This window comes from Rheinheimera sp. NSM (assembly GCF_052380015.1).
In the GTDB taxonomy this organism is placed as follows: domain Bacteria; phylum Pseudomonadota; class Gammaproteobacteria; order Enterobacterales; family Alteromonadaceae; genus Alishewanella.
Window position 1 is genome coordinate 1 of sequence record NZ_JBQTCI010000009.1, and the last position, 57,671, is coordinate 57,671.

At 51.1% G+C, this 57,671-nt stretch carries 52 protein-coding genes and 1 tRNA gene; 17 read left to right on the forward strand and 36 right to left on the reverse strand.

What is annotated here, in order from left to right:
* Window positions 1-190: 190 nt before the first annotated feature.
* The 11 genes from ACTZWV_RS18540 to ACTZWV_RS18590 all read right to left on the reverse strand — a co-directional run bounded on the left by ACTZWV_RS18540 (window position 191) and on the right by ACTZWV_RS18590 (window position 15,071).
* Window positions 191-790 (reverse strand): hypothetical protein, encoded by a 600-nt coding sequence (locus tag ACTZWV_RS18540; RefSeq protein WP_444787974.1) that lies wholly within the window; start codon window positions 788-790, stop codon window positions 191-193.
* A 185-nt stretch (window positions 791-975) separates the two neighbouring features.
* Window positions 976-1,545 (reverse strand): hypothetical protein, encoded by a 570-nt coding sequence (locus ACTZWV_RS18545; protein WP_444787975.1) that lies wholly within the window; start codon window positions 1,543-1,545, stop codon window positions 976-978.
* 193 nt (window positions 1,546-1,738) lie between these two features.
* Window positions 1,739-2,467, reverse strand: a complete 729-nt coding sequence (locus tag ACTZWV_RS18550; protein WP_444787976.1) for a DUF6445 family protein — start codon at window positions 2,465-2,467, stop codon at window positions 1,739-1,741.
* 13 nt (window positions 2,468-2,480) lie between these two features.
* Window positions 2,481-3,983, reverse strand: coding sequence for a tryptophan halogenase family protein (locus ACTZWV_RS18555; protein ID WP_444787977.1), 1,503 nt, complete (start codon window positions 3,981-3,983; stop codon window positions 2,481-2,483).
* A gap of 16 nt (window positions 3,984-3,999) precedes the next feature.
* Entirely contained in the window at window positions 4,000-5,031 is a 1,032-nt protein-coding gene (locus tag ACTZWV_RS18560) for a cupin-like domain-containing protein (RefSeq protein ID WP_444787978.1), read from the reverse strand.
* A 12-nt stretch (window positions 5,032-5,043) separates the two neighbouring features.
* Window positions 5,044-5,790: a SapC family protein gene (locus ACTZWV_RS18565; RefSeq protein ID WP_444787979.1), complete on the reverse strand. Its 747-nt coding sequence runs from the start codon at window positions 5,788-5,790 to the stop codon at window positions 5,044-5,046.
* Window positions 5,791-5,888: 98 nt separating this feature from the next.
* The gene (locus ACTZWV_RS18570; protein ID WP_444787980.1) at window positions 5,889-8,969 is read right to left on the reverse strand and encodes a TonB-dependent receptor; all 3,081 of its coding nucleotides are present in this window, start codon (window positions 8,967-8,969) and stop codon (window positions 5,889-5,891) included.
* Window positions 8,970-9,333: 364 nt separating this feature from the next.
* Complete coding sequence (locus tag ACTZWV_RS18575; RefSeq protein WP_444787981.1) at window positions 9,334-10,713, reverse strand: diguanylate cyclase domain-containing protein; 1,380 nt, start codon at window positions 10,711-10,713, stop codon at window positions 9,334-9,336.
* Between the two features lie 199 nt (window positions 10,714-10,912).
* Window positions 10,913-12,931, reverse strand: coding sequence for an amidohydrolase family protein (locus ACTZWV_RS18580; protein WP_444787982.1), 2,019 nt, complete (start codon window positions 12,929-12,931; stop codon window positions 10,913-10,915).
* 86 nt (window positions 12,932-13,017) lie between these two features.
* Window positions 13,018-14,568: a GMC family oxidoreductase N-terminal domain-containing protein gene (locus tag ACTZWV_RS18585; RefSeq protein ID WP_444787983.1), complete on the reverse strand. Its 1,551-nt coding sequence runs from the start codon at window positions 14,566-14,568 to the stop codon at window positions 13,018-13,020.
* Window positions 14,568-15,071, reverse strand: coding sequence for a hypothetical protein (locus tag ACTZWV_RS18590; protein WP_444787984.1), 504 nt, complete (start codon window positions 15,069-15,071; stop codon window positions 14,568-14,570). The genes ACTZWV_RS18585 and ACTZWV_RS18590 overlap by 1 nt, the downstream gene beginning before the upstream one ends.
* Before the next feature lie 52 nt (window positions 15,072-15,123).
* On the opposite strand from ACTZWV_RS18590, the gene ACTZWV_RS18595 reads away from it, so the two are divergent.
* Window positions 15,124-16,125 (forward strand): hydrolase, encoded by a 1,002-nt coding sequence (locus ACTZWV_RS18595; RefSeq protein ID WP_444787985.1) that lies wholly within the window; start codon window positions 15,124-15,126, stop codon window positions 16,123-16,125.
* The gene (locus ACTZWV_RS18600) at window positions 16,122-16,364 is read left to right on the forward strand and encodes a YheU family protein (protein ID WP_444787986.1); all 243 of its coding nucleotides are present in this window, start codon (window positions 16,122-16,124) and stop codon (window positions 16,362-16,364) included. Before ACTZWV_RS18595 ends, ACTZWV_RS18600 begins: the two co-directional genes overlap by 4 nt.
* On the opposite strand, the gene ACTZWV_RS18605 is transcribed toward ACTZWV_RS18600, so the two are convergent.
* The gene (locus ACTZWV_RS18605; protein ID WP_444787987.1) at window positions 16,361-17,968 is read right to left on the reverse strand and encodes a ParB-like protein; all 1,608 of its coding nucleotides are present in this window, start codon (window positions 17,966-17,968) and stop codon (window positions 16,361-16,363) included. The genes ACTZWV_RS18600 and ACTZWV_RS18605 overlap by 4 nt on opposite strands.
* A gap of 85 nt (window positions 17,969-18,053) precedes the next feature.
* Between ACTZWV_RS18605 and ACTZWV_RS18610 the strand changes: the two genes are divergently transcribed.
* Window positions 18,054-20,855 (forward strand): TonB-dependent receptor, encoded by a 2,802-nt coding sequence (locus tag ACTZWV_RS18610; protein WP_444787988.1) that lies wholly within the window; start codon window positions 18,054-18,056, stop codon window positions 20,853-20,855.
* Window positions 20,856-20,970: 115 nt separating this feature from the next.
* The gene (locus ACTZWV_RS18615) at window positions 20,971-21,993 is read left to right on the forward strand and encodes a CNNM domain-containing protein (protein WP_444787989.1); all 1,023 of its coding nucleotides are present in this window, start codon (window positions 20,971-20,973) and stop codon (window positions 21,991-21,993) included.
* Window positions 21,994-22,049: 56 nt separating this feature from the next.
* Here ACTZWV_RS18615 and ACTZWV_RS18620 read toward each other — a convergent pair whose 3' ends face one another.
* From ACTZWV_RS18620 to nudE, 4 genes are all read right to left on the reverse strand, one after another.
* A complete protein-coding gene (locus ACTZWV_RS18620) occupies window positions 22,050-23,669 on the reverse strand; it encodes a methyl-accepting chemotaxis protein (protein WP_444787990.1) in 1,620 nt (539 codons plus the stop codon).
* Window positions 23,670-23,875: 206 nt separating this feature from the next.
* The gene (gene pckA, locus ACTZWV_RS18625; protein ID WP_444787991.1) at window positions 23,876-25,477 is read right to left on the reverse strand and encodes a phosphoenolpyruvate carboxykinase (ATP); all 1,602 of its coding nucleotides are present in this window, start codon (window positions 25,475-25,477) and stop codon (window positions 23,876-23,878) included.
* Window positions 25,478-25,708: 231 nt separating this feature from the next.
* On the reverse strand, window positions 25,709-26,539 hold the full coding sequence (gene cysQ / locus ACTZWV_RS18630; protein WP_444787992.1) for a 3'(2'),5'-bisphosphate nucleotidase CysQ: 831 nt from the start codon (window positions 26,537-26,539) through the stop codon (window positions 25,709-25,711).
* Window positions 26,517-27,116: an ADP compounds hydrolase NudE gene (gene nudE / locus ACTZWV_RS18635; RefSeq protein WP_444787993.1), complete on the reverse strand. Its 600-nt coding sequence runs from the start codon at window positions 27,114-27,116 to the stop codon at window positions 26,517-26,519. Before nudE ends, cysQ begins: the two co-directional genes overlap by 23 nt.
* 59 nt (window positions 27,117-27,175) lie before the next feature.
* On the opposite strand from nudE, the gene yrfG reads away from it, so the two are divergent.
* Window positions 27,176-27,847 (forward strand): GMP/IMP nucleotidase, encoded by a 672-nt coding sequence (gene yrfG, locus ACTZWV_RS18640; protein WP_444787994.1) that lies wholly within the window; start codon window positions 27,176-27,178, stop codon window positions 27,845-27,847.
* Here the strand turns inward: yrfG and ACTZWV_RS18645 are convergent.
* From ACTZWV_RS18645 to gspC, 12 genes are read right to left on the reverse strand one after another with little or no spacing between them, the layout of a single operon-like run.
* Window positions 27,837-28,580 carry a type II secretion system protein N gene (locus tag ACTZWV_RS18645; protein WP_444787995.1) on the reverse strand — a complete coding sequence of 248 codons (744 nt, stop codon included), beginning with the start codon at window positions 28,578-28,580 and terminating at the stop codon, window positions 27,837-27,839. The two genes, yrfG and ACTZWV_RS18645, sit on opposite strands and share 11 nt — an antisense overlap.
* Window positions 28,581-28,593: 13 nt before the next feature.
* Window positions 28,594-29,064, reverse strand: a complete 471-nt coding sequence (gspM, locus tag ACTZWV_RS18650; protein WP_444787996.1) for a type II secretion system protein GspM — start codon at window positions 29,062-29,064, stop codon at window positions 28,594-28,596.
* Window positions 29,061-30,251, reverse strand: a complete 1,191-nt coding sequence (gene gspL, locus ACTZWV_RS18655; RefSeq protein ID WP_444787997.1) for a type II secretion system protein GspL — start codon at window positions 30,249-30,251, stop codon at window positions 29,061-29,063. The genes gspM and gspL overlap by 4 nt, the downstream gene beginning before the upstream one ends.
* Window positions 30,248-31,237, reverse strand: a complete 990-nt coding sequence (gene gspK, locus ACTZWV_RS18660) for a type II secretion system minor pseudopilin GspK (RefSeq protein ID WP_444787998.1) — start codon at window positions 31,235-31,237, stop codon at window positions 30,248-30,250. Before gspK ends, gspL begins: the two co-directional genes overlap by 4 nt.
* Window positions 31,234-31,857: a type II secretion system minor pseudopilin GspJ gene (gspJ, locus tag ACTZWV_RS18665; protein ID WP_444787999.1), complete on the reverse strand. Its 624-nt coding sequence runs from the start codon at window positions 31,855-31,857 to the stop codon at window positions 31,234-31,236. The genes gspK and gspJ overlap by 4 nt, the downstream gene beginning before the upstream one ends.
* Window positions 31,850-32,218, reverse strand: a complete 369-nt coding sequence (gene gspI, locus ACTZWV_RS18670; protein ID WP_444788000.1) for a type II secretion system minor pseudopilin GspI — start codon at window positions 32,216-32,218, stop codon at window positions 31,850-31,852. The genes gspJ and gspI overlap by 8 nt, the downstream gene beginning before the upstream one ends.
* Window positions 32,215-32,811, reverse strand: a complete 597-nt coding sequence (gene gspH, locus ACTZWV_RS18675) for a type II secretion system minor pseudopilin GspH (protein ID WP_444788001.1) — start codon at window positions 32,809-32,811, stop codon at window positions 32,215-32,217. Before gspH ends, gspI begins: the two co-directional genes overlap by 4 nt.
* Entirely contained in the window at window positions 32,811-33,266 is a 456-nt protein-coding gene (gene gspG / locus ACTZWV_RS18680; protein WP_444788002.1) for a type II secretion system major pseudopilin GspG, read from the reverse strand. The genes gspH and gspG overlap by 1 nt, the downstream gene beginning before the upstream one ends.
* Window position 33,267: 1 nt before the next feature.
* Window positions 33,268-34,491 carry a type II secretion system inner membrane protein GspF gene (gene gspF, locus ACTZWV_RS18685; RefSeq protein WP_444788003.1) on the reverse strand — a complete coding sequence of 408 codons (1,224 nt, stop codon included), beginning with the start codon at window positions 34,489-34,491 and terminating at the stop codon, window positions 33,268-33,270.
* Complete coding sequence (gspE, locus tag ACTZWV_RS18690; protein ID WP_444788004.1) at window positions 34,491-35,999, reverse strand: type II secretion system ATPase GspE; 1,509 nt, start codon at window positions 35,997-35,999, stop codon at window positions 34,491-34,493. Before gspE ends, gspF begins: the two co-directional genes overlap by 1 nt.
* Window positions 35,999-38,116, reverse strand: a complete 2,118-nt coding sequence (gene gspD, locus ACTZWV_RS18695) for a type II secretion system secretin GspD (RefSeq protein WP_444788005.1) — start codon at window positions 38,114-38,116, stop codon at window positions 35,999-36,001. Before gspD ends, gspE begins: the two co-directional genes overlap by 1 nt.
* Window positions 38,117-38,143: 27 nt before the next feature.
* Entirely contained in the window at window positions 38,144-39,091 is a 948-nt protein-coding gene (gene gspC, locus ACTZWV_RS18700; protein WP_444788006.1) for a type II secretion system protein GspC, read from the reverse strand.
* A gap of 245 nt (window positions 39,092-39,336) precedes the next feature.
* Between gspC and hslR the strand changes: the two genes are divergently transcribed.
* The 4 genes from hslR to ACTZWV_RS18720 all read left to right on the forward strand — a co-directional run bounded on the left by hslR (window position 39,337) and on the right by ACTZWV_RS18720 (window position 41,235).
* The gene (gene hslR / locus ACTZWV_RS18705) at window positions 39,337-39,750 is read left to right on the forward strand and encodes a ribosome-associated heat shock protein Hsp15 (protein WP_444788007.1); all 414 of its coding nucleotides are present in this window, start codon (window positions 39,337-39,339) and stop codon (window positions 39,748-39,750) included.
* Window positions 39,751-39,759: 9 nt separating this feature from the next.
* The gene (gene hslO / locus ACTZWV_RS18710) at window positions 39,760-40,608 is read left to right on the forward strand and encodes an Hsp33 family molecular chaperone HslO (protein WP_444788008.1); all 849 of its coding nucleotides are present in this window, start codon (window positions 39,760-39,762) and stop codon (window positions 40,606-40,608) included.
* 231 nt (window positions 40,609-40,839) lie between these two features.
* Window positions 40,840-41,016 (forward strand): DUF1328 domain-containing protein, encoded by a 177-nt coding sequence (locus ACTZWV_RS18715; protein WP_444788009.1) that lies wholly within the window; start codon window positions 40,840-40,842, stop codon window positions 41,014-41,016.
* A gap of 24 nt (window positions 41,017-41,040) precedes the next feature.
* Window positions 41,041-41,235, forward strand: coding sequence for a hypothetical protein (locus ACTZWV_RS18720; RefSeq protein WP_444788010.1), 195 nt, complete (start codon window positions 41,041-41,043; stop codon window positions 41,233-41,235).
* A 57-nt stretch (window positions 41,236-41,292) separates the two neighbouring features.
* On the opposite strand, the gene ACTZWV_RS18725 is transcribed toward ACTZWV_RS18720, so the two are convergent.
* Window positions 41,293-42,639 carry a sigma-54 interaction domain-containing protein gene (locus ACTZWV_RS18725; protein WP_444788011.1) on the reverse strand — a complete coding sequence of 449 codons (1,347 nt, stop codon included), beginning with the start codon at window positions 42,637-42,639 and terminating at the stop codon, window positions 41,293-41,295.
* Between the two features lie 305 nt (window positions 42,640-42,944).
* Here ACTZWV_RS18725 and ACTZWV_RS18730 point away from each other — a divergent pair, with 305 nt between their 5' ends.
* The 4 genes from ACTZWV_RS18730 to sbcC all read left to right on the forward strand — a co-directional run bounded on the left by ACTZWV_RS18730 (window position 42,945) and on the right by sbcC (window position 48,426).
* Complete coding sequence (locus ACTZWV_RS18730) at window positions 42,945-43,430, forward strand: hypothetical protein (protein ID WP_444788012.1); 486 nt, start codon at window positions 42,945-42,947, stop codon at window positions 43,428-43,430.
* Window positions 43,431-43,549: 119 nt separating this feature from the next.
* On the forward strand, window positions 43,550-44,098 hold the full coding sequence (locus ACTZWV_RS18735; RefSeq protein WP_444788013.1) for a BON domain-containing protein: 549 nt from the start codon (window positions 43,550-43,552) through the stop codon (window positions 44,096-44,098).
* A gap of 129 nt (window positions 44,099-44,227) precedes the next feature.
* Window positions 44,228-45,445: an exonuclease subunit SbcD gene (sbcD, locus tag ACTZWV_RS18740; protein ID WP_444788014.1), complete on the forward strand. Its 1,218-nt coding sequence runs from the start codon at window positions 44,228-44,230 to the stop codon at window positions 45,443-45,445.
* Window positions 45,442-48,426: an exonuclease subunit SbcC gene (sbcC, locus tag ACTZWV_RS18745; RefSeq protein WP_444788015.1), complete on the forward strand. Its 2,985-nt coding sequence runs from the start codon at window positions 45,442-45,444 to the stop codon at window positions 48,424-48,426. The genes sbcD and sbcC overlap by 4 nt, the downstream gene beginning before the upstream one ends.
* Here sbcC and ACTZWV_RS18750 read toward each other — a convergent pair.
* From ACTZWV_RS18750 to ACTZWV_RS18760, 3 genes are all read right to left on the reverse strand, one after another.
* Window positions 48,419-49,417, reverse strand: coding sequence for a PAS domain S-box protein (locus tag ACTZWV_RS18750; RefSeq protein ID WP_444788016.1), 999 nt, complete (start codon window positions 49,415-49,417; stop codon window positions 48,419-48,421). The two genes, sbcC and ACTZWV_RS18750, sit on opposite strands and share 8 nt — an antisense overlap.
* A gap of 128 nt (window positions 49,418-49,545) precedes the next feature.
* Window positions 49,546-50,289, reverse strand: a complete 744-nt coding sequence (locus tag ACTZWV_RS18755; protein ID WP_444788017.1) for a DUF481 domain-containing protein — start codon at window positions 50,287-50,289, stop codon at window positions 49,546-49,548.
* Between the two features lie 2 nt (window positions 50,290-50,291).
* Window positions 50,292-51,116: a mechanosensitive ion channel family protein gene (locus ACTZWV_RS18760; protein ID WP_444788018.1), complete on the reverse strand. Its 825-nt coding sequence runs from the start codon at window positions 51,114-51,116 to the stop codon at window positions 50,292-50,294.
* Between the two features lie 161 nt (window positions 51,117-51,277).
* Here ACTZWV_RS18760 and ACTZWV_RS18765 point away from each other — a divergent pair.
* From ACTZWV_RS18765 to ACTZWV_RS18775, 3 genes are all read left to right on the forward strand, one after another.
* Window positions 51,278-51,353, forward strand: a tRNA-His gene (locus ACTZWV_RS18765).
* A gap of 124 nt (window positions 51,354-51,477) precedes the next feature.
* On the forward strand, window positions 51,478-52,020 hold the full coding sequence (locus tag ACTZWV_RS18770) for a DUF1285 domain-containing protein (protein WP_444788019.1): 543 nt from the start codon (window positions 51,478-51,480) through the stop codon (window positions 52,018-52,020).
* A 125-nt stretch (window positions 52,021-52,145) separates the two neighbouring features.
* Window positions 52,146-53,429 carry an amidohydrolase family protein gene (locus ACTZWV_RS18775; protein ID WP_444788020.1) on the forward strand — a complete coding sequence of 428 codons (1,284 nt, stop codon included), beginning with the start codon at window positions 52,146-52,148 and terminating at the stop codon, window positions 53,427-53,429.
* Between the two features lie 18 nt (window positions 53,430-53,447).
* On the opposite strand, the gene ACTZWV_RS18780 is transcribed toward ACTZWV_RS18775, so the two are convergent.
* The 4 genes from ACTZWV_RS18780 to ACTZWV_RS18795 all read right to left on the reverse strand — a co-directional run bounded on the left by ACTZWV_RS18780 (window position 53,448) and on the right by ACTZWV_RS18795 (window position 56,387).
* Window positions 53,448-53,903: a DUF2489 domain-containing protein gene (locus ACTZWV_RS18780; RefSeq protein WP_444788021.1), complete on the reverse strand. Its 456-nt coding sequence runs from the start codon at window positions 53,901-53,903 to the stop codon at window positions 53,448-53,450.
* A gap of 2 nt (window positions 53,904-53,905) precedes the next feature.
* The gene (yihI, locus tag ACTZWV_RS18785; protein WP_444788022.1) at window positions 53,906-54,457 is read right to left on the reverse strand and encodes a Der GTPase-activating protein YihI; all 552 of its coding nucleotides are present in this window, start codon (window positions 54,455-54,457) and stop codon (window positions 53,906-53,908) included.
* A 53-nt stretch (window positions 54,458-54,510) separates the two neighbouring features.
* Window positions 54,511-55,065 (reverse strand): class I SAM-dependent methyltransferase, encoded by a 555-nt coding sequence (locus tag ACTZWV_RS18790; protein WP_444788023.1) that lies wholly within the window; start codon window positions 55,063-55,065, stop codon window positions 54,511-54,513.
* Window positions 55,066-55,760: 695 nt separating this feature from the next.
* Complete coding sequence (locus ACTZWV_RS18795) at window positions 55,761-56,387, reverse strand: c-type cytochrome (protein ID WP_444788024.1); 627 nt, start codon at window positions 56,385-56,387, stop codon at window positions 55,761-55,763.
* A 181-nt stretch (window positions 56,388-56,568) separates the two neighbouring features.
* Between ACTZWV_RS18795 and yihA the strand changes: the two genes are divergently transcribed.
* Window positions 56,569-57,195: a ribosome biogenesis GTP-binding protein YihA/YsxC gene (gene yihA, locus ACTZWV_RS18800; RefSeq protein WP_444788025.1), complete on the forward strand. Its 627-nt coding sequence runs from the start codon at window positions 56,569-56,571 to the stop codon at window positions 57,193-57,195.
* Window positions 57,196-57,671 lie beyond the last annotated feature (476 nt).

A 57,671-nucleotide genomic window follows, 5' to 3' on the forward strand; every position in this document is an offset into this window, starting at 1 on the left:
TTCATCTTTTTGTTTTAGCTGATAATTTTGTGGGGATACCTCAGGATCTGACCCCGTTTATTCGACCCCGTTTATTCCGTTTACTGATCTGACCCCGTTTATTCACGCCTAATTTTAGTGCGGATAACCGCATAGCGTGTCGACGCCGCAGCCGGCGCTGCTTGATGGCGATAAAATTGTCTAGTTGGGTTTACTCAGCATAGAATTTTGATTTAATCCCGTCTACCCCAATTTCTTTAGCTTCCTTTACTATAAACTCAAGCTCTTCGTTGAGATTTTTATCTAGCTCTATTGCCACGCCGACTAAATCTTTCATGCTGCCATTACGATTATTAAGCAAATACCTCGTTTTAAATTCAACGTCGTGGGCCACAGAATGTATAGCTTCAAACTTTTGACAAAGCCTCTTACTATCTGATTGATCATCAATTAATTCACTGAGCTGAGCAATTAATTCATTGATAGTTTTAATTGAATCATAGGAATCAGTTAGGCCAATTCTTGCATCCCTAGATAGATCCATGCATATCTCATGGAAATGCTCATCAAAAATAAAGGTGTGAATTCTTCCTGGCACTGAAGTTACTCTCTGATTTAAAACTATAAGTTGAAGAGCGTACTTCGTTTGACGCATCATTCTCACTAGCCAAGCATTTATATCTGAAATTTCAACGTAGACAGAATCTATAATTTTAACCTTCCGCCTTTTCACTTTGATTAGGTCAGTAAGCTGGCTTAGGAGCCAACCAAGACCGACACCAATTAGAGCTGAAATAATATTTACGTCCATGATTTCCGCCTATGGCTATATATCTAACGTCACAATTCACTGGCAGCTAAAAGCAGAGTGAGCTATGGCGAACGGCACCATTAGCCGTTCGGGCAAAATTGCCTTGTTAGGTGACTTTCCAGCACGTCAACCGAGCAATCGACTATAAAATGTGGCATTGTTTCCCCAGCGAATGCAGTGAGCGACTACAGCGGTTTGTTAGCACCTGCTGCCTCAATAGGTTCAATACATAAAGAATAGTTTTTCATGCCAGCCGCCAAACCTGCAAATAGCAACTCTAACCCGAATCGCCAGCCAAACTTGCCAATAAAATCATCGAAGCTTTTAATTGGATTTTCTAATTCTTCACAACTATTTACTAAAAGCTCTTCATAACTTGATACGAGCATTTTATTTAAACTGAAAAGCTCCCTAATTCTGTCCTGCGTTCCTGAGTGGGAGAAGTCTTTTATATTAGTTGCATGTGCATAATCATTCCTAATTTTTCTTAGAATATGGCAACTTCGTCGAGTATGTTGATTTATGCAACCTACTCTATAAGCCAAATCTATTTTTGCTGAGAACGATTCAAATGGAGCATATCCATTATCAAATAACTCATCATTTTTATCTAATGACGGAAGAAGGCGAGCTTTTAGCAGGCTACCTAAGATATCTTCAATCATAGATGCCGCAACCAATACCGCTCCACGATCGCTTTCGTCATGAATGATTTCCATGAATTCTTTAAACGTCTTGGTTAAAGGATCATCCATACAAACTCCCTTAATTCCTAAAGGTGCTAAAACTTATTCTGCGAACCTGCAGTTAAACACGGGTTAACCTGTGTTTGTAAATGTACAGAACACTACACCGCTTATTTAAAACATACAATAACTTACAGGTACAGCTGCTAGTTGTGCTGGCGACAAATACTGCTTAACTCGTCTAACACAGCATGGGTAGTGTTTAGCCAGGCTCTGGCTGCAGGTCGATAAAGCTACTAATGGTTAATCGCCCCTTTGCCGGATCGGCTGACAGGCTGGCATCGGGCGGGATCGAGCCGCTGTGCAGTGCATGGCGGCGGTAGATAATCAGCCGGTTAAATATACCTTCAGCGGCGGCTATTTGGGTAAATAACGGTGTGTCGCCGGCAATATAGCCGGCATCGCGGCCGGGTATGTTTGGGCCGTCGTTTTCGGCTTCCAGCGCAGCAAAATAGGCTGGTGCGCGGTTGTTGTCGATAGTCTCGAAGCCGGTTTTACGATGGCGGTAAAAAGCAGTACCACCCTGCTCGCCGTGAAACAAATAATGCACTGCCGCCAGTGCGTGGCGTTCGGTGGTATCAAAGTGCGGAATGCGCTGCAGCAGCTTTAACTGCTGTGGTGGCGTGGTAACCAGCGAATAATGGCAGACAGAAAAGCTCAGTTTACCGGCCGGTAAGGCAAAAAAATCGCTTAGCAGCGGCGCCAGGCTTTGCAGCAGCACTTGCTGATACGCCTGCGGTGCCGGCGCGCGTACGCCGGGATAATAGGGCGAATTGGCGACAAAGCGCTGCTGGTTGGCATCGGCCAGCAGCATTCCAGGTTTGGCAATAAAGTTATCGACAATCAGCAGTGGTGATTGCTCATGGCCAATATACAACTGCTGCAGTTGCATAGCGGCGTGGCTTTGCAGCTCAGTGATCCCGTTGGCCATCTCAGTTACCATCTCAGTTGCCATCAGCTTTGCAATAGCGCTGGATAAAATCGCGGTGTGACGGCAGCCGCTCTACCACCTGGTTAATGGTATGGCGAATACCGTGCAGATAACGGCTTAGCTCGGTTTCACTTAAGCTGGCCACTATCTGATGATAATTATCCGGCAGCAGGCGCTGGCCCAGCATTACATGCACCCAGGATTCCAGCCGGAATAACTCTTCACCACTTTGAAAGGCGCGGGCGCTGTCTTTAAACAGTGCCATACGCTGTGCCAGCGAATCCGGAATGGTCATAGTGCGGCAGTAATCCCAGAACGGGCTGTCGCTGCGCTGGGTTTGGTGATAATGCAAAATAATAAAATCGCGCACTAATTCCAGTTCGCTGATCGACTGGCGGTTGTATTCATCGCTCAGCACCTCGCTACAGCCGTGAAACGGAAACATCCGCAGCAGGCGGATCACGCCGTTCATAAACAGATAAATACTGGTCGATTCCAGCGGCTCAATAAAACCGCTGGACAGGCCCAGCGCCACACAGTTTTTATGCCAGAACTTCTTGCGCCGGCCGGTTTGATAACTGAGCATTCTGGGTTGCATCAAAGCCGGTGTTTCCAGGCCATCCAGCAAGCGTTGCCGCGCCTGGTCGTCAGACAGATAATCGCCGGCATACACCAGGCCATTGCCTACACGGTGCTGTAACGGAATTTTCCACTGCCAGCCGCTGTCATGCGCAATGGCACGGGTATAAGGTGGCAAGGTAGCCGCCGGTTCGGTTTGTACTACCACAGCCTTATTGCACGGCAGCCAGTGGTCCCAGCGCTCAAAGCCGGTATGCAGGGTTTGTTCTATTAACAGCGCACGAAAGCCGGTGCAGTCGATAAATAAGTCGCCGCTGATTTCCTCACCGCTTTGTAGCACCAGGGCGCGGATATCGCCGTTTACGTGCTGTTGCACCTGTGCAATTTTGCCCTCAATTCGTGTTGCGCCCTGCGCTTCACTAAAATTGCGTAAAAAGCGGGCATAGCGGCCGGCATCCAAATGATAGGCATAGCTGATGGCCGAGCTGTCTGACTTGGCAAACTTATGCGCTTTGGCCGCCTGCAGCTCGTAGCAATATTCACCCAACGGCGCGGTAATACCCATGCGCAGGCCATGCAGATAATAATGCTGAAAATCGGCCAGAAAGCTGCCTTTGCCGGTGGTACCAAAGGGGTGAATGTACTTATCGCCAATCTGGCCCCAGTTTTCAAACGAAATACCCAGCTTAAAGGTGGCGTCGGTGGCGCGCATAAACTCCTGCTCATCGATACCCAGCAGATTATGAAACAGCTGCACCGGCGGTATCGTCGATTCGCCGACGCCAACGGTACCGATCTCTTCTGATTCCACCAGTACCACCTCAATCAGACCTTTTAAGCGCTTTGACAACGCCGCGGCCGCCACCCAGCCGGCAGTGCCGCCACCGGCTATCACCACTTTTTTGACGCCCGGTTGTTGTTCAGCTTTAGTGTGCACAGCATTGTCCCTCATATCAGCGATTTAACCGGTTAAGCAGCATGGCTCTGAGCTGTCTGGCTTGCATCTCATCCAGCTCGCCCAGTACGCCGCGGGCCTCTGCCGGCAAGTGTTGCCCTGCCTGCTGCGGGTTATCAAACACATAATAATTCAGTACCGCCTGCCAGGCGCGGCGTTCCGGTTCCGGCTTGTCGCGCAGGCACAGCAGGGCGTGATACAGCAGGTTCATGCCCGAGCCGGTGTAGCGCGGCGCTGTGCTCCACCAGTAGTTGATCAGGATATTAAAACTGTTGAGTGCTTCTACCTGATGCCACCACATGGCGGGCAGATATAAGGCATCGCCCGGCTCCAGTTCAGCGATTTGGCCGGCGGCAATGGCACGGGGGAAATTGGGAAAACGCTGCAAGTCCGGGTTGGCAAAATCGACCATGCTGATCACCTGGCCGCCGGGTGTCGGCTCTAATGGCCCGGGGTATAAATTGCCGATTTGCTGCGGTGGAAACAAGCTAAAACGGCGTTTACCCAGCACACAGCAGGCGAGGTTTTCCGAAGCATCATAATGACAGGCTGCCAGCGAGCGGTTGCCGAGCCAGATACTGACGCGATCCGGCTCGGTGGCGTAATCCAGCGCTGGTTTGGGCAGTGCAATATCGTTGTGCTGGCGCAGAGTAGGAAAATGCGTTTGCAGCAAATTAGAGGCAATGTACACCGACGGCGGTTGCGCCAGTTCCTGCCAGGCCAGAATCAGCTGCAGCACTTCATCAACACGGCCCATCCGCGTGTCGTAGTTCAGCCTGGTGCAGCTGTCGTCATAAAAATAGCGGCCATTCAGACCGGGCTCGCCGTAATACACCTGGGTTGGTTTGCCATTGTAATGCTGTTGCAGATAAGCCGCTGCCAGCGCCGGGCTGTGCTGGCCCTGTTGCACTAACGGCCAGTGGCTGACCACGCCTTTTAACACTACCGGTTCATTGCCGCACAACAGCTGCGGCGGGATAACACCGGGTTGGCAGGCTACTGCCGGGGTTTGACGGCTAATCTGTTGCATAGTCGCGCGCCGTTACAGTGTACTTTGCCGGCGCAGCAAAGTGTTTTTGCGGTCAATTAAGCTGCGGATATTGCTCATGGAGCTGACCATGGCATAGGCCAGTTGTAAAAAACCGGCCTGATGTAACTGTTCCAGCTCAGTGGCGCGCAGCGCGGCCAGCCTGGTGGTACTGATACAGTAATTACCGGTTAAGCGGTGTTTGTCGCCGTTATCCAGGCTGAATTCAATATTGACCGGCTCTATCAATTCCAGTTGGCTGAAAGCGGCAAACATTGGCGTTGCCATGGCCAGCCCCTGATGGATGGCCTGCAACCTGGCAGAGATATGTTGCAGATAAGGGCTGTTGCCGCCCTGGGGTAAAAACAACGCCTGGCCGTGTTGCTCACTGACCTTGGGGTGGTCCATATCAATATGTACCACCGGATTAGGTGCCGCAGCGTCGCCCGGCTGGCGCTGAAAACCGATCAAAAACGGACCCTTTTCAATGCTGGCCGGTATATAGCGGGCGTCCCAGCCGGCGGGATGAGCGCTGTCGAGGTATAAATTTTCCTCTGCGGCAAAGCCCAGTAAGGCGATGGCCTGATAGTGGCCGTCGGCGCTGTCGCGGCGCAGCAGTATCGGGTACTCTTTTTGCAGTTCAGTAAATTCGGTAGGAAACACCGGCACACTGGCCAGGTTGTCGGCGTATTCTGCGCTAAAGTGATGCAGTACGCGGGTATGCTGGTGGTCGATGTTGTTCAACAGTACATGTCGGGTCATGCGTTACATCCTGTGTCGGGCTTAGTTGTAACTGTTACTGCTTAACGTACAACTATTACAGCATTACCGCCAGCCCCCGGCTGGCGGTAATCTCTCTATCAGAAGTCGTAGCGTACGCCAATCTGATAGCGTGGTCCCAAGTCTGTCAGGTACCACAACATGGCTTTATTCCTGGCGTGAGAGCGGCTGTTCTCACCGGTCAGGTTCAGGGCTTCAGCAAATACCGTCAGTTGCGGGTTAATGTCGTAACTGACATTCAGATCAATTTGCCAGTAAGCCTCTTCATACTTGGGGTTGTTTGAACCGCCTTTATTCACTTCCGCCAAATGCTTGTCGCGCCAGTTCCACGCCAGCCGCATCTGCCAGCTGTCTTTCTCGTAAATACCAATCAGGTTAGCGGTGTCGCTAAGGCCAATCAGCGCAAACTGTGATTCGTTCGGATCAGCGTTGTTATTAAAGCCAACGTCACCGCGTACTATGGTGTAGTTAGCCTGGACGCCAAAACCGCTTTCACCGAAGAAATGCTGTATAGCAAACTCAGCACCGTAGATCTTGGCGGCCCGGTTGTTGTCCGGCGTACTGGTACGGAATATTACTTCCGGGTCGGCATCGGTAGCCCGTAAATCGAAGCCCGGGTTATTGGCGAGGAAATCTATCTGTGCCGGTGTGCCGGTAAATTGCGGATTAGCGCCAAACTCGGCAATCATATCCGGATGGGTGCGGTATTCATTAAACACCATCATCGCATACAGGTAGGTGTCATCCAGCGGGAAACCGCCATCTTGTATTGCCTGGGCTGCCGCTAAAGCCCGCGGGCCGGCGGTTACATCGCGGATACCCAGCAGGGGTTGGTCAACCTGGCGGCTGCCGATAAAGTTAACCACGTTTTTCTGGAATACCCCGGCCGACATATAGCTGAACGGGTTGTAATACCACTCCAGTGACAGGTCAAAGTTCGTCGATTCCAGTGGCAACAGTGCCGGGTTAGATGCATCGGCTGTGGGTTGGGCACCTAACAAGGTGGAACCACCGCCGCCGCCAAAGTCGGAAGCCGATACGCCTAAGTTACCCAGCCCGGCACGGGCGATAGTTTTGCTGAACGAGAAGCGGCTAATCAGATCGTCACTAAGATGCAGGCTGACATCGAGGCTGGGCAGCAAATAGTCATAATCATTTTTTGCATTCACAGGCTCCGGCGGTACGGTGGAGTCGACATAAGCAACCACATCGTCGTTGTCCTCCCACTGAAAGTACACCTCACTTACTAAAGAGCTGGACTTAGAATCGGTTTTTTCGTAGCGCAGGCCGGTTAATACATCAAACTGCATACCGCCAAGCTCTCCTTCCATCGCGATCTGGAAGTACACTGCCATGGTGTCTTCTTCTACAATGTCGTCGTAAGATAAAGCACTTTCAACAGTGGAGGGAATCCCCGGATACAGCGCTTCGGCAGCGGTATACAAGGCGCGCGGATCGGCAATAAAGCCATAGCCGCCCGCCAGGGTGTTGTAGTCATCGAACTCGCCCGGTAAATCAAAGGGTTGGATCAGATCACCAAATTCGCCTGGGTTGGCAACGTTCCAGTTACCCAGCGCGATATTGTTACCGGCGGTTTGGATGGAACGCGACTCCATTTTGCGCATTTCCACGCCAAAATCAAAGCGGCCGTCGTCCAGTTGATAACTGCCGTCGAGCTTAACCTGGTCTATGTTACTTTCCTGGCTGGCATTGCGAATGCGCGCTATGGAAGAGCCGACATCACCGGCATCTACCATGCCGTTGGCATTGGCGCCTTTATCTGGCAAGGTGTCATCATACACGTTCAGGTAAGTCGGTAAGTCGGCGCCCCAAAACCATTCACGCGAGGTAACAATAGGCGCACCCAGGCCAACGGCTAACTCGCCGGAATTACGCGGCCCGGTGCCGCGGCTGTACAACTCTGAGCTGTGGGCATCCAGCATCAACGTCAGGGCGTTATTTACCTGATATTCCAGGTTTAAGCCGGCAGATTTCAGCGTATTGGTTTGTTCACGCCATTGCTGCTCATAACCTTCATCGACGGCACTGGCGTAGGTTTCCTGAATATAAGACGGCGTTTTCACTGTGTTATTGTCAAATTCTACAATTTTCGTGTTACTGCCTCTTTGCACCCAGTTGGTAATTTCACCACGGTGCTCTACCAGGTTATTTTCGGCAAAGGTATAGTCTACGGTGGCAGTAAAATTGTCGGATGGTCTGAACTGCAAGGTCAGCTGGGCATTATCACGGGTGCGTTCGGTATTGGAAAACGCATAACGGATATCGTTTGGCCGGGCATATAACTGGCCTTGCTCCGGGGCATTAACCACTGCAGTATCAATGTTATTCCAGGTGCGGTCAGCATCGGCAATATCGTCCCAGTAATCTACCTCCCAGTCATTCACCGTGGCGCCGGTATAGCCGGAATCACGCTGTTGGTGGCTGGCGGAAATACTGACACCAAACTTGCCATTGTCCAGCACATGACTGAAAATACCGGATACTTCCGGTGTTACATCGTCGCCGCTGCGGTTGGTGGTGTCATGCACTGCTTTTACGCCAACACTGGCTATGGTTTCACCTGTGTCCATCGGCCTGGCGGTTTTTACGTTCAGCGTGGCGCCTATACCGCCGGTGGCAATATTGGCTTTGCCGGTTTTATACACTTCTACTGCGCGGATACTTTCTGATGCCAGGTTGGAGAAATCAAAGGCCCTGGCGCTGCCGCCACGGGTAGTGCCGTCGGCACCCGAACCGGCACCGTAGGTGGTGGCTGAAGGCATAGTGCGGCCGTTCAGCGTAACCATATTATTATCGCCACCAAAGCCGCGTACTGTTACCTCGGAGCCTTCGCCGTTAGTACGGCTGATAGACACCCCGCTAATACGCTGCAGTGATTCAGCCAGGTTCGTATCAGGGAACTTACCTATATCTTCGGCGGATATGGCATCGACCACCCCCATGGAGTGGCGTTTAATGGAGGCGGCTTCCTGCATACTGGAACGCACACCTTTTACCTGAATTACTTCTATGTCTGCTGCCGTGACGGCTTCCGTCTCCGGCGCCTGTTGCGCATACAGCGGCAGGCCCGCGGCACTACCAAGCAGCAATGACACCGCTTGGGCCAATGCCGTTTTGGTAAATCTTTTCCTGTTTTCCATTTTTCCTACATCCCCTCATGATTTGTTATAAGTCATTCAAATCAAACAATCGGGCAGAAACGCGGTCATTTATTACTGTTGTCTGGCTCTGCCGGTCTGTTTGTTTGTGCAGGTGCTAAACTCCCCGGCCTCCTGCACATCCATGCCGACCAGCCAAGCCCCCGACAATCATTGTAGTAATCTTGTTACATTGGTGAAGTTGTCAAAATGCGTTACCTTCTTGCTTTTTTTTATATTTTCAGCAGATACGGCAGCAACAGCAGTGTTTACGGTGTTTTATCGCGGGCAAACAGTGCTTGCCCGGGTGGGTATTGTTATAGTGCGGGGAAATTCAGGTAGTTAGCAAGCAGATAGCGCAGTGCGGTTATACCGGCCGGGCTGTGCCTTGTTGTGGCAACGCAATGCAGCTTAGGCTGACGCGGTTGCCGCCGGTCTTCTTGCCCTGATACATGGCTTCATCGGCTAACAGCAGCAGTTCTTTTTCGGTTTTACTATGTTGCGGATACAGGGCTACACCAATGCTGGGTAAAATGTGCAGCAAATGGCCGGCCAGCGCAAAAGGTTGGTTTAACGCCTGGCGGATTTTTTCTGCCAGCTGCAGCGCGGTATGTTCACTGTCTACCTGCTCCAGCAGAATCACAAATTCGTCGCCGCCAAAGCGCGCCACGGTATCGCTGTGGCGCAGGCAACTGAGAATACGCTGCGCGGTAAGTTGCAACAGCTGATCACCAATATGATGACCGTGCTGATCGTTAACCGGTTTAAATTTATCCAGGTCAAGGTACAGCAAGGCAAACTTACCCTGCTCACGTTCTGCCCGGGCTTTGGCAGATTGCAAACGGTCAGCAAACAGTTCGCGGTTGGGCAGCCCGGTAAGTTGGTCGTACAACGCATTGTGCTGCAGTCGTTCCAGCATTTGTTTACGTTCTATTGCTACCGCCACCTGCACCGAAACAAACTCCAACAGTTCTATCTCGCTACTGTTGTAGCTTGCTGCTTCAGCATCGTTTTGCAGCATCAAGGCGCCTATTACGGCATTGTGCGATTTTAACGGCACGCCTAACCAATTGGCGGCTTTTTCCCCGGCCAGTTGGCGTAACTTCGGTGGCAATTCTTTGCGGTTATCGCTGCTCAGCAGTATGGTTTCTGCGCGGCGGATTACTCCGGCGCAGAAGGTTAGCATCTCGCTGTGCGGTGGGTTTTGCTGCGCTGTGTCATAGACAAAATGCAGCTGTTGGCTGCTGTTATCGCTCAGCGCCAGGCTAAAACGCCGCATCGGAATTAATCCGGCAATAATATGCTGAATATTGCGGTACAGGGCGGGTAGATCATCACTGGCAAAGGCGGCCTCGGAGATGGCATAAATAGCGGCCTGGCGCGCTTCAATGTGTTTACTGCGGCTGATATCGCGGGCTACCGCCACGCGGCGCTGATCGTTGTGTGACCAGCGGGCCGACCACAGCAAATACACTATCTGACCATCTTTGCGGATATAACGGTTTTCAAAGTCTACTTTTACCACACCGGCATTAATTTCGGCGGCGGCCGCTAAAGTACGTTCACGATCATCGGGGTGCACCAGTTCAATCATCGGCCGGCCCAGCATCTCGGCCGGCTTATAACCAAAGATACGTTCAGCACCGGCACTGACAAATTCAAAGCGGCCGTCCTTATCAACCACACAGATAGCATCAAGCAGTAAATCGATATAGTTACTCAGCGCTTTGTAACTGTCGGTGTTCATAGCAAGGCTAAGGCTTCGCAGCAAAAGAGTTGTGTAAACCTTAGCATGAATCGGCCGGCTTATCTGCGGCTGGCCGCTGAAATATTAGCGGAAACTAAATCGTTAACCTGGTTGCTTAAACTGCTAACCCGCCGTTGGCAATTGCGCAATAACAGCAGGCCGCGTAAAGCAGCAGGGGGCCGCAGCACCCTGCATAAGTTTAAGGTTTAAACGCGACCGGGCTGGTAAAGGGGGTAACCCCGAGCACCGGATACAGCTCGTCCGGTTTGTAGTAATGCTTACCTTTAAACACCAGTGCCACTTTGCGGATATCGGCGATATTAGTTGTCGGGTCGCCGTTGATCAGCAGTAAATCGGCATCTTTGCCAACGCTAACCGAACCACTGTGATAGGCCGCGCCGACCAGCCGCGCCGGTTCATAACTGCCAATACGCAATACGTCCAGCGCTGGTATGCCGGCCTGAGCATACAGCTCCAGCTCGCGGTGCAAGGTAAAGCCGGCAATATGATCGGTGCCGGGTACTATTGGCACGCCGGCGTCATACAGTTTTTTCACCATTTTCAGCATAGCGTCAGCCGACTTTTTGTACACCGGCTGCAGCTCCGGCGCCACGTTCATTGAGGCGCCTTTTAACTGCCTGACCACGGACGGTGGAAAATGGTCGGCAACGGCGGCAAATTCCGGGTCAATCTGTTTATTTTGCCGCAGCAGCAAACTGCGGAACGTGGCAACCGTAGGGTCAACCACAATTTGTTTGTCGGCCAGCAACTTAATAAAATCTGTTACCGGTTTGCCGGTTAAATCCAGGCTGCCGGCTTTTTCACCGACCAGCGAAAAGCGTAGCTGGGTGCGGGTGTCTACTTCGGTGCCGGCGAGAAAGTTTAAAAACAGCATATTTACATGCTGAATTTCATCAAACCCCTGCTCTACCGCCTGGCGCGCTGTCATAAAAGCCGGCACATGGCCGCTTAAGCGCATGCCGCGGCGGTGTGCATGTTCGGCAATTGGTTTTACCCAGCTGGGATCAATCGAGCTGTAGATCTTAATTTGCAGATAACCGTTGTCAGCGAACCAGTCTATTTTTTCATGCGCTTCCTGTAAGGTATTAACCGACAAGCCGGCGGAATATTCGCTTTGTTTATCAAAAAAACCGGCACGGTATACCCGGCTGCCAATCAGCTGATCGCTGTTAAACAAGCCGGCTATTTCCATAATATTGTCATGGTTGTTGCCGATATCCCGCACGCTGGTAACGCCGGCGGCAATATTCAGTAAACCATCGTTTTTCGACAAATGAGCATGCATATCCCACAGCCCGGGGATGATGGTTTTACCACGCGCATCCAGTACCTGCGCCCCGGCCGGCGCGGTCAGGCCACTGGCTACTGCCATGATTTTGCCGTCTTGCAGCAGTACGTCGGTATTGCGCAGCACTTTGCGCGCTAACACATCTACCACGCTGCCGCCTTGCAGCAGCACAGTGCTGTAACTATGGCTCAGGTGTTTGGCAATATCGGCCAGATAGTCATTCTCGGCCTGCTTTTGTATTTTTGCCAGCTCGGCAAAGTTGTCCAGGCTAAAGCCGTCACGGATAACCCGCATAAAGCCGCTGAAATCCTGAGCGAAATAATGGCCATCTTTGTCGAACCAACCAAAGGAGGGGTTAAACGCCAGGCCACTGATGGCGTATAAGGTCACTTCTTTGCTATTGCTGCCGTTAGTTACCGTCACCGTTTTCAGCGCATCCAACCTGGCTGTACCGCCCGGGAATAAGTCGACCGAACGGGTGGGTGACGCCAGCAGGGCTTTCATCAGCACATGGCCGGCGGCACCGGCTTCATCCGCCGGCACGTAATAACGTGGCTCGCGGCTTTGCAGCATGCCTTCGTCTTTATTGCCGGCCCAACGCGCCACGCCGTCCACCAGGCTGAACTGCTCGGCTATCGGCGCACCAAAAGCTGAAGTGCCGTTGGCGGAAAAGGCCACCGGTACGCCTTTTTCATCAACCTGCAGTGTTTCGTTAATGGTTACCACGCGGTTGTTCCAGCTCAGGTTTAACGATGCGCTGTAGTTACCGTCATCCAACCGGGTAATCACCTGCTCACCGGCTTCGCCTTTTTCCGAATACAGCTTATTAACCACCTTCTGTTCAGCCGCCTCTGGTGCGGCGCAGCGCAGCAATACCAGGCTGCAGATCAACATAGCGCTAAGTTTCATTAGTTGTCCTTAATCAGCAAATAACCCCGGAAACTATAGCAGGTCGTCGCGTTAAGGCAGTGGCAGAGGGGTAAATTTTGGTTTTGTTACTGCAGGCTGCTGATTAAGTGTTGGCAATTACGCCACACCAGGGCGTAAATGGTTAGTTGCGGGTTGGCGCCGAGGCTGCTTGGCAGGATAGAGCCGTCGAAAACTGATAAGTTTTGCAGCTGATGATGGCGGCCGTTTTGATTGACCACACCCCTGGCCGCGCTTACGGCCATATTGCAGCCACCCATAACATGGGCCGACACCACGGTTTGCTTAAGCGCCTGCATTGGCAACTGCAGTATGGCTGCTTTGGCCTCGTGCCAGTTGTTATACAATTTGGCGTCGTGGTGAATGGGTAATACCTGGCTGGCGCCGGCGGCAAATTGTAGTTCGGCCATTGATAACAGGGCACTGCGCATACCCCGCCAGAGATAATCGCTGATGGGGTAATCCAGTACCGGCTGCTGTGCGCTGTCCAACAGCACAGTGCCGCCCTGGCTTTGCGGGTGAAAACCATCGCGCAGCAGCGCAATAATGGCCTGTAACTGGTTAAATTGCCGCATTAAGGCGGCATGTTGCTCGCCACTGCCAATCAGCTTGGTGGCCATTAGCACTGGGTGTAACGGTGGTACTTCCAGTTTATAACCGGCGCTATCGCTGTGTTTTGGCCAGACAAACTGATCGGAGTAAATCGACTGCGGCGCGCCGCTGTGGCCGTTAATGGCTTCAGCAAACAAAGCGCCGGAAATCACGCTGGGGTGTAAATAGGTATGCCTGCCTAAGCGGCCGGACGGGTTGGGTACTTTTGAGCGCAGCAGCAACGCCGGTGAACCGATAGCGCCGGCGGCGACAATATAATGTTTCGCCGTAATGCGGATGCGCAAGTCAGTGCGCGGCTGAAAGTGCTGATCTACCGGCACGGCGTCCAGTCCTGTGATGCTGTCGCCCTGCCAGTGCAATTGGCGCACGGAAATACGCGAAATTAACGTGGCGCCAAGTGCCATAGCTGAGGGAATAGTGCTGACCAGCATCGATTGTTTGGCGTTAATCGGGCAGCCCATACCGCAATAGCCCAAATTAGCGCAACCGTTAACGTTACGGCTAATTACCGTGTGTTGCCAACCCAGCTTTTGGCAGCCTTGCTGCAGTTTGGCGTTGTTGGCATTGGGTGGCACAGCCCACGGCTGTATGTTCAGGCGTTGCTCTGCTGCTGCGAAATAAGCAGATAAATCGTCATCACCACCTAAATTGACGCCAAATTCGCTATGCCAGTAGTCTAACGTGGCTTGTGGTGTGCGAATTGATGTCGTCCAGTTGACTGTGGTGGAGCCGCCGACGGTGCGGCCCTGTAAAATGCCAATTGCCTGATCGCGGCTTTTACGCGCGGCGCCTTCCTGGTATAACTGCGGGTAAGCCCAGCGCTCCTGCATCACAAAATCATCGCGGGTGTACCAGGCTCCTTCTTCTAACAGCAGTACCTTAAAGCCGGCCTGCGCCAGTTGTTCTGCCGCAATACCACCGCCGGCGCCGGAGCCGATAATAACGATATCAGCGTCTAACTGCTGGTCTTGCACAAACCGGCTGGCATCCAGGTGGTTAGTCGTCATCAGCGAAACCGCGGCGCGGTATAAGCCAGCGCTTGCCAGTGCTCACTTTGGCCATAATAAGCGCCATATAGCAGCTCGCGCAGCCCATGATAAGCTTGCTGCAACAACGCCAGGTAGCTGTCGCGCCACTGGTTTAGCAGTTGCAGCCGCTGAGCAATACTAAGCTGCGGCAGGCTGCTAAGATGACCGCTAAGGCCCAGCCGGCTGATACGGTTGGCCAGCAGATTAAACAACTGGTTCAACTCCTGCTGCTGGCGCAGCGGCAAAAACGGCAGGAAATCGTTAATGGCGGTTTTAGTGCGGTTAAGCTCAGTGCTGGCTAAGGTCGCATCTTGCGGTAAAGCGCCGTACAATAGCGCCGGTAACAGGGCCGACAACACCAGATCTCGGTTGCTGCTATCCGGCGCCAGGCTTTGCTGCCAGCCGACAATAGCTAAACCGGTACCTAAGCTGGCTGCAGCGCCTAAGGCTATACCGGATAAAATAAATTGTCGCCGATCCATAGGGCTGCACCTGCAGTAAGACTTAACGCATTGTTTATCAGGATACGCTACTTTGCAAGCTCAGATCAGACCAGTAAAGCACACGCCATTCCAGCCCGCCTGGTGGCTGAAGCATGCCCACCTGCAGACCATTTTTGCCAAATATTTAAGCCCGAAACAGCGCCTCAGCACCAGCGCAGAGATGTTTACCCTGCCGGACGGCGACGAGCTGCAGTTAAACTGGTTAGCTAACGTAGCGGCAGACGATAACGCACCGCTGCTGATTTTACTGCACGGCCTGGCCGGCGATATTAACAGCCATTATATTCAGGCCATGCTGGCACAGTGCCAACAGCTGGGGTGGCCGGCACTGCTGATACATTTTCGTGGCTGTAACGGCAAACCAAATAAGCTGCCGCGCGCCTACCATAGCGGCGATACTGCCGATGCGGCGCTGGTGATCAGCGACGTTAAGCGGCGTTACCCAAACCGGCCTTTAGTGGCAGTGGGCTATTCGCTGGGTGGTAATGTGCTGTTGAAGTATTGCGGTGAGCAGGCAGAGCAGAATCCGTTAACCGCTGCGGTAGCGGTATGTCCGCCGTTATCGCTAGCGGCTTGCGCCAAACGTATTAACAGCGGCAGCAGCAAACTGTATCAGCGCTATTTGCTCGGTCGGTTAAAACGCAGTACCTTGTTAAAGCTGCAGCAGTTTGCTGATTTCCCGCTGCCGCTAACACCACAGCAGGTGCAGGGTTTTAGCAGTATTGAACAGTTTGATGAGTATTACACCGCGCCGGTGCATGGCTTTTTAAATGCGCAGGACTATTACAGCAAAGCCAGCAGCAAGGCGTTTTTGCGCCATATCCGCATCCCCACGCTGATTATCCATGCCAAAGATGACCCGTTTTTAAGTGACGAGGTGATCCCTAAAGCTGATGAGTTAAGCCCGCATATTCAGTATGAACTCACCAGCGGCGGCGGCCATGTCGGTTTTGTGTATGGCAGTGTGCTAAAGCCCCGATTTTGGTTAAACCAGCGTATTCCGCAGTTTATTACTGAGCAGTTAAGCAAATGATTATTCCTTACACCGATATCGCCGAAGATACGTTAAACAACCTGATTGAATACTATGTGCTGCGTGAAGGCACCGATTACGGCGAGCATGAAATGGCGATGGCGGAAAAAGTGGCCATGGTAAAACGCCAGCTAAAAAGTGCTGAGGTGGTGATAGTGTATTCTGAGCTGCATGAAAGCATTAACCTGATGCCAAAGCAGCTGTTTTTGCAGCAGCAAGCCGAAGCCGGCCAGCCCTAAAACTGACTGGCCTTCAGCAGCACCATGGCAGCTGCCGCATCATCTGTTTGCTGTAATATCGTATTACCGGCCGCGCCTTTATAGTGACGAAACCAATGTTGCAGCTGTTCAATTACCCCCGGAAATTGCTGTTGCAGCTGCGCGACATCATGCAGCGCAGAAAACACCCCCTGCAGCGGCACAGCCAGTAGCTTGTCGTCTTGCTCGCCGTTATCCAGCATGCGCAGTACGCCAATAAGCCGCACCGGCTGCACAGTGCCTTGTGGCAGCGCGCTACCCAGCACTAACACATCCAGCGGATCGCCGTCACCACCGTGCTCTTTGGCCAGCATAGTGCCGCTAACAATACCGTAATTGGCCGGATACGGCAGAAAGCGGATTTGCCGCAAAGTGCCATCTTGCCGCTCCCATTCCAGTTGCAACGGTTCGGCCTTATTTTGCTGCCATTTGTCGGCGCTGCCGGCGGCAATTTCGATTAACACATTTACGCTGCCATCGGCATTGATTGCTGTGGGCAGGGTATTCAGCCCGGTACTTAATGCGGTGCGATCCAGATACTGCCGGCTATCGCAGCTTACCGGCATACCCCGTTGTTGCAGCGCTATCGCCAGTTTGCCAGTACTGACACTGTTGCCGCTGCGCTGGCACAGTAAGTCGTTAAGCTGGCTGTAATGCTCGCCGCCACGCCAGCCCAGGTCTGCGGCGTTAAAGCCGGCAAATACCCTGGTGGTGGTAGTTAAACCGGCTAAATGACCATGTATACGTTCCAGCCATTGCAGATACTCCGCCGCGCTGTAATAGCCCGGAAATTGCAGGCCGGGCTGCTGGCGTAAATATTGCGCCCAATAAAATTCAACAAAAGGGATGGCGGGTTCCGGTTTAGCCCAGACACCTCCGTGCAGAAAATACAGCGCTGCACGGTAGGGGTCGTTTTCCAGCCCGGCGCGGCCTAAGCTGGTTGGTAGTTGTTGATAAGTCACCGGCTTGCCGGCGGCGTTATACAACCAGGCATTCCCCTGTTGTTGCAGGCGTCGCCAAAATGCTGCCGGGTCGGCTTCATGATATTCCGCTGTGATTAAAACGGTTACCGGAAAGTCTGCACCACCTTGCGGCATATCATAAAAGGCAGAAAAGCTGTGATGGCCATCAGTTAGATATAACTGCTTATCCGGGCCCAATACAGCGGTTTTCAGCTGTTGCAGTTTGCGCTTGTGCTTACCGGCATTGTCACAGCTATAGCTATCCGGTTTATCCGGCGTTGATTCTGCCGTAAAACTGACTTTTTTACCCCAACCAGCACTTTCGCACAGATCAGCAAACAACGCCCGGCGGTTATGACGGTACAGCGCCAGTTTGTAGTTCACCTGTTCGTGGGCAATAACGCTTTGCGTCGGCTGCAGTTGGCCCAGCGTGGTCTCTATCACGGTGTTGGCCTGCCATTGTGGCTGTGCCAAAGCAACACCACTGCAAAGCAGCAACACAGACAAGGATAAGCGATAGCAATACGGCACAGTATGCACTCCTGACAACAAGCCAAAGCGGCCGAGCTTAAAAGTAGCAAATGACAATAGCATGACAATAACGGCAATTGCTGCCTTTGTCATGTTAGTGACATACCAATGTCACCCTACTGCAATCTTGAGTTGTTAACATTTAGCCAGAACTTAAAATTATATTAAGGATGTCAATATGTTATCTGGCAAGAGCAAGTTATCATTCAGCAAGCGGCCTTTAGTAAACAGCCTGGTACTGGCGCTTACGTTACCGGTTGCGGCCTATGTTCAGGCTGCCGGCGTGGTAGAAGGGGTGGTACAAAAAGCCGGTAGTGGCACAGCACTGGCCGGTGCTTTAATTAAAGTGAGTGGCACTGAGCAGCAGGTGTTTACCGATGCATCGGGCCGCTTTGTGCTGCGAAATCTGCCTGCCGGTAACGTGACATTGGATGTCAGCTACATTGGCTTACCGCCACAGACACAGCAAATCAGCGTTACAGATAACAGTAGCAGCAACATTATTGTGCAACTGGACGAAGTGGAGCGCCTGGCCGTGGTAGGCCAGCGTCAGGCACAAAATAAAGCGCTAAACCTGTACCGCGCCTCAGATGCTATCACTAACTTTATTGCCTCTGATGATATGGGTCAGTTTGTTGACCAAAACGTGGCTGAGTCGCTGCAGCGTTTACCCGGCACGTCGATCAGCCGTGACCAGGGTGAAGGCCGCTTTGTCAGTATTCGCGGCATTGCTGCCGGCTTAAGCTCTGTTACGGTAAACGGTATGCGTATTGGTACGCCGGAAGGCAGTTCGCGCGCGGTACCACTGGATGTTATTCCTACCGGTTCTATTGAAGGTATTTCGGTAACCAAGGCGCCGACACCGGATATGCCGGGCGATGCCATTGGTGGTGCTATAGATGTGAAATCAGCCTCTGCCTTTGAGAAAGACGGGCGGCAAATACGGTACCGTGCTGAAGCCTCGTATAACGACCTGAGCGGTGAAACCAGCCCCAAGCTGAGCCTGAATGCCAGCGATACCTTTAGCTTGTCCGGCGACAGCAAAGATTTTGGTGTGGCCTTTGGTATCAATTATTTAGACCGCAAGCTGGAGTCTGATAACGTAGAAGCCGAATACGATATGGTGGATTATCAGGACGGCGAAGCCTTTGCTTTAATAGAGCTGCAGCAGCGCAAGTACTTTGTTAACCGCGAACGGATTGGTGCCAACCTGAACCTGGAATACCGGCCGGACAGCAGCAATAAGTATTTTGCCAATACTGTATTCAGCCGCTTCAGCGATGCTGAAACCCGGCAGCGCAGTATTTATGTGTTTGAAGACGGCGCTTTAACGGATTTTGACGGCAGTTCGGCCACGGTGAGCGAAATGGCACCGGATGCGCTGCGCCGGCGCATTCGCTACCGTACCAAGGAGCAGGACACCCTGGCACTGAACCTGGGTGCTGAGCATATTCGCGACAGCTATACGCTGGATTATTATGCCGGTGTGTCGACCACCCGCGAGCGGGTATTAGATGAAAACGAAGGCCGTTTTGAGTACACCGGTGACGAGCTGGATGCAACCTATTCGATAGGCAACGGCGTGCCAAATTTTGCCATTTTACGCGACGGCGTTGCTGATACCACGCATCTGGATAACGCCAACTATGAATTGGACCGAGCGGTACTGGAGCCAAAAATCATCGATGATGATGAATACAACCTGGGTGCCAATATTGAATTCCCTTATGCTTTTGGTAACAGCAACCTGACGTTAAAAGCCGGTGCAGACTTGCGCTGGAAGCAAAAAGACACCAATACCGACATTATTGAATTGCGCCGCACGCCGGATGCAACATTGGACCAGTTTACTACCGGCGCACCCTCTTATGGTTTAGGCAATCTGGGTCAGGGCATCAGCTCTGCTGCTTATATCAACTTCTTCAACCAAAATCGTGCTGACTTTACCGCCCGGCCACAAGATGAAGCTGAAAACACCCAGCTATCGTTGGGCGAAGACTTTGTTGCCGATGAAGACGTGCAAGCCGGTTACCTGATGGCCACTTATGATGCCCAAAACTGGCGCTTAATTGCCGGTATGCGGATAGAGCGCACAGACTATTCTGCCAGTGGTAATCAACTGACGTTTGATGAAGACGGTGAACTGGCTGTCAGTAGCCGTTCGGTAGGCAGTGATTACACTAACCTGCTGCCGGGTTTGCATTTCAGCTACGACGTAGCTGAAAATATGGTGCTGCGCGCAGCCTGGACCAATACCATAGCCCGCCCAAGCTTTAATGATATTTCACCGCGTGCTCAGGTAAATTTAGAAGATAACGAAGTTGAGCTGGGTAACCCGGATTTAGACCCGTACGAAGCGGTAAACTACGACCTGTTGCTGGATTGGTACTACAGCGACGGCAGCCTGTTGTCGGCCGGGGTGTTCTATAAAGATATCGATAACTTTATTGTTGAGCTAACCAGCAATGACGTGGCGGAGTTTGCCGGGTTTGACGTTACCAGGCCGGTAAATGCCCTTAGTGCCAGCGTAAAAGGCTTTGAATTTGCCTGGCAACACAGCTTTACTCAGCCGGCGTTGGCCGGAGTGTTAGTGGGGGCTAATTTTACGTTGCTGGACACTGAGCTTGCAGTAACAGAGCGGACGGGTGAAAGCTTCAGCTTGCCGGAATCGGCAGAGCAAGCCGGTAACCTGTATCTGGGTTACGAAGACGGTAAGTTTAGCACGCGTTTAAGCGTGTCATATCGCGATAAGTTTTTAAGCGATGTTGGTGATGACAGCAACTATGATATCTATGTTGCGGCCCATACCCAGGTTGATGTGACAGCCTCATACAAGCTGAGCAAGCATGTTGAACTGGTGGCAGAGCTGGTAAACCTGACCGACGAGCCATTAGAATTGTATCAGGGCAGTTCCGCCTATACTTACCAGTTTGAAGAATATGGTATGACTTTCGCGCTGGGTATTAAAGGCAAATTCTAACCTGTTTAGCCAACTTTGCACTACGGGCCACCCCAAAGAGGGTGGCTCGCTTTTTCTGATAGCAGCCTTTATACTGCTGCGGTCTTAGTAAAGCGGAGTGTTGTAACTAACCTGTATGAGCCTTTTAATTGCTTTTGTCGTTCTGTCAATAGCGGTATCCTTTGTCTGTTCTATCCTCGAAGCGGCCCTGCTGTCGATTACCCCAAGTTATATTGCCCAACAAAAACTGACCCGGCCTAAGCTGTATGAACAGCTCAAAGTGTTAAAAGATAAGATTGACCAGCCACTGGCGGCCATTCTTACACTAAACACTGTGGCCCATACCGTCGGTGCTACCGGTGTTGGCGCCCAGGTGACTATAGTATTTGGTGACGGCTATCTGGGGATTGCCTCGGCGGTAATGACCATTCTTATTCTGGTGTTGTCGGAAATTATGCCAAAAACCATAGGCGCGCGTTACTGGCCAAAACTGGCACCGGTATTGCCTTTGATCCTTAACAGCATGATTACACTGTTAAGGCCGTTTATCTGGTTATCAGATCAAATTATGAAGCTGTTTGGCGGTGGCCGGCATGAGCATGACCTGCGCCAGGAAATTAAAGCCCTGACAGTGCTGGGCCGCGAGCTGAATAAACTGGATGAAGACGAGCAGCGCGTTATCGCCAATATTCTGGATTTACACGACATTAAAGTGCGCGACATTATGACGCCGCGCACCGTGTGTGAAACCGCCGCGCCGGATGAATCCTTAGAGACGTTTGCTGAACGGGTGAAAGTAGGCCAGTTTTCACGTTACCCGGTGCTGGATAAAGACGAAGCGCCGCTGGGTATCGCCTTTCGTTACGACATGCTGAATATTACCGACCAGAAAACCGTGGCTGATTTAATGAAGCCGGTAAAAGTGATTTCCGACAAAATGAGTGCTGAGCAGCTGATGACGCAACTGATGCACGAGCGCCAGCATATGTGTTTAGTCTACGACGAATACGGCACCTGGCTGGGCCTGGTTACCATGGAAGATGTGATAGAAACTATTATCGGCCAGCCGATTATGGATGAAACCGATGATATCCCCAATATGCGCCGCTTTGCCAAGCGCCGTTGGGAACACAAACTGAAAAATATGTCTGAAGACTAAACCAGTGCAGAACAAAAAACAGGCCGCAATTGCGGCCTGTTTTGTTACTGCGATAGTTATATCTTAAACTTGCCGACCAACTCGTTAAGCTCTATTGCCAACCGGGATAACTCGGTGGCACTGGCGGTGGTTTGGTTGGAGCCTGCCGCGGTTTGGGCGGCTAAATCGCTGATGGTTACGATATTGCGGTCTATTTCCCGTGCTACCTTCGACTGCTCTTCTGCCGCGCCGGCGATAACATGGTTTTGATCACTGATAGCCATAATGTTCTCAGCGATCAGCTCCAGCGCATCTGCGGCTAACTTCACCACATTTTGCGCATTATCGGCGTTACTGCTGATTAGCTGCATGGCATTTACCGCTTCTTTGGCAGACGATTGCACCTGCTGGATCATTTGCTCAATTTCGCCGGTAGAGGTTTGGGTGCGGTGCGCCAGGCTACGCACTTCATCGGCCACTACGGCGAAACCACGGCCGGCTTCACCGGCACGGGCTGCTTCTATGGCCGCATTTAATGCCAGCAGGTTAGTTTGGTCGGCGACATTGCGGATAACTTCCAACACCTGATTAATCGATGAGACTTTTTCAGCCAAAGTATTAATAACCGCAGTGCTCTGACGCACATCGGCGTTCATTTTTTCAATGACGCTGCGGGTTTGTACCACTTTTTGCGTGCCGTCTTTGGCTAAAGTGGCAGATTGCGATGAGGCTTCCGAGGTTTGCAGCGCGGTACCGGCTACTTCATCTACTGCCGAGCTCATCTCGGTTATAGCAGTAGCGGCTTGTTGCACTTCATCGTTTTGCAGTTGCAGCGCCTTGGCCGATTCGTCGGTAACCACGTTTAGCTCTTCTGCGGCAGAAGCTAACTGGTTAGAAGAGCTGGCAATATGGCTGATAGCATCGCGCAGTTTTTGCTGCATTTGTTGCAGCGCCTGCGCCAGTTCGGTTAATTCGTCACTGCCGTCCACCGTCAAAGGTTGTGTCAGATCGCCATCAGCAATATAGCGGGCTGACAGTACCGCCCGTGCCAGTGGCTGATTTACACTGCGCGATATCATTATTGCAATACCAGCAGCAATGACTATTGCAACAATAATCAAGGCGATAACAGCCCATCTTGCATTCTCATAAGTGGTGATGGACGATTGCCTGGCTTCCTCTGCGGCTTTATGATTTATGCTTGCCAGCTGTGCTAATTGCTGTGCAATTTCAGTTGAAATTGGGTTAATTTGATCCAACAGGTCTTGCGCTGCACCAAGTTCCTCTTTCAGCAGTAATTCTAAAGCTTGTTCCTGCAGGTTAAAATATTTCTGTCTGGACGTCTGGTACTGACCAAAAATAACCCGCTCCTGCGAATCAAAAATGGAGTCCTCGTAAGGTTTTTCGATACTTACAATCTCTTCCCGTAGTTTTTTGATGGTATCAAAAGTTTCTCCCTCTTGGGTAATGTCAAGAGATAACAATAATCGTAACGTTAAAGCCCGATTCTGATTAATTATGGTACCAAGTGAGCCAATACCTGCTACGCCAGGCACAACAGCAGTCTCTACGAAATCAGCCTGAGCCCTCACCTTTGATATGCTTTGCAAACTAAACAAACCTGTAATAGTGAGCAGCAGTGCCAAGGCACCAAAAGCCGCCAACAGTCGTTTTTGTATGGTGATAGTTCTGAGCATTACTTACCTCTGATTGCGGTTTAATTTACCTTACGGCATTACTATATCGGCCAAAACCGGGAGAGACTGAAAAATTTCTTTCACTTTAGCCTGTTGCAGGCAGTGTCGCCAGCATTGGATGCATTTTTACCGTCAGAGTAATCTGCTTGTCATACGCAGATATAAAAAAGGCCGCTTGCGCGACCTTAGTTGTTTGCAAAGCTGTTTTACAACTGCGGTCCGGCTGCCACTAAGGCTTTACCTTCGTCGTTATCGGTAAACTTAACAAAGTTATCAATAAAACGCTTGGCCAGGTCGCGGGCTTTTACGTCCCACTCTGCGGCGTTAGCGTAAGTGTTACGCGGGTCCAGAATAGACACATCGTCTACACCGTGCAATGCAGTTGGCATCGCCAGGTTAAAGTGTGGCAATTGGACAAATTCCGCATTTTCAATGCTGCCGTCTAAAATGGCGTCGATAATAGCGCGGGTGGCTTTAATCGAAATACGCTTGCCTGTACCGTTCCAGCCGGTATTGACCAGGTAGGCTTCAGCGCCGGATGCTGCCATACGTTTGCCCAGCACTTCTGCATATTTAGTCGGATGCAGGCTTAAAAACGCCGCACCGAAACAGCTGGAGAAGGTTGGTGTAGGTTCGGTAATGCCACGCTCGGTACCGGCCAGTTTGGCGGTGAAGCCCGACAGGAAGTGGTACTTAGCCTGGTCTTTGGTTAACTTGGATACCGGCGGCAACACACCAAAGGCATCCGCGGTTAAGAAGATAACCTTTTTCGCATGGCCGGCTTTGGATACCGGCGTAACGATATTATCGATATGGTAAATCGGGTATGACACCCGGGTATTTTCGGTTTTCGAGCCGTCGTTGTAATCAATAGTGCCGTCGGCCAGTACAGTGACGTTTTCTAACAGCGCATCGCGGCGGATGGCGTTATAAATATCCGGTTCGTTCTCTGCTGACAGGTTAATGGTTTTAGCGTAGCAACCACCTTCAAAATTAAATACCCCGGCGTCGTCCCAGCCGTGTTCGTCATCGCCAATCAGCTGGCGCTTCGGATCGGTCGACAGCGTGGTTTTACCGGTACCGGATAAACCAAAGAACACCGCCACATCGCCGTCTTTACCCACGTTGGCCGAGCAATGCATAGAGGCGATACCCTGCAGCGGTAAAAAGTAGTTCATCATGGAGAACATACCTTTTTTCATTTCACCGCCGTACCAGGTGCCGCCGATCAGCTGAATACGTTCGCTCAGGTTAAAGGCAACGAAGTTTTCTGAATTTAAGCCATGCTTTTGCCAATCCGGGTTGGTGCACTTAGCGCCGTTCATCACAATGAAATCCGGTTGGTAAGTTTCCAGCTCGGCATCAGTCGGGCGGATAAACATGTTCTTGACGAAATGCGCCTGCCAGGCCACTTCGGTAATAAAGCGTACTGCTAAGCGCGTATCGGCGTTGGCGCCACAGAAGGTATCGACGACAAATAAGCGTTTGCCGGACAATTGCTGCGTAACCAGGGCTTTTAAATCAGCCCAGACGGCGGGGGTTATCGCTTTATTGTCGTTTTTACCTTGATCAGACCACCATACGGTGTCGCGGGTGGTGTCATCGCGCACTATGTATTTGTCTTTTGGCGAGCGGCCGGTAAAAATGCCGGTATCGACTGAAACCGCGCCTGATTTGGTCAGTTTGCCTTGTTCATAACCTTGTAAATCACTGCGGGTTTCTTCCGCAAATAATTGATCATACGAAGGGTTATAAATAATTTCCGTGACATCTGTGATGCCGTATTGGCCCAGATCCAGCTCGGACATGATGTAACTCCTAAGGGTACTGTAGGTAAGGGTGCAGTCTCTGGCGGACTTAAATTTCCGGTGCTTTTGTCACGAAATGTTGTTTTTCTGCGCAAAAACCCGACGGCATAATAGCGTTTTTCCAGCAGAAAAGATAGGTAGCAATTGCGTTGATTTGGCTAAAAACCGCGTCAGCACTGGTATGCGGCAAAGCTATGCAGTATTTGTGGGTAGTTATGAAAGCTTTCAGTTTCAGGCTGTAAGGCTGCGTTCTGTGGCCCTGGCTTTGATCAATTGCGGCCACGGAATACTGGCCTGGCCCATTACCATAAAATCGGGATTAGCCAGGGTGTCGCGCTGGTTGTAGCTGAGCGGGGTAAATTCACTGTCGAGAATTTTGCCACCGGCTTCCTCGACGATGATATGCACAGCACCGGTGTCCCATTCGCCGGTAGGGCCCAGGCGCAAATAACAATCGGCTTTACCTTCTGCCACCAGACAGCTTTTTAGTGAGCAACTGCCTAATGCGATATATTCCACGTCATGTTTGCTTTGCAGTAAATCGACAATAGGTTGCAGCGGTTGGCGCCGGCTGATGGCGATTCTCAGCGTTTCACCGGCCTGGTGTTGGTTGACTTTGATGCGGTTAATGAAATTGCGTTGTTGTTTAAAGGCGCCATGGCCACGGGTGGCGTAATACAGCACGTCTTCTTTTGGCCAGTAAATAACGCCCAGCGCCGGCCAGCCGTGTTCTACCAGCGCGATGCTCACAGCAAAATCGCCGCTTCTGGCCACAAATTCCTGGGTGCCGTCCATCGGATCAATCAGCCAGTAACGTGGCCAGTGCTGGCGTTGGGCTAAAGGCACAAAATAGGATTCTTCCGAGATAATCGGAATATCGGGTGTTAATTCAGATAAGCGGTTGATAATGATCCGGTTGGCCGCTAAATCAGCTGAGGTAACCGGGCTTAAATCGGCTTTTTCCTGCTGCTCAAAGTTACCGCTTTGGTACAACTGCCATAATTCTGCCCCGGCTTCGCGGGCCGCAGATTTTACGGGGTCAAGCAGTCTGCTTAAAAACATCCGGGTTCGCTTCCAAATATTGCTGCGCTAATAACAGGGCGGCGACACTTCTGGCTTCAGTAAAATCGGCCTGCTGTAATAAGGCGTCACTGTTATGGCGTGACCAGGGCACTAATTCCAGCGGTTCCGGCTCGTCGCCTTCAAGGCTTTCTGCATATAAATCAAAGGCCAGAACTATATGCATTGTAGCATTAAAATAGCCCGGGGCTAAGGCCAGCGATTTTAACTGCACAAAACGACCGGCGCCAAAACCAATTTCTTCTTTCAGCTCGCGGTTGGCCGCGCTGATAATATCTTCACCCGGGTCAATCAAGCCTTTGGGAAAACCCAGCTGATAATCGTGGGTACCGGCGCAATATTCACGGATCAGATAAAAATTATCCGCATCAGGGCAGGCGATAATCATCACCGCACCACGGCCGCTGCCACGCATGCGCTCGTAGGTGCGCTGTTCGCCATTGCTGAACTGCAATTCCAACTGCTCAATTTTAAATAAGCGGCTTTGTGCCACGATATCTGCAGTTAAAATTTGTGGTTTTTGTTTACTGTGGTGTTTATCGTCGTGCCGCTGCGTCATGCTGCCACCTCTGGTACAATCCCGAGCCTGTACTATAAAACGATTACTAGGAAAAACCTATGCTGAACTGGGCTGATATTGATACGGTGCTGCTGGACATGGACGGTACTTTGCTTGACCTGCACTTTGATAACTATTTCTGGTTACAGCATTTACCGCAGCGCTGGGCCCAGATCAGCGGCATCAGTGTCAGCGATGCAGAAGCACAGTTAAAAGCCGAGTATGCTGAATTAACCGGTAAGCTGGAATGGTATTGCCTGGATTATTGGGGCAAGCGCTTACAGCTGCCGATCACTGAGTTAAAACGCGAGGTGATGCACAAAATAGCCATGCGCGCCGATGTGCCGGCCTTTCTGACGGCGTTAAAACACAGTGGCCGTGACATAGTGCTGGTCACCAATGCCCACCCGGACAGCTTATCGCTGAAAATAGAACGCACTGAGCTGGCCAGCTATATTGATACGCTGATCTCAACCCACGAATTTGGTGTGACGAAAGAAAACTGGGCACTGTGGCAGCGCTTGCAGCAGCGGCTGGGCTTTAACCCCGAGCGGACCTTATTTGTTGATGACAGCCTGCCGATTTTAAAAGCCGCGCAGGATTACGGCATTAAACATTTGCTGGCAGTGGCGAACCCTGACAGCCAGCAACTTAGCCGGCAGATCACTGAATTTCCGGCTATTACCGACTACAGCGTATTGCTGGACGATATCCGCAGCCTCAGAAACTGATACGATAGCGGCCCTGTGTATCCGGCTTACCGAGAAACTGCATGGCCTGGTGTACTTCCCGCGGCATGCTGTCTTGTGGCTTCAGCGTGCCGTTTACCAGCAATTGCTCTGCATTGATCACCGCTTTAATATCCAGCCCCAGCAAGTTAGCGCCATCGGTGGTTAATACTATGCTGCCGTCAGCACAGTTTAAATCGCCAAACAGGCTTTGCAGGTCCAGCCAGGTGCCGGTGGGGGTTTGTAAGCGTGCATCTTGCCAGCTGGCGTTGCCGCTTAACGCTTTACACCAGGGTTGGCCTTGTTGATATTGCGGCACATCCAGCACCAGTTCACCACTGGCTTCTACCGGTAATGGTAGCGGCAACATCGGCAGCAATTGCGCCACCGGCAGTTTGACCAGGGTGTTTTGCAGTGCTGCGCCGGCAAAACCATAATTAGCAATACCGGTAACGTACGGCAGCGCCGTATTTTGTGCACTGCCGCTTTGCAGCTTAAACTGCAGTTTGCCGGTAAATAACTGCCAGCCGTGTAATGTCCAGCGCAAAGTATCAAACTGCAGCTGCTGATAGCGCAGGCCGGCTATTTCGCCCTGCCATAAGGTACCGGACACGGCACCTAACTGCAGTTGCGGCGGTAACGGTGCCAGCTTTAGCCACCAGGCCGCCGGGGTTAACAGCAGCATAAACAGCAAATAACTGCAGACACCGGTAACGATAAGTTTTGTTTTTGTCATCCTGCTTTTATACCTACTCTACGACCATGCGTCTTACCCGCACTATGCCGGGTTTGTCTGCTGTTGCCAGATCGACATTCACCAGGGTTACACCGTGCTGATACTGCAAGGCATGCAGCCAGCCCAACAGTTGCTCGAAACTAACGTCTTCCAGCACCAGGGTCAGTTGCTCATTTTGCGGTTGCATCCGGCTTACTTTAATACCACCGCTGCGCGCACTATTGCTGATAATTTGCGCTAAACTGCCACCGGTGCGGGCCGGCGCAGCACCGGCGGCTTTTAGCTGGGGTATCAGCTGTTGCAACTGGCTGAGTTGATGCTGCGCGCTTTGCAGTTTTTGTTGCTGTGTTTGTTTAGCCTGATGCAGCGGTTGCCACAACAGCCAATAAAACAAGCCAATCACCACTACCACGGCAGCACCGGCCACCAGCCGTTGTTCGCGCTGTTGCAGCCCGGTCCACCAGCTTAAAAACTGTTGTTTCATACTTTGCCCCGCATCGCGACACTGCCCTGTACCTTGCCGCCATCGTTACTCAGCGCACCTTGCTCTACACTAAATCCGGCTTGCTCCAATGCGTTTTTCAGCCGCTCAAAGCTTTGGAAACCGTCGCCTTTAGCTTGAAAACGCAACTCAGCCCGTTTGGCATCAAAGCGTAAGTTTTCCAGGCTGATATCCGGTACCTGCGCCAGTTGTTGCTGTAATTTTGCCAGTAACGCCAGAAAGCTGCGTTCGGCATCAGCACCGCTGGCAGCGGCCAGCTTTTGCTGCAGTTGCAGGTTAAGGTTGACCACCCGCTCACCCGGGAAGGCTTGTTGATACAAGGCCAGGCTTTGCTGCTGCAGCGCCAGGCTTTGCCGGCCCAGTTGCCAGTTAGTGATACCAAGTTGCAGCAAATACAACGTAAGGCACAGGCCGGCGAGGATGGCGCTGCTTTGCCACAGCTGTAGCTGTGGGTTGCTTTGCCGTTTCGGTTTATAGTCGCCCTGTAGCAAATTAAAATCGTTGTGCTGCAGTTGGCCGGCCAGTAACGCCAGCGGCAGCTCGGGCTCGGCAGCCTGATAGGGCTGCAACACTTCTTGCGGCCAGGGGCTGTAGCTGGTCAGCATCGGTAAGGCCGCCAGTTGCAAATAGTCGCCCCACCAGGCGGCGTCAATGGCCGTAACCTGCCAGCTGTTTTGTTTTAACAGCCACTGCTCGTGTAACTGAATACAGGCCGGTAATTGCTGCTCCGGAATTAATAACGCGTCCGGCAGCAGGCGGCTGACACTAAAACCGGCTTGTTGTAACCAATGTAGCCATTGCTCCATTTGTTCATGCCGGCAGACAGCAACTTGCTGGCTGTACTGGCCATCGTGATGCACCAGGTTACCTAAGGCCAAAAACAGCTGCTCGATATCTTCGGCCTGATCTTCTTCCAGCATGTACGGCAGTGCCTGCAACAGCTGGCGGTTGGGTTTGCCGGGCAAGTTAACCTGCTTTAGTACTACATCAGATGCCGGCACCAGGGCTATCACCGGGCGCTGGCCCAGCCGGATGGCTAAGTCAGCCAGCTGGTCTGCACCTGACAATTCGCCACTGGCAATCACTTCTTTGCTATGGCTGGCCCATACCAGCCAGCTGACTGTTTGCTCTGCCCGGCTGCCAAGCCGGATCACCAATTGTTCACTCACTGCTGGCCTCCAAAGCGCCGCGCCAGTACTTTAACCTGGTTATTATCATTTATTTTCAGCACCGACGTTAACACAAAGCCGCTCTCCAAATAAGCCGTTGTTGCCACCAGCCGGAAGCTGTCAGATTTTACTGCCAGCATAGTTTTTACCTCGTCCGGCACTGTGATGCCGGCCAGGATCGGATCTGCCAACAGCGCTTCTGCAGTGGTGAAACCTTCTTCCGGCCGGTTACTGATTAAATCCAGTGCAGCCTGCTCTGTCAGTTCCGGGATCAGTGCCGCCAGCAACACAGCATTATCTTCGGTTAAGGTGTTCACATTTAACAATAGCCGGTTATCTTCCGGCACTACACAGACATACGGCTGCAGCAGTTGATAGTCGTTTGGCGTTAAATCCAGTATTACCCGCAGCTCCGACGGGTCTGCCATCAGCGTATTCGCGCTGTAATAGGCAAAAGGCAGTGCGGCATAATCATCATCTTCTGCGCTGCCGGCCGTGCTGAGCAGGCTGTCTTCATCCAGCCAGTCGCCGATACGGGCGGTGAGATATTCCGCCGGCATACTCAGCTCAGTAATTTTTAGCTCCAGCAAGCGCTGAAAGGCTTTTTGCGCCGCGCTTTGTTCCGGCTGGCCACCGCTTGCCGGGGTAACATTTTGCAACGCGTTTAAATTAAAGCAACTGCGTAAATCACTGATATCACCACTTATGGTGCCGTCCTCTACCGGAAAGGTAGCGCCATTCAGTGCCCAGTCCTGAGACAAATTTACCGTTTCCTGACCGGCAAGGGTGCGCGCCAGTAAGACAGTGGCAAATTGCTCTGCTCCCATGGCATACCACAAGGCCTGTTGCTGCTGTTGCATGTTCTGTTGGCGTTGCAACTGCAGTTGTAGCCGGCCGGTCATATTGACTGCTATCACCACCACGATGGCGATAATCATTAACACCGCTACCAGCGCGACGCCCTGTTGTTTACGCCGCACTATCATTCTATGCCGCCTTCACTGACAACGGCATCCGGCAGCATAAAAATACGCTCCAACCGGCCAAGGTTTTCATCAATCAGGGTTACCCTTACGGCGGCCGGGAAATTGGCGTCCTGCCAGCGCTCCTGCCATTCTTCGCCCTGCAGATAATGCACTTCAAAGCCGGTCAGGTTGCTTTGCAGCAGCTGTATTTTCGGCTCGGTGCCGGTAACTGCATCCGGATACAAGCTAAACAGCCGCTGCAAGTTGCCTTCCTGTAAACGGTAGGCCACGGTTTGAATTTCGCTGCGCGGCAATATCATGCCGGGGTTACGCCAGCCCTGGCGGGTAAAACTTACGCCGTGATCTTCGCTATCGAGTAAAAATTTTTCGCCGAACAGGCGGAATTTTTGCGGTGCTTCACCGTCAATCCGCACATGTCGCACACTGATCTGCATAAAATCACGTTCCAGCATCAGCATAGTGCGCTGTAATTGCACCAGACGCTCACTGGCTTGCTGCGACAATTCATCGCTTTGCGTTACGCTGCTGAGAATCGCAACCGAAGCCAGACCCACCAGCGCGAAAATAGCTGCCGCCAGCAGCATTTCAATAAAGGTAAAACCGCCGTTAGCCTTAACCACCGGGCTTACCTTTATAGCTTTGTAACTGGTACAACACCTGATCCGGCGTTTCGGCCAGGCTAACGCTGATTTGCACCAGGCGTAAGTCGTCATCCGGCAGCTTGCTCAGCTGTTGTTGCCATAACCATTGCCGGTTCGCCATCTCGACCTGCTGCTGCGATTTTTCCTTACCCGGCCAGTCCTTATCCAATAACGCCTGCTGCATTTGGTTATTGGCGATATAGCTGGCGATGGTTAAATCATCCAGTTGGCTCAAACTGCGGATATGCGCCGAACTGGCTTGCATAATGGCCATGCCGGCGGTGGCAAAAATCGCCATTGCTACCAATAGCTCCAGCAAGGTAAAGCCATTGCGTTTCATGGCAGTTCCGTCGATACCGGCGTGCGGTTTAGTGGTATGGCAAAATCCGTACTGACGCTGCTGTACAGCGGAGTCAGGTCTGAGTTTTCTGCCAGCAGCAGCTGAAACGGACTGATTTCACCGGACGACAAAATAAACACCTGCGGCAGCACCGGTATGTCGGCGTTCTCATCGGTTTGCTCGTCGTCATCCAACTGCCAGTCCAATTGGCTGAGTAAGTTGCTGTCTTCTCCGGCCAGGCCTTCCAGTTCCAGCTTCAGGCTGATATCGGCCGGCAACTTATGTTGTTTCAACCCGGCCGGTTCTTCTGCCGCCAGCCATTTCGCATCCTTGTTGCTGTAATATAAAAAGCCGTAACGGTCCGGCAGGATATACAAACCCCATTCCTGTTGTTTTAGCAGCGCGGTTTCGGCAACAAAGTGGAAAATTTGCTGAAACCGTTCGGCTTCTTTTTCTAAGCGTTCTTCGCGTGACTCGCCGCTGAAATTCATTACCACTGTGGTTGCCAGCAAACCAATTAACAGCATGACCAGCATTACCTCTACTAAGGTAAAGCCGGTTTGCTCACGCTTTATTGCCGGCAGCAACAGCATTAGTTATTGTTGCTCTGGTTCGCATCCAGGTTCCAGTTACCGATGTCATCGTCGGTACCGGCGGTGCGATCCGGGCCTTTACTGAGAATATCAATACGACCGACCTGACCCGGGCTTACCAGAATATAATCTTCGTCCCACGGATCTTTCGGCAAGCGGCGGATAAAGCCACCTTCCGGAAACGAGCGCGGTACCGGCTGTGAGGTGGGCGCAGTAACTAATGCCTGCATACCTTGTTCAGTGGTGGGGTAAAAGCCGTTACGCAAGCGATACATATCCAGTGCGCTTTCTAACTGCTGAATATCCACCACCGCTTTTTGCCGCGCTGCTTGTTCCTGGTTGCCTATCAGGTTTGGTACCACCATACTGGCAATAATGCCCAGTATTACAATAACCACCATCACTTCTAACAGCGTAAAACCGCGTTGCGCTGTTGTTTTGAGTTGCTTAACCATATTAACCACCACCTACCATATTGTTTAACGCTAAGATCGGCTGCAAAATCGCCATCACAATAAATAACACCATACCGGCCATTACCGCTACCAGCACCGGTTCAAACACTTTTAATGACACTGTCACCAGGGTTTCAAATTCACGATCCTGGGTGTTGGCGGCCCGCTCCAGCATGGAATCGAGCTGGCCGCTTTTTTCGCCGCTGGCAATCATATGCAGCATCATCGGCGGAAACAACTTGGTTTGCTCCAGCGCGTTGCGCAGTGAGGTACCTTCACGCACCCGTGCGGTAGCATCAGTGACAGCTTGCTTCATAAAGGTATTGCTCAGCACGTCGGCACTGATACGCATCGCTTCCAGCAACGGCACGGCTGACGCATTCAGAATACTTAAAGTCCGGGCAAACCGCGCGGTATTCAGCCCCTTGGTGACTTTACCCATAATCCGGCTTTTCAGTACCAGTTTGTCCCAGCGAAACCGCACCGTCGGTTTGAGCAGGGCGCGCTTAAACAGCACCAGACCCAGCATAATACCAATCAATACAAAGATGCCGTAAGCGCGCAAAAAATCGCTGGCAGCAATTAAAAACAAGGTGGAACCGGGCAGGCTTTGGCCCATATGCTCAAACTGGCCGACAATTTTCGGCACTACCGCCGCTAATAAAATAGAAATAACCAGCACTGCAAAGCAGGTAAGAATAATAGGGTACAACAATGCCTGCAGAATTTGGCTGCGCATATGTTGGCGCTGCTCAGTGTAATCCGCCAATCGGTTTAATACCTGGTCTAGATGGCCGGATTTTTCCCCCGCCGCCACCATAGAGCGAAACAGGTGGTCAAACACATAAGGAAACTCAGCTAAACCCTCTGCCAGGCTGTAGCCCTCTACCACCTTAGAGCGCACGGCCATCATCATATTGGTCAACCGCGGCTTATCGCACTGCTCGGCCACGGCTAACAGCGCGCTTTCAATCGGCAACGCCGCTTCTACCAAGGTGGCTAACTGGCGGGTAATTAATGCCAGCTCAGAGGCAGAAATATTGCGTTTAAACCATTGTTTGCCCGACGCCAGCAGCTTTTCCTGCTGTGACGCCAGCGCCACGCTAACCGGGGTTAGTTTTTGCTCGCGTAGCAAAGACCTGGCATGGCGGGCGTTATCTGCTTCCAGCACACCTTTGGCGTTTTTGCCACGCGCATCCAACGCCTGATATTCAAACGCCGCCATTACACATCCTCACGCGTTACGCGCAGCACTTCTTCCAGCGTGGTTTCACCTTTGAGCACTTTACTGAAACCATCAGCGCGGATGCTGGGGCTATGCTGGCGTACGTATTTTTCTATCGCCTGCTCGCCTTTGCCGTTATGAATAAGTTCGCGAATATGTTCATCTACCAACAGCAGTTCATGGATACCGGTACGGCCACGATAGCCGGTGTGGTTACAGTGTTCACAGCCGCGGGCACGGTAGATCAGCACACCTTCTTTTTTAGTTACGCTGAGTAAATTGCGCTCTTCTTTATCCGGCTCGTGTGCTTCTTTGCAGTGCGGACATAAGGTGCGAACCAGCCGCTGCGCCAGTACGCCAAGTAAACTGGAGGATAATAAAAACGCTTCTACGCCCATATCTTCCAGCCGCGTTATCGCGCCGGCTGCCGTGTTGGTGTGCAAAGTAGATAACACTAAGTGGCCGGTTAAACTGGCCTGCACCGCAATTTGCGCAGTTTCCAGATCGCGTATTTCACCCACCATCACTACATCCGGATCCTGGCGCAAAATGGCGCGCAAACCACGGGCGAAGGTCATGCTAACCTTGGTATTGACCTGGGTTTGGCCGATGCCTTCCAGCTCGTATTCAATAGGATCTTCTACGGTAAGAATATTACGGTCTTTAGTGTTAATTTCAGTTAAACCGGCATACAAAGTGGTACTTTTACCGGAACCGGTTGGGCCTGTTACCAGAATAATACCGTGCGGCTTTAAGATCAGCTGCGAGAACGCCTGCTGTACCGACAGTGTCATGCCAAGGTCGGCTAAATTCAGGTGTGAATTGTTCTTATCCAGTAAACGCATTACCACCCGTTCGCCATGGCTGGAGGGCATGGTTGATACCCGCACATCCACAGCCCGGCCGGCAATACGTAAACTGATACGGCCATCCTGCGGCACGCGTTTCTCGGCAATATCCAGTTTGGCCATAACCTTAATGCGCGATACCAGCAAGCTGGATAAGCGCCGGTTAGGCCGCAGTACTTCACGCAAGATACCGTCTACGCGGAAGCGTACTATTAAGGCTTTTTCAAAGGTTTCGACATGAATATCTGACGCGCCTAACTTAATGGCTTCGCCCAGCATGGCGTTAATCAATTTGATAATGGGCGCGTCGTCTTCGTTTTCCAGTAAGTCTTCGCTTTCCTGAATATCATCGGCCAGTGAGGCTAAATTTACCTCATTGCCGATGTCTTCCATCAGTTGCTGCGCCTCTGACGAATCACGCTGATAGCAAGCTTCCAGCATGGCTTCAAACTCTACCGCGGATAAACGCTGCAGGACAAAGGGCTCGGCCAGTACGCGGCGCACTTCCAACACCGCAGCCGGCGCTGTGGCCGTATGAATGTACAGCTGCCAACCGTGGGCTTGTTGTTGCAGCAGCACACCATGGCGTTTGGCAAAGCCAAAGGGTAAGCGGATCCGGCTGCTGGCGGGTTTTACCTGCTCTGTATCCAGCGTGTCCATTAGTCCTGTTTCCCTTGCTCAGTAACCGCAGGCGGCTGTTGTTCCTGCATATACTCATCAAACGTTGGCGGCAACGCCAGTGAGTCGTCCCACTGCGGCAACACGACCTGTTTGGTATTCGGCATTAAGCGGATGCCTACTTCTTCGCGTTTTAGCTGCTCAGCGCGGATATAGTTGTATTTGGTTTTTGAGATACCGGAAATAGCCGAACCTTCGCGTACTATGGTGGCTTTAATAAATACCATCAGATTACGCTTTTGTTTGGTGACACTGGTCGACTTAAACAAATGGCCTAAAATAGGAATGTCGCCTAAAATAGGCACCTTAGATTCACTTTCCTGCACATCTTCATCAATTAAACCGCCCAGTACCACAGTGGCGCCATCATCTGCCATCACGGTAGTTTTAATTTCGCGTTTATTAATGGTGATATCCACGGCGGTAGCACCGCCGATGCTGGACACTTCCTGCTCAATGGTCAGTTGTACTGCATCACCTTCGTTAATTTGCGGCGTAACTTTAAGTTTAATACCCACTTCCTGGCGTTGTACCTGCTGGAACGGGTTAGTGTTATTTGAGCCGGTGGTAGAGCCGGTAATTACCGGTACTTCCTGACCTACGAGGAAGAAGGCTTCCTGGTTATCCATTGTAGTAATATGCGGCGTGGCCAGTACATTGGAGTTGGTGCTGGTGCGCACTGCCTGTAAAATAGCCGCCCAATCGCCTTTATAAAAGCCCATCATAGCGCCGTTTAAACCACTCAACACATTTGCCAATGCAGAATAATCGCGGTTAGAGTCGGGTACGCTGGTAACAACTTCCCGGCCATCTATAATAGTTGTAGTTGTAGAACCTTTGGTAACTTGTGATGCCACAGCAGCACCACCAGCGACACTGATAATAGGGATAGTATTACCATTACTAAAGTTGGTGCCACCACCATTAGCATTTAACCATTGCACGCCAAAGTCAGTGCCATCACCTTCAAAGACTTCGACAATAATGGCCTCTACCAGCACCTGAGCGCGGCGGATATCCAGTTGGCGCAACACTTCTTCTAACGAGCGCATCATATCCGGTTGGGCGGTGATCACCAGCGAGTTGCTGTCGTCATGCGCTTCTATACTAATGGTGCGGCCGGTATTCGCTGCCGCGCCACGTCCGCCCTGGCCACCGGCAGCACCCGCACCACCCTGCACTTCGGCGACTATAGACTCGCTAACGCCTTTTAATACCGGCACCAGCTCTTCCGCTTTAGCATATTTTAAGTAAAACACCCGGGTATTGCCGCTGGTTTGCAGTTCGCTGTCCAGCCGTTTTGCCAGCTCGATCACCCGCTGCCGTGCCTGCAATTCACCGCTGACAATTACGCTGTTGGTGCGCTCATCGGCCACAATACGTGGTACCAGAAAATCCGGCTGATCGGCACGGCCCTGGCTTTTATAAATGTTCTCCAGAATACGCACGATTTCCGGCGCAGACGCATACTGTAGCTTGACGATTTCCAGCTCCTGGTCGCCGGCTTTATCTACCCGTTGAATAATATCTACCAGCCGGTTAACCACGGCAGCCGGGCCGGTCATCATAATCACGTTCGACGGGTCGTAGTTTACTACGTGGCCGCCACCGGCTTGGTTACTGAACTGACGCAGTAACGGTGCCAGCTCGCGCACCGACACATTGCGTACCTGCACCACCCGGGTAACCATTTCGTCGCCCTGGCCCGGTGCGTCATCAGAAACCACCGGAATATTGCTGGTTTTGGCGTCTTTGTTGCGTACCACCTTTAACACGCCATTGTCCATTTCCACCACGGCAAAGCTGTACACTTCCAGCACATTCAGGAAGAACTGATAGTACTGTTGCTCATTGAGCATTTCGTAACTGCGTACGTTAATGCGACCGCGCACTTGGGGGTCGACAATGATGGTTTTTTTCAGGTTCATACCAACGATATTAATAAATTCATTAATATCGGTACCTTTGAAGTTAGGTGAGTACATCACCTCTTCCTGTGCTACCACAGTAACGCCGGGAATAACAACAGTCAGCGCGGCGGCGACCAGTAGGCTGGCCAGCGAGCGGCGGGAGAAAAAAGCAGATTGCCCTGATTTCATTAGCTTATAACCAATTAATTTTAATAATTATTGTGACAGGTTCACCAGAATATCTCTGATCTCACCATCGCGTTCTATTTTAATTGCCGCTTCTTTGGCGTCGCGTAACTCGTTAATTACGCTCATTGCCTGCTGCATATCATTTAGCTGAATACCGTTAATTTCTATTGCCAGGTCATTGGCTTGTAAGCCAAGCTGGGTAAACAAAGCCGGATCTTTACCCGGCATCAGCCGATAGCCGGCCAACTGACCGTTCGGCCGGTGTGGTGTAACACGGATATAGTCAAAAAACTTCATTGGCTCAGCAATCAGTTCATCGCGGTGCAACTCTAAAGTTTCGTTAGCTTGCATCGGTGCCATCTCCATTGGCTCCGGCACCGGGGCCATATCCATGTTTTCTTCTATGCCTTGCTCATCAGCACGGCCTAAACCGGCATTTGCCCGGGCAATTTTAGTGTATTCAATGCCATCGAGCATCAGGGTTTCATAGCGGCCGGCTTGTTGCAATAAGACTCTGTCAACTAACACCTGCTTTAACACCGCATTGGTGCCCTCTATGGTGTCGTCAACGGCATAGGTTGCCTCGGCGCCGCGGCTTTCAATAATGGCACTGCCCTGGCCCGGGTTGGCCGTCATAGCGACTAAACCGGTCAGTTTGACATTCAATTGGGTCTTCGGCGCTTCAGCGACCACCGGTACCGGTTCTGTGCTGGCTTGCGCGGAGGCCTTGCCAAACAAAGAGAAACTCAGCAGCGAAGTTAAGTTAACAGCGCCACGTTGCGGTTCCACACCGGCATTGGTGCCGGACAGTGGCAAAGGTGTGGCAGTGGGGGGGGGCACCAGTTGCCAACTTAACCGCGCAAGCAGCCATGCCAATAGCAACACTAAGATCAGGTTCAGTATCAGCTGTACCCGATGCAGTGGTATTTGTTGTAGTCGCGTCACTATTTGCTGTGTGTCTGCTAACGGCTTCATTGCGCACTTCTATATCTGTAAACGATGTCAGTAAACGAAATTCTGTTGTCCGGCAAAAGAATCTCTGAATTTATAAAACGGAATTCTACGTTAAAAACCAAATTTATCTTACCCGGTTGTGCTGTAACCAACAAGCCGCTGCTGCATATTTACAACATATTAACGGTGTTTTTCGTGTTAGTACCGCCAAAACAGCCAGTTTGGCACTATAATGGCGAACTTAGTTCAGCAACACAGTGTAAATTATGGCACCAGCAAAACTATCAGATCAGTCTGAAGTCCCCGCATTACGGTTAGATAAATGGCTGTGGGCCTGTCGCTTCTATAAAACCCGTAGTTTGGCTAAAGAGATGATCGACGGCGGTAAAGTACATTATAATGGTCAGCGCTGCAAAGCCAGCAGAACCGTTGAACCCGGCGCGACAATACGTATCAGCCAGGGGGTAGACGAAAAGGTGGTGTTGGTACTGGGTTTATCTGACAAGCGGCTGGCAGCACCTTTGGCGCAGGCCTTGTATGAAGAGACCGCAGACAGCATAGCGCAACGCGCTGCACGCGCCGAGCTGCGCAAAACCAACAGCCTGTTTGCACCGCATCCGGACACTAAACCTGACAAAAAAGAGCGGCGTAAGTTACTTTTATTAAAATCGCAGCAGTAAGAGAGCAGCATGGACTCAGATAAGTTATATCGTTTTATATTTCAGCAAAAGCATGTGCGCGGCGAATTGGTGCAGCTGTCTGCCAGCTTGGATCAGATGTTACTGCAGCACGATTATCCACAGCCGGTAAAGCAGTTGCTGGCAGAATTAGTCGCAGCCACCAGCTTGTTAACGGCGACGTTGAAATTTGACGGTGATATTGCTGTGCAGGTGCAGGGCGACGGCCCGGTGCGCTTTGCGGCGGTAAACGGCACAGATCAGCAACAGTTTCGCGGTGTAGTACGGATGCAGTCTGAGCTGCAGGGTGACAGTTTCCGCAGTTTGATTGGCGAAGGCTATATGCTGGTAACTATTACGCCGAAACAGGGCGAGCGTTATCAGGGTATTATTCCGCTCACCGGGGATAGTTTAACCAGTACACTGGAAGCCTACTTTGCTCAATCAGAGCAATTACCCACCAGGTTATATTTGTATACCGACATTCAGCAGCAACAAAACCGTGCTGCCGGCTTTATGCTGCAGGTATTGCCGGTAGAGCAACACAAAGCCAAAGCCGATTTTGCTGATTTGGTGATGCTGAGTGACACCCTTACCCAAGATGAGATCTTTAATTTGCCGGCCGAACAGTTGCTCTACCGGTTGTTTCATCAGGAAGAAGTGGAGTTGTTTACGCCGCAGGGCGTCAGTTTTGTCTGTGGTTGTTCACGCGAGAAATGCAGTGCAGCTATTATCAGCCTGGGTACCGAGGTGATTAATGAGCACATTGCCGAGGGTAAGCTGGATATCAGTTGTGAATACTGCAATACCACCTATCAGTTTGACAGTGCTGACTTAACTGCTTTATTACAGCAGCTGTAACAGCTTGCTGAGCGTTTTCGCCAAGAACCCTTTTAGTGTGAAACAGTTACCTGTAAACAGGTAACTGTTTCACTTCATCTGCTGGCTACCAGCCATCCTTACGTTACAGCTGCAACATAAATCTATTTATATTCAACATCTTATCAATTAATACAATTCTGGCACGGCTTTGGCAGTAGTACAGGCGTAGTTTTTTACATATCTGTGCCATAGCGCACTAAGGAGCAAACTATGTTGGGTTGGGCATTAACATTTTTAATTATTGCACTTATCGCCGCTGTACTGGGCTTTGGTGGCATTGCCGGTGCGGCTGCCGGTATAGCCAAGGTAATCTTTTTTATCTTTATCGTGCTGCTGGTTATTTCTTTGCTGGTCAACGCATTACGCGGTAAATCGCCCAAGCTGTAATTTTTCTGTTGAAGAGGACTAAGTATGACATTGAGTAATTTATTATTTCGCCTGCTGCTGGTAACGGTAATGACGTTTTCTGTAGTCGCCTGTGGTGACAATGATGCCGAAGATGCCGGTGAAAAAATTGATGAAGTCGTTACCGATGCCGGTAATAAGGTCGAAGATTTGTGTGAAGATGTGAAAGACAAAGCTGACGCTGAAGATAAAGACTGTTAAGACTAAGGCAGCAGCATAGTATGCTGCTGCCTGCTGCCTGCTGTTAGCTGCCGCTGTTCACGGCTCGGTTTGCTGATATTTATCCAGCTTGTTGTACAGTGTTTTTACGCTGATACCTAATTGCCGCGCCGTGTCGGTTTTATTACCGGCGTTTTGTTCCAGCGTATTTAAAATCGCCGCTTTTTCCAACTCTTCCAGCGGCAAACCGCACGGTACTTCGGCCAGACATTGGTCCATATCGTTGTCCGTTGGGCTGTCCAGTAGCAAATGTTCCGGTTGGATTAGGGTATCGGCGAGAATATAAGCGCGCTCGATGGCATGTTTTAATTCGCGCACATTGCCCGGCCAATTGTGGCTGGCAATTAACGCCAGGGTGTCTGCTGCCAGCTGTTTTTGCTGCTGTTCCTGAGCATTGCGATAAGCCAGAAAATGCAGCGCCAAACCACAGATATCATCACCGCGATCCCGTAGTGGCGGTACCTGCACCGGAAACTGTGCTAAGCGGAAATATAAATCCTCCCGCAGTACGCCCTCAGCAATAGCCTGTTGCGGATCACGGTTAGTCGCCGCCACTATACGCACATTAGCCTGCTGCACTTTGTCACTGCCCACCGGCCGGTACTCACCACTTTCCAGTACCCGTAATAATTTAACCTGCTGCTCCGGCTGCATTTCGGTTACTTCATCCAAAAACAGCGTGCCGCCTTCAGCTTGCGCAAACACGCCCTGGTGGTCGCGCAGCGCACCGGTAAAAGCCCCTTTGGTATGGCCAAACAGTTCGCTGTCAACTAACTCCGGACTCAGCGCGCCGCAATTAATCGCAACAAAAGGTTGCTCAGCACGGTGACTGGCTAAATGCAGGGTATTAGCAACCAGCTCTTTCCCGGCTCCGCTCTCACCGGCAATCAGTACGTTGGCCTCTGTAACGGCAACTTTACGTAAAGTACGGTACAGCTTTAACATAGCGCGCGACGAGCCGACCAGTAAACCAAATTGATCTAAGGCGCTGGCATTGGCACAGGCCGGCTGTTGTTTGTCGCTTAGTTGCTGATAAAAGTCCTGCAAGGTGTCAAGAATACAAGCTATGTCCAGCGGCCGGCGAAAGTGATAACCGGCGCCGCCGCGCATCAGTTTATCCAGCACCGGATCCGGATGGCCGTCACTGACCAGAATAAAATCAATTTCAGCCAACAGCTTGCTGGCGGTTAAGCGCTGATAGTCAACTTCACTATGTTGATCTGCCTGAATAAACGCCAGGTCGCAGGGCTGTTGTATCAGTTGCTCTGACCAGGGCGCGGTATCGCTGCTTCTTACCACTACGAAGCGGCGTACAGCAGCGGATTGCAGCAACTGTGTTGCCAGTTCAGTGTCCTGTACATGCAAAAATAACCGTGGTTGTGTCATTTATCTGCTCTCAGTTGTGATGTTTGACTCTGGCTCAGCAGCGTTATCGTACTCAAAATCAATACAGAGACGGTCATTAAAATACAGAAACTACTCAATGTCGGTACAAAAATCACTCCGCGCCAGTTTAGTGGAATACTGCTGTATCAGTACTGTAAATTTAACAATATCAATGGGTAGAAGTTACCGGTTGTTGCGGCCTGAAAGCCAAGCAAGCAAAAAATGCTGTGTTAAATCAAAATATTACACTTTGGTATATGAATTGAATATGAACTTTGGCAGTTATAAGCATAAGGACAAACATCATGGGATATCCAAGCTCAGTGCCAACAGACCAACTTAGTGTAGCAGAAGCCCGTATGCTGCATGCCGCATATTCAGTATGCATTGAAGCACAGCAATTTTTCCGCGAGGCGGCGGCGCAGATTAACAATAGCAATTTACGCTATAAATTTCTGCAACTGGCTAAAATGCATTGCAAAGCGGCGCAACGTTTACCGGCGGCAGATTGCGAGGCGTTAACGGTGCCGGAGTACAACAGTGAATTGGCTGCGGTACAGTTTTGGTATTTACATCAAGCCACTGCCTTATCTGAGCCGTCGTTGCAGCAGCCTATACTGACAGAACTTGCCGGCCTGCTACAGCAACAACTGCGTGTATTGAGGCAGCTTGCCACTTTACTGCACAACAACGAAGCCAGAGTGGTGCTGGCGCAGTTAGCAGCTGAGCTGCAAATAAGCAGCGACCAGTTGCAGCCACTCCTGAAAGTTTTACCGCCAAATGGGCAATAAATACAAATAAAAAGTTAACACTAAATGAACGAATAAATAATTTTGTTTAAAAACATATGGTTAATTTCTGGCATTAAACTGGCATTAGCTTTATCGTCTCACTACAAAGGAGCGACAACATGAAACGTACAACTTTAACAATGATGATGGCTTTGGCATTAACCACAACAGCAGTTGCTGCCAACGACTGGAAAGACGGCGCTAAAGATGCGTGGATTGACGGTAAAGCTGAAACTACGCTGTTGTTAAACGGCAACTTAAATTCGTTTGATATTAATACCGACGTGAAAAACGGTGCGGTAACGCTAACCGGTAAAGTGGAAAATGAAGTTGATAAAGCACTGGCGGAAGAGCTGATTGAAAACCTGGACGGTGTCACCGGGGTGGATAATCAACTGACCGTGGTGGCATCCGGCAACAAAGGCAACAAAGCCGGTGATAAAGATAACAGCGGCTTAAAAGACGCAAAAATTGCGACTGTGGTAAAAACCCGCTTGTTGTTTGAATCAGAAGTCAGCGGCACCGCTATTGATGTTGATGCTGAGAACGGTGTGGTAACGCTGCAGGGTGAAGTTGATTCTGCTGCCGAGAAAGATTTAGCCGTGGCGATAGCGAAAAATACCGCTGATGTCAGCCGGGTGATAGACAAACTGCAAGTTGCACAGTAAGCAGAAGTTGCGCAGTAATCACCGCTGAGTAAATTAACCGCCGATCTGCGCTTAACCGCCGGATCGGCGTTTTGCTGTCTGCGGTACTATCCGGTATGCTCTGGCCACTGATTTCAGTGGTTTTCTATTATGCGTATTTTGCACACTTCAGACTGGCATTTGGGCCAGCATTTTATCGGCCGTAGCCGGGCGGCAGAGCATCAGGCATTTTTGCACTGGCTGGTAGCGCAGGTTACCGAATTGCAAATAGACGCCATTATTGTTGCCGGTGATATTTTTGATACCGCCACTCCACCCAGCTACGCCCGCGAGCTATACAACCGCTTTATCGGTGCCTTGCAAAGCAGCCGCTGCCAGTTGGTGATCTTAGCTGGCAACCACGATGCCGCTGCGGTGCTGAACGAAAGTAAAAATTTGCTGCAGTATCTTAATACGCGGGTGTTTGCCGGCAGCAGTGCTGAATTGTCAGAGCAACTGGTGTTGTTAAAGGATCAGCAACAACAACCGGCGGCACTGTTGTGCGCGGTACCGTTTTTACGCGCCCGCGATCTGTTGCAAAGCCTTGGCGGACAAAGTGCCGCTGATAAACAGCAGAGTCTGCAACAGGCCATAGCAGAGCATTATCAGCAGCTGTATGCGCTGGCACAGCAGTACAACAGGCAACACCACTTGCAACTGCCAATCATTATGACCGGTCATCTCACCACCTTAGGCGTAAGCCGGTCTGAGTCGGTACGTGATATTTATATCGGCACCCTGGAGGCCTTCCCCGCTGATGCCTTTCCGGCTGCAGACTATATTGCGCTGGGGCATATTCATCAGCGCCAGCAGTTAAATGCCGCCAGCGATATCCGTTACAGCGGCTCGCCTATAGCATTGAGTTTTGATGAAGCCGGCCAGCAAAAGCAGCTGTGGCTGCTGGAGTTTGCTGGCGGTAACAAAACCGTGACCAGCCTGGCCGTGCCGTGTTTTCAAGCCTTGTGCAGTATTAAAACTGATCTCGCCGGGGTGCCGGCTAAAGTGCAACAGGCTGTCAGTGCGCTGCCGGCAGGGGAAACCCTGTGGTTAGAGCTGGTTATAGCAGAAACCGATGCCTATCTTTCTGACTTACAACAAAGGGTAGAGCAGTTACTACAAGACTTGCCGGTAGAACTGCTGCGCTTGCGCCGGCAGCGCACTAATCAGGCGGCCGGTTTAACGGTAACCGCACAGCAAAGCCTGGCCGAACTGTCGGCGACAGAGGTATGGCAAGCCAGGCTGGAGACAGAATCGCTGAGTGCGGAACAACAGCAACAGCTAACCAGCCTGCATCAGCAGGTGCTGGAAAAGGTGCAGGAGGCGCAGTGAAAATTCTGTCGGTACGGCTGCAAAACCTGAACTCACTGCGCGGCGAATGGCTTATCGACTTTCGCCAACCGCCGTTTAACCAAAGCAGCATTTTTGCCATTACCGGCCCAACCGGTGCCGGTAAAACCACCATCCTGGATGCGATTTGTCTGGCGTTATATCACCAGACGCCACGGCTGAAAACCTCGCCTACCAGCAATGAGCTGATGACCCGCCATACCAGTGAGTGTTTGGCTGAAGTAGAATTTGAAGTGGCAGGGGTTGGTTATCGGGCATTTTGGAGCCAGCGCCGTGCCAGAGGCCACAGTGACGGCAACCTGCAAGCAGCAAAAACCGAGCTGGCCAGGCTGGATGGCACTATTCTGGCTGAAAAAACCAGCGATAAACTGCGGCTGGTTACCGACATCACCGGGCTGGATTTTGGCCGCTTCACTAAATCGATGCTGCTGGCGCAGGGCGGCTTTGCGGCATTTTTAAATGCCGATGCCAACGAACGTGCTGAATTGCTGGAAGAATTAACCGGCACTGATATATACGGCCGTATTTCACAGCAGGTGTTTATTGACTGCCGTGAGCAAAAAAGCCAATTGGAGTTGCTGCAGGCCAGAGCCGGTGCGGTAGAGCTGCTTAGCGAGGAACAGCAACAAGCGTTAGCGGCAGAGCTGGCAGGGCTAAAAGCTGCACTAATGCAACAGCAGCAGGCCGTGGCAGAGCAGCGCAAGTTGCTGCAATGGCGCGAACAGCTCAGCAGTGCAGAGCAGGAGCTACAGCGCGCAGAGCAGGAACTGCAACAAGCAGTCGCCGATTCTGCTGCACATCAACCGCAACTAACCAGATTACATGCTCACCTGCCGGCCAGTAAGCTGGCGCCGCTATACAGCGCCATGCAAGCATTGCAACAGCAAGAGCAGCAGTGGCGGCAGGAACAGCAAAGCCTGACAACACAGCTGTCACAGGCAACCAGGCAGCAAGCAGATATGCTGTGGCAGGGTACACAGTCATTAAAACAGCTGCTGCAGGCTAACCGGCAGCAGTTGCAGCAGTTACAAACTCAGCAGCAACAAGATGTGCAGCAACAGACAGTGTCAACAGCACAACAGAGCGAGCTCAACGCTGCGGCGCTACAACTGGCGACGCAATTAGATGGTGTAGCCTTTGATCTGTTGCGCCAGCAACAGCAACAACGGCGTGAGCAGCAATACCGCCTGCAGCAGGTACAACAGCAGTTGCAACAACAGCATAAATGGCAGCAACAATCCGGGGTGTTAAAGCAGCAGCTCACTAACGCAGAGCAGGCACTACAGCCGGTGCAAACAGAGCTGGCGGCATTGCGCCGGCAGTATCAGGTATTACAAGAGCAGATCCGCGACAAAAAGCAGTTACTGCAGCAGCAACAACTGATCATGCAGTTGTCTGCGCACCGTGATCGCTTGCAGCCACAGCAACCCTGCCCGCTGTGCGGTGCCACTGAACACCCGGCAGTGAGTGCTTATCAGCAGCTTAGTAGCAGCACGACAGAACAGGAGTTACAGGCGCGGGAGGCAGAGCTGGAGCAAACACGGTTGCGCGGCGATCAGTTAAACAAAACAGACGCCGCGTTGCAGGCAGAGATACGGCAAGTGCAGCAGCAAATAACGCAGCTTAGTGCGGATTTGGCCGCACTGCATACAGACATTGAACGCGCAGCGCCTGGTAGCACAGCAGACAGCGTTGCAGAGTCGTTGCAGACTTTGGCGACAGAACTCGATAACGCCGGGCAGAAACTTCATCAGCTGGAACAAACACAACAGCAGCTGCTGCAGGTAAAACAACAAGTGCAGGACACAGAGCGGCAGCAGGTTGCACTGCAACACCGTTTGCAACTGGGGCAACAGCAAAGCCAACGCTTAGACGAGCAACAAGCAGAGCTGAACAGCCAATACAGCGATTGGCAGCAGCAGTGGCAGGCGATGCAACTGCCGGAACCTGTGGCGCCTGCGCCGCGCACAACGCTTGCTGAGCTAACGGCCGCGTTACAGCAGTTACAGCAACAAGTGCAGCAATGGCAGGGGCAACAGCAGGTGCTGCAACGCCAGCAGCAACAATTGGCACCGCAGTTACACCAGGCAGAGCGGCAATGGCAGCAAGCGCTGGCTGAGAGTAATTTTGCCAGCGAAGCCGATTTTAAAGCGGCGCTGCTTAGTGATACCGAGCTTGCCGGTTTGCAGCAACTGCAGCAAAGTCTGCAGCAGGCTGAGGCTTCAGCCGGGCGGTTGCTGGCAGACCGGCAGCAGCGCCGGCGGTTGCTGGCGCAGCAGCAGTTAACCACGTTAGTTTCTGCAGAACTCAGTGCAGCGCTACAGCAACAAGAGCAGCAGGTGCAGCAGTTGACGGAGCAGCAAGGCCGGTTGCAACAGCAACTGAGCAGTGATGGCGAGCGGCGTGATGCACAGCAACAGCTGTTGCAACAGATTGCGGCTCAACAACAGCAGTATGAACACTGGCAGCGGCTAAACAGCTTGATTGGCTCGGCCGATGGCGCCAAATACCGCCGCTTTGCCCAGGGTTTAACGTTGCAGCAGCTGATTGTGTTAGCCAACCGCCAGTTGGCACTGCTGCACAACCGCTATCAGTTAGCCCGCCACAGCGAGGCTGAGCTGGAACTGGTGGTACTGGACACCTGGCAGGCCGATAGCCAGCGGGACACCAAAACCTTGTCCGGCGGTGAGAGTTTCCTGGTCAGTTTGGCCTTAGCACTGGCGCTGTCAGATTTAGTCAGCAACAAAACCCGTATTGACTCGCTGTTTTTGGACGAAGGTTTCGGTACTCTGGACGCCGATACGCTGGACAGTGCGCTCAATGCATTGGATAACCTGCATGCCAGCGGTAAAATGATCGGTATCATCAGCCATGTAGAAGCATTAAAAGAGCGGATACCGCTGCAAATCAGAGTAGAAAAACAACAGGGCCTGGGTTACAGCCAAATCCGCATCGTCAGCTAACGTGCTGTTGGCGTCCGGTCAGAGCCACATCGATACAGTATATTTGCGGCTCGCCGTCCGACAGTTTTATCACGACATGGCCGGAAAGCACGGCGACCATGCTGCCGTCTTTGCGCTGTAACAGCAGCTCTTCCGGCGGCACGGCTACGCCGCTGGAGGCCATTTGTGCCATGGCAGTGCCAACGGCCTTGTGCATTGATGGCGGAATAATCAGGTCGAGTAAATTACGGCCGATAGCTTCTTCTTTACTGTAGCCGTAAACAACTTCGCTGGCTTTGTTCCAGTATAGGGTTGTACCGTCAGCGTTATAGCCCTGGATGGCAATTTGTGGTGCATTGTCGAGTAAGGTACGAAACCGTAGTTCATCCTCAGCCAATTGTTGCCGGATAGCACGTTGTTGGCTGATATCGTGGATCACCGAGATAAAATAAGCGCTGTCAGCACAGCGGACAATGGCAACCGACAATCTGGCCCATAGCGTTGTACCATCTTTGCGCAAATACCGTTTCTCCAGCGTATATTCGTCTGCCTTGCCGTCAATGAGTGGCTGCAAAGCCTGCAGGTCTTTGTCTAAGTCCAGTGGATGCGTGAGCTGCTGAAATGTCAGCTGTGTCAACTCTGTGTAGCTAAAGCCCAGCATCTGGCAAAAGGCACGGTTCACCTGCAATAATTTACCTTGTAAAGACACATGAGCAATGCCGGTAGCGGCGTAGTCGAAGGTATCCCTTAACGCCCGCTCTGATACCCGCAATGAATTGGCATAATGTTGTTTTTGGCTTAGCAGAAACCACGCCAAGGCCGCTGTCAGGCTGACGTAAAAATAACCCTTGTAGCTCTGGTACCGGGTCAGCGTGGCGGTATCGCTGATCATTAACGCCAGCAGCCGGTCACTGCTGCTGATCCACAGGATACCGAAAACCAGGTAGACTGCGGCGCCAAACCATGGCCGTTGCAACAGAGATGAGGACAGCTTTTGTCTGGTTGTTATCATTGCACCCGCTTAGTACCCAATAATATATCTGCTACAGCAAGCATAGCGTAATTATGCGGGTGGCAAGGCAAAATGGCAGAATATCAAGCGGTTGATAGTAAAGGGCCCGCATTGCGCGGGCCCTTAGCTTAGAAGGAGTACACCAGCGTTAACGAGGTTTGGGTGTCGGTTTTCTTTTTGTCTGCCGGCACATCAGAGTCGTTCTGCACCAAAAAGGCCGCTTTCATTTGCAGAGAACCGTTAATTTTTGCCAGCAATGAAGTTTCAGCGATGGTACGGGTGTTATCTTCACCGTATTCTACGCTTAACGTCTGGCCAAAGCTGGCCGATTCGCTGATGGCCCACTTAAACGCAGCCGCGCCACGCACTATCATGCCGTTTTCCGTTTCGCCGGTAGAGCGTTCACCACTGAAATAACCCGGACCGATCTCGACATCCAGCGATTTATCTTCAGTGTTATATATCCGTGTGCCATAACCTACCGCTACTGTGGTGTACTTCAGGTAAGCACCAAATTTATCATCGGTGTAAGAACCAAACACAAACAACTTGTCAAACTCATTGTCCAGTTTATAGGCGGCTTTGCCGGAAATCAGGTAACGCTCAGCCGAGCGTTCGGTGACTTTTTCGCCGCTATCATCATCGGTTTTCTCATCTTCTTTAAAGAAGGCACTGAAAATATACTGGTTACTCCACTGCTGCAGTTCCTGTTTGGCATCAATTTTACCGGTGATGGAGGTGCCCACGGTGTTACCTGAGGTAGTAATGGCACCCAGCTCAGCTGAGGTGGTCCATACTTTGTCACTGCTGTCATCCGCGATGGCAGAAAAACTGCCGGCAACCAGGGCGGCTGCCACTAAAGAATACTTCATGCTTACTCCTGCTTGTCTTGCTTAATATGTACATCCATTTGCGGAAACGGAATACCGATACCCTGCTCATCAAACGTCAGTTTTACTTTCTCTAAGGTATCCCAGTACACGCCCCAGTAGTCAGCAGAGTTAACCCAGGGCCGCAGATGAATATTAACGGAGGAATCGGCCAGTGCGGCTACAGCAATAACCGGTGCCGGCTCTGCCAATACCCGGCTGTCTTGCTTAATAATGTCGGTAAGAATTTGTTTGGCTTTACGTAAGTCGGCGTCGTAACTGATGCCGATTAGCAAATCAACACGGCGGATTGGCTCTGCAGAGTAGTTGGTAATAGCACTGCCGGTAATTTGCGCATTGGGTACTATCACCAGCTTATTATCCGGTGTTTTCATAATGGTTTGAAAAATTTCAATTTTATCTACAGTACCGGTAATGCCGCCGGCGTCAATAAAATCACCGGATTTAAACGGCCGGAACAAAATGATTAAAATACCTGAAGCAAAGTTGGCTAACGAGCCCTGTAATGCCAAACCTACAGCCAGACCGGCAGCACCCAGGATGGCAATAAACGAGGTGGTTTGCACGCCAATTTGCGACAACGCCATAAGCGCAGTAGCAATAAAAATAATAACGTAAACAATACTGCCAACAAAAGACACTACGGCTTTATCAACTTTACGGGATAACAGCGATCTTTCGAGAAAACGCCTTACTCCTTTGGCTATCCAGCGACCAATATAAAAAATAACAATGGCGGCAACTATTTGCAGCAGGTACCCGAGCAGTACTTCGTGATTTTCCTGAAATAACTTGTTGATTTCATCCATAGTATCGTCCTTCTATCTGGCCTGAAGCAGGCAAACAGCCGAAATAATAGCATAGAAAACAGTGGGCCAGGCGTAAAAACCGGCACAAATTATTAACCTGGTAAATCGGGGAAAAAAACTTGGTCGTGGCGGAAAAACCGGATAAAATATGCAACTCGGCGGTGATTGTAGCTCAGTTGGTAGAGCCCCGGATTGTGATTCCGGTTGTCGTGGGTTCGAGCCCCATCAGTCACCCCAATTCTTTACTCTGCGTTTATAGCCACACTTAGCCCAATATTTAGTCGGCATTTTGCCGCGCTTATGCCATCCATGCTGCAACTTTGCTAAGCTGGTACCACTTGCTTAACCTGTGGATAGCGCCATGATTGATCTCACCTCGTTGCAGCAACAGTTACAGCAAACCAACATGCCGCCGGTAGAGAGCTGGCAGCCGCCGTTTTGCGGTGATATCGCCATTCATATCGATGCAGAAGGGCGCTGGTATTATCAAGACAGCCTGATCCAACGGCCGGCACTGGTGAAGTTATTTGCCTCGGTGTTGTTGTATCAAAACCAGCAGTATTTTTTACAAACCCCGGTGGAGAAAGTGCGCATTAGTGTGGCTGATGCACCACTGCTGATAACCGATTGGCACTGGCAGCCGACAGACAGCGGCAGAGCACTACTGCTTAGTACTAACTTACAACAACAACTGGTTGTGAGTCCGGCTAACCCCTTATTGCTACGGCAGGATCCGCAGCAGCAATGGCTACCGTACCTGCAACTGTGGCGCGGCTTACAGGCCAAACTTAGCCGTAATGTTTATTATCAACTGGCAGAACAAACCAGCACGGTTTTTTGTAATGGCCGGCAGCATTATCAGTTGAAAAGTGGCGGCTATCCATACAGCTTCGCTATAGCCTGAGCAGATAAAGCACCGGCTTACCTGATGGTCGGCAAAAACCGGCACTTTGTCTCAAGTCGCTTGTTGTATAACGCAGCTCTGTTATCACTGCTTAATTACCCACACTGTAAGAAGGCCACAATATAATGAAAAAAACGCCCGTTGCACTGCTGCTTGGTACCCTGTTTGCCAGCTCACTCAGCCATGCTGCCACCCTGATCCACGCCGGTAAGCTGATTACCGCAGAAGATGGCAAGGTGCTGAGCAATCAAACAATAGTGATAGAGCAAGATAAAATTACCGCGCTGGAGCCCGGGTTCCGGCCGGTGACAGCAGAAGACAGGCTGATTGACTTGCGCAGTCATACTGTTATGCCTGGCCTGATGGATATGCATACGCACTTTTATACCCAGTTTAGCCCAACAGTATATTCCGAAGGTTTTACCATGAATGAAGCTGATTACGCCCTGCGCGGCGCCACCTTTGCAGAAAAAACCCTGCTGGCCGGTTTTACCACAGTGCGTGAGCTGGGCGATAACCATCAAATTAGTACGGCGCTGAAAAAAGCCATTGCTAAAGGCTATATTGACGGCCCGCGTATTTTTGCCGCCGGTAAGTCTATTGCCACCACAGGCGGACATGCCGATCCAACCAACGGCATTGCCTTTGCGCTAATGGCGGATCCCGGGCCAAAACAAGGTGTGATTAATGGCGCAGATGACGCCCGCAAAGCCGTGCGCCAACGCTATAAAGAAGGCTCTGATCTGATCAAGATCACTGCTACCGGTGGTGTGCTCAGTGTGGCGAAAAGCGGCAGCAATCCACAGTTTACCGATGAAGAACTGGCCGCTATTGTCAGTACCGCCAAAGATTATGGTATGAAAGTCGCTGTGCATGCGCATGGTAAAGAAGGCATGGAACGGGCGATAAAAGCCGGTGTCGACTCTATTGAGCACGGCACCTATATGGATAAAAGCACCATGGCGCTGATGCGCAAACAGGGTACCTACTTTGTGCCCACCATCAGCGCCGGCAAATGGGCAGAAGAAAAAGCCGCTATTGCCGGCTTTTTTCCGGAATTAGTCAGGCCAAAGGCGGCAACTATTGGCGGTAAAATTCAGCAAACCTTTGCTGATGCCTATAAAGCCGGGGTAAAGATTGCGTTTGGTACTGATGCCGGGGTATTTGAGCATGGCAACAACTGGCGCGAGTTTGTCTATATGACAGAAGCCGGCATGCCGGCACTGGAAGCTATTCACAGCGCAACCATTGAAGGGGCCCGCTTGTTAGGTATTGCAGATGAGTTGGGTAGTATTAAAGTCGGCAAGATTGCCGATATCATTGCTGTGCAGGGCGATCCGCTGCAAGATATTACCCGGATGGGCGAAGTGAGTTTTGTCATGAAAGCCGGCCAAATATACCGGCAGTAATACGTTACAACCGGCCGGCTATTCCGGCCGGAAGCGGGCCAATAAGGCCGCAGTATCGGCGAGGATAAAATCTTTTAAGTCTTGCTCTGCTTGCAACCTGACGTCATCCTGTTGTCGCGTCAGGTCTTTGTGCTGCTGTTTACGTGCTTTGTGGGTGGGCATATCTTTCACCACCTGATACATCCGGTGCAGCCCGGGATAGCTTTGCACCGGATCCGGTTTATGCTCCGGTACCAGATGATCAAGCAATACCCATAACCGCAGCGCACCTTCCGACAATTCACATTGCTGCTCCAGCATAGCTTTACAAATAAGCACGATACTGTCGCGTAAATACTGCTCTTTCTCTGCTTTCTTCTGTTGTTGCTGCGTAGTCTGTTGCTGTAGCTGCCACAACAAACGGCCGGCATAAAATGCCAGCGCAGCCACGATAACTGCTGCCAGTATCAATAACGTCAGCGTTGTATTGCTCAATATCAGTCCTCGTCACCTAATAAATCTTTGCGCCAATCTTTACTCTCAAATGCTGCCAGCGGATCAATATTGCTGTCGTCAGTATCATCGCCCAAGCCCAATGCGTCCATTAGCTGCTCCAGCCTTGCTGTCTTAGCATTAAAATACTTTGCATCCTTACCGGTCAGGATCTCGTTGTTTTCCACCCGCTCCAATAATTGTTGCAGATAACTGTCGTTCTCTATCAGCGCCAGTTCCTGCTCCGGTGTCAACTCAGCGGCTTTGGCCTTGGCTAAACTGGCTTTGGGCTGCAGCAGCACCTGCGGTTGTTGCGGTTTTTCCGCTACCGGCGTTAATGAAATGGGCGTTTTGCTGCCAATACGTTTATCTTTCTTGCCGGACTGTTTTACGACCTCAGCTTTTATCGCCGCAACGTTATTGCGGTTACCTGATTTCAGGCCGGATCCCTTTTTCTTGGTTTCCTCTTTGGGCTCGCGGGTTTTGCGGGCATCTTCCGCTGACAAATGGCGTAAACCATTCGGGCCGGCGGAGCGGGTTTTTTTCTGACGAGTCATGTTTGTTACCTGTAAAAAAGGGCGCACATTTTAACCAGTTTTGCGCCGAAACACTAATGCTTTCGGCGTTGCAGTATCACTACATCGTTATCAGCGATATTTAGCGTAAAACCGTCCCGCTTTGCCAGGTAGGCAAAGGTGTCTGCCGAGAAAAAACTGACATGGGTCGGGTCCAGTTTGTAGTGCCAGCCGCTAAAGGCAGCGGCAGTGGTATAGCGCTTGGTCATAATAGCCAAAGTGCCAGCGGGTTTTAGCAACGTCAGCCACAGCGCCCACTCCTGTGCCGGATTAACAAAATGCTCTATGGCCTCGCTGCAGCTGATAAAGTCGTAGTGCTGCTGCAGTACGGCGGCATCAGCGGCAAAGTATGGGTCCCATACTGCCATATGCTGGCCGGCTTCACGCAGCATCTGCGCCAGTAAAGGCCCGGGGCCACAACCAAAATCCAGCCCCGACAATCCGGTTGCCGGTAGACTGCGCAACAACGGTGCTGCCAGGCGCTGTAAAAATTGCCGGTAACCCGGGTCTTCAAGGTTATTTTCGTGCAATTGATACTGCGCCAACTCTTCAGCATCAGACAACAGGCTTGTGCGATCAGCAAATACCAATTGGCACCTTGCGCACTGAAAATAGCAACGGCGGCTGTCCTGATGAAAAGGTTGAATGCTGTGGGCGTGACAAAGTGGGCAACGGGTATTTGGCATAGTGTAGGAGGCTAAACTGACTAAAAGAAAAAGGGCGATAAGATGTCTTATCGCCCCGGATATATTTGTGTCAAGTGGACACTTCTCTCATTCGCTGTCATCTTCCTGATGTTGCTTCAACGCCCTGTCTGTTCTTATTCCGTGTGTTATAGTGCCTTCCTGGCAATCTATTTTATTCTTTACGATCTTCCTGATACTTTCGTAATCATCCCTGAGCGTGAAATCACGCAGCACATCGTCCTGATGTGACTAAAACTAAGGCACCGCGCACTTGCGTACTGGTACTATTACTTCCCTGCGGCTAGTCCCTGTTTTAATTCGTTACAAAGTGTAACTGCTGAACAATTTACTCTGATCTGCTCAGATGGCAATACATTGCTGGAAAAAAAAACGTTTTTCAGCAGCGTTAAGTATTTTTACTAAATAATTTCAACTGGTTATAAATAGCATGCTGTATGAAAAAAGTTCAATAAAAATGTAATGCCGGCGATTGTCTCACAGGATTTGTGAGATATATCTCACAAAAACAGACTGCGCTGAACAAAAAAACCGGCGATGAATGCCGGTTTTTTTGCGATTAAAGCCATAATCAGCGGAGTTTAATGTAAACCACCCAGATATTGTGACAACACTTCTATGTCGTCATCGGTCAGCTTTTTAGCAATATCCTGCATCATGCCGTTCAGGTCATTGGCACGTTGGCCACCGCGGAATTCCAGTAAGGTGGTTTTCAGATACGTTGCATTTTGGAAAGAAATTTTCGGGAAACCACCTAAGCCGGTACCCGCGCCGCGTGGACCATGGCAAGCGATACAAGCCGCAATACCGCGATCGGCATCACCACCGCGGTATAGTTGCTCACCACGGGCAATAACATTTTCCGGCGTAGTGCCTGATTTCATTTTTTGCGAGGCAAAGTAAGCTGCTAAATCTTTCATGTCCTGGTCTGACAGCGCCGCAACCATACCAAACATAATGCTGTTGTTACGGCCTTGCTTACCCGCGGTTTCCATACCCAGTTTATAGTCACGCAGCTGCTTATACAGGTAAGGAGCATGTTGGCCGGCGATTTTAGGATACATATCCACCGCACTGTTACCGTCTGCACTGTGGCAAGCGGCACATACTGCTGATTTTGCTTTGCCTGCTTCGGCATCACCGTCAAACGCCTGGGCTGTTCCGATTAGACCGCATAACAGTGTCAGTGGAAGTAGAATTTTTTTCATTTTTTATCCGTCTCTGTCCGCATTAAACCGCCAGCATACTGGCAACCAAGTGTAATAACCCTAATTTTTATGCCTATTTTACACGAAACTGCCCAAAGTAAAATCCCATACAGCGTGCAAAAGCTTCTGCCGATCCCTCAGATCCGCTACAATGACGTCAAATTATTCGCCGGAGAAGGCAGTGTACAAGTCAAAAATTAATTATCAAAGCGCCACATTTTTAACCAGCGCGCCCGATATCAAGGCATTACCGGCAGACGCAGGTATTGAAGTTGCTTTCGCCGGCCGCTCCAATGCCGGTAAGTCCAGCGCTTTAAATACGTTGACGCGGCAAAATAGTTTAGCCCGTACCAGTAAAACACCGGGCCGTACCCAACTGATTAATACCTTTAGTTTGGATGCACAACGCCGGCTGATCGATTTACCCGGCTATGGCTTTGCCAAGGTGCCGTTGGCGGTAAAAGAGAAGTGGCAAAAGTCACTGGCGGAATATCTGACAAAACGTGACAGCTTAAAAGGTTTAGTGGTGTTAATGGATATCCGCCATCCGTTGAAAGATTTAGATCAGGATTTAATTCAGTGGGCGGTTGACAGCAAATTGTCTGTGCTGATCTTGCTGACTAAAGCGGACAAACTGGCTTCCGGAGCCCGTAAGAAAACCTTAATGGAAGTGCGTGAGGCTAGCCTGGCGTTTATGGGCGATATTACTGTGCATGCTTTCAGTTCACTGAACAAGCTGGGGTTGCCGGAGTTAGAGCAAGTGCTGGACAGCTGGTACGGGGCCGAAGACAGCGCACCGGCCGAATAACAGGCATAAAAAAACCGACACCCGGGGGGTGTCGGCCATAGCAAACGGGGAGAAGCTATAATTTCAAATCAACAGGGTGTCTTATCGCTAAGACAAGGCCATTATACAGCAAATTTTTGTTGTTTGAAGTATTTGCTCTAAAAAATCTAAGAAATTTTCAGTTTGCTACGCTTTATGTTGCTGCACAACATTTGCCGCCCCGCTGCTGTGTGGCCTGAACCCTTTGAATCCGCTGCTTTTTCAGGCAAAAAAAACGCCCCACTGCAAGCAGTGGGGCGGCTAAATAAGCCTACTTTCATTAGCTGTAGCGCAACAGCGCTGGCCTGAAAGATAGAACATCTTACCTCTGTACCCTACGTTTGAAATTTTAATCTGTCGGCGCAGGATTGCAAGTTTTTTCTGTAATAAAACTACAAAAAGTGGTTTTTATTTGTTCGTATTACTATTTTTGGTAATTTAATTACCTTTTATGCCGG

Coding starts and splice junctions, on each gene's coding strand:
- ACTZWV_RS18540 (WP_444787974.1), bottom strand. CDS start 790: ATGGACGTAAATATTATTTCAGCTCTAATTGGTGTCGGTCTTGGTTGG.
- ACTZWV_RS18545 (WP_444787975.1), bottom strand. CDS start 1,545: ATGGATGATCCTTTAACCAAGACGTTTAAAGAATTCATGGAAATCATT.
- ACTZWV_RS18550 (WP_444787976.1), bottom strand. CDS start 2,467: ATGGCCAACGGGATCACTGAGCTGCAAAGCCACGCCGCTATGCAACTG.
- ACTZWV_RS18560 (WP_444787978.1), bottom strand. CDS start 5,031: ATGCAACAGATTAGCCGTCAAACCCCGGCAGTAGCCTGCCAACCCGGT.
- ACTZWV_RS18565 (WP_444787979.1), bottom strand. CDS start 5,790: ATGACCCGACATGTACTGTTGAACAACATCGACCACCAGCATACCCGC.
- ACTZWV_RS18570 (WP_444787980.1), bottom strand. CDS start 8,969: ATGGAAAACAGGAAAAGATTTACCAAAACGGCATTGGCCCAAGCGGTG.
- ACTZWV_RS18575 (WP_444787981.1), bottom strand. CDS start 10,713: ATGAACACCGACAGTTACAAAGCGCTGAGTAACTATATCGATTTACTG.
- ACTZWV_RS18580 (WP_444787982.1), bottom strand. CDS start 12,931: ATGAAACTTAGCGCTATGTTGATCTGCAGCCTGGTATTGCTGCGCTGC.
- ACTZWV_RS18585 (WP_444787983.1), bottom strand. CDS start 14,568: ATGACGACTAACCACCTGGATGCCAGCCGGTTTGTGCAAGACCAGCAG.
- ACTZWV_RS18590 (WP_444787984.1), bottom strand. CDS start 15,071: ATGGATCGGCGACAATTTATTTTATCCGGTATAGCCTTAGGCGCTGCA.
- ACTZWV_RS18600 (WP_444787986.1), top strand. CDS start 16,122: ATGATTATTCCTTACACCGATATCGCCGAAGATACGTTAAACAACCTG.
- ACTZWV_RS18605 (WP_444787987.1), bottom strand. CDS start 17,968: ATGACAAAGGCAGCAATTGCCGTTATTGTCATGCTATTGTCATTTGCT.
- ACTZWV_RS18610 (WP_444787988.1), top strand. CDS start 18,054: ATGTTATCTGGCAAGAGCAAGTTATCATTCAGCAAGCGGCCTTTAGTA.
- ACTZWV_RS18615 (WP_444787989.1), top strand. CDS start 20,971: ATGAGCCTTTTAATTGCTTTTGTCGTTCTGTCAATAGCGGTATCCTTT.
- ACTZWV_RS18620 (WP_444787990.1), bottom strand. CDS start 23,669: ATGCTCAGAACTATCACCATACAAAAACGACTGTTGGCGGCTTTTGGT.
- pckA (WP_444787991.1), bottom strand. CDS start 25,477: ATGTCCGAGCTGGATCTGGGCCAATACGGCATCACAGATGTCACGGAA.
- cysQ (WP_444787992.1), bottom strand. CDS start 26,539: ATGTTTTTAAGCAGACTGCTTGACCCCGTAAAATCTGCGGCCCGCGAA.
- nudE (WP_444787993.1), bottom strand. CDS start 27,116: ATGACGCAGCGGCACGACGATAAACACCACAGTAAACAAAAACCACAA.
- yrfG (WP_444787994.1), top strand. CDS start 27,176: ATGCTGAACTGGGCTGATATTGATACGGTGCTGCTGGACATGGACGGT.
- ACTZWV_RS18645 (WP_444787995.1), bottom strand. CDS start 28,580: ATGACAAAAACAAAACTTATCGTTACCGGTGTCTGCAGTTATTTGCTG.
- gspM (WP_444787996.1), bottom strand. CDS start 29,064: ATGAAACAACAGTTTTTAAGCTGGTGGACCGGGCTGCAACAGCGCGAA.
- gspK (WP_444787998.1), bottom strand. CDS start 31,237: ATGATAGTGCGGCGTAAACAACAGGGCGTCGCGCTGGTAGCGGTGTTA.
- gspI (WP_444788000.1), bottom strand. CDS start 32,218: ATGAAACGCAATGGCTTTACCTTGCTGGAGCTATTGGTAGCAATGGCG.
- gspH (WP_444788001.1), bottom strand. CDS start 32,811: ATGCTGTTGCTGCCGGCAATAAAGCGTGAGCAAACCGGCTTTACCTTA.
- gspG (WP_444788002.1), bottom strand. CDS start 33,266: ATGGTTAAGCAACTCAAAACAACAGCGCAACGCGGTTTTACGCTGTTA.
- gspF (WP_444788003.1), bottom strand. CDS start 34,491: ATGGCGGCGTTTGAATATCAGGCGTTGGATGCGCGTGGCAAAAACGCC.
- gspE (WP_444788004.1), bottom strand. CDS start 35,999: ATGGACACGCTGGATACAGAGCAGGTAAAACCCGCCAGCAGCCGGATC.
- gspD (WP_444788005.1), bottom strand. CDS start 38,116: ATGAAATCAGGGCAATCTGCTTTTTTCTCCCGCCGCTCGCTGGCCAGC.
- gspC (WP_444788006.1), bottom strand. CDS start 39,091: ATGAAGCCGTTAGCAGACACACAGCAAATAGTGACGCGACTACAACAA.
- hslR (WP_444788007.1), top strand. CDS start 39,337: ATGGCACCAGCAAAACTATCAGATCAGTCTGAAGTCCCCGCATTACGG.
- hslO (WP_444788008.1), top strand. CDS start 39,760: ATGGACTCAGATAAGTTATATCGTTTTATATTTCAGCAAAAGCATGTG.
- ACTZWV_RS18715 (WP_444788009.1), top strand. CDS start 40,840: ATGTTGGGTTGGGCATTAACATTTTTAATTATTGCACTTATCGCCGCT.
- ACTZWV_RS18720 (WP_444788010.1), top strand. CDS start 41,041: ATGACATTGAGTAATTTATTATTTCGCCTGCTGCTGGTAACGGTAATG.
- ACTZWV_RS18725 (WP_444788011.1), bottom strand. CDS start 42,639: ATGACACAACCACGGTTATTTTTGCATGTACAGGACACTGAACTGGCA.
- ACTZWV_RS18730 (WP_444788012.1), top strand. CDS start 42,945: ATGGGATATCCAAGCTCAGTGCCAACAGACCAACTTAGTGTAGCAGAA.
- ACTZWV_RS18735 (WP_444788013.1), top strand. CDS start 43,550: ATGAAACGTACAACTTTAACAATGATGATGGCTTTGGCATTAACCACA.
- sbcD (WP_444788014.1), top strand. CDS start 44,228: ATGCGTATTTTGCACACTTCAGACTGGCATTTGGGCCAGCATTTTATC.
- ACTZWV_RS18750 (WP_444788016.1), bottom strand. CDS start 49,417: ATGATAACAACCAGACAAAAGCTGTCCTCATCTCTGTTGCAACGGCCA.
- ACTZWV_RS18755 (WP_444788017.1), bottom strand. CDS start 50,289: ATGAAGTATTCTTTAGTGGCAGCCGCCCTGGTTGCCGGCAGTTTTTCT.
- ACTZWV_RS18760 (WP_444788018.1), bottom strand. CDS start 51,116: ATGGATGAAATCAACAAGTTATTTCAGGAAAATCACGAAGTACTGCTC.
- ACTZWV_RS18770 (WP_444788019.1), top strand. CDS start 51,478: ATGATTGATCTCACCTCGTTGCAGCAACAGTTACAGCAAACCAACATG.
- ACTZWV_RS18775 (WP_444788020.1), top strand. CDS start 52,146: ATGAAAAAAACGCCCGTTGCACTGCTGCTTGGTACCCTGTTTGCCAGC.
- yihI (WP_444788022.1), bottom strand. CDS start 54,457: ATGACTCGTCAGAAAAAAACCCGCTCCGCCGGCCCGAATGGTTTACGC.
- ACTZWV_RS18795 (WP_444788024.1), bottom strand. CDS start 56,387: ATGAAAAAAATTCTACTTCCACTGACACTGTTATGCGGTCTAATCGGA.